The sequence below is a fragment of the Bartonella sp. DB5-6 genome (assembly GCF_000278115.1).
Lineage (GTDB): Bacteria > Pseudomonadota > Alphaproteobacteria > Rhizobiales > Rhizobiaceae > Bartonella > Bartonella refiksaydamii.
In genome coordinates this window covers 242,473-286,589 of record NZ_JH725115.1, presented here as the reverse complement: position 1 = coordinate 286,589, position 44,117 = coordinate 242,473, and the positions used below count along the sequence as shown (strand labels likewise).

The following is a 44,117-nucleotide window of genomic DNA, read 5'->3' as shown; positions in this document are numbered from 1 at the left end:
CCAGCCTTAACACCCGAAAGAGTCCGCAACGCATTATCAACATTTGCAATGCTTACCTTAGTTCCACTTGTTTTTCCACCAATGGTAATGAGTCCTGTTGTATCTTGCTTAACAAGACTATCACCTGCTGCATTAACGACTATATTTTCAATCTTTTTATCAAGATTCGTGAAAGAACTACTTACGCCTGTAAATGCATCGGCAACATTTTCATATTCCTTTTCAGCTTCATTCCCATTCTTATCAAAGACCTTAACCGTAAAAGTAGGAGCTATCCATTCTCCCCTTCCATTATATCCAGCACCACCACCAAAAGACTTCGCAACCTCAGTGCCAAATTTATAAAGCTGAGAACCGTTGATTGCGTGAGTCGATGTTGGGTCAATCACACCACCACGAACACCAACAATAGTCCGTGCCTCACCTCTTACATTTCTAATATCTACTGCATAGCCGTCTAGGCGTGCACCAATTGCAATAATCCCTGCACCAACTTGCTGAACAATATTGTTTTGCCCATAAAAGAATAGAGTATCAATCTTTTTATTAAGACCTGTAAAAGAATCATTCACGCCAGTAAATGCATCCGCGACATTATCATAATTTTTGTTAGTATTACGACCAGACCCATCAAAGACCTTAACCGTAAAAGTAGGAGATATCCAGTTTCCATTTGTATCATATCTAGCACCACCGCCCAAAGACCTCGCAACCCCAGTGCCTAAATTATAAAGCTGTGAACCATTAACTGCTTGATCCGATGTTGGGGAAAGCGCACCATTACGAACACCAGAAAGAACCCGCGCCTCACGACGATTATTTGCAAAGTCTACTACAGAGCCGCCTTTTAGCGCACCAATTGTTATCGTCCCAGCGGAATTTTGCTGAACAAACGTATCAGACGAAATTAGTTGAAACTGCTTATAAATATCGTTTAATTCCTTATTTACCGCGACAAATGCAGAGCCAACATTTCTATACACATTACCGGAAATTATATAGGTTGGTGCGATACTTTTAAGTATATTTGCACCACCACCAAAATAGGTGGCTATATTACCCCACGTATCACAAGCAAAAACAGGAGAAGCACTTGATAAAAAGGCAGCTACTGAAACTAATGAAATTGTTTTAATAAAAGGGGCTCGATAAGGCGAGTAAGATTTTTTTAAATCACTCACTGCTGGTGTTTTTGGTGTGGTATATATTTTTTTCATAATAAATTCTCCAAGTAAAAAAACATCAAAAAGACATATTCTGGTGTTAGAAAACTCCAGAGGTTATTTCTTTTCTGTTTTTTAAAAGGTTAGGGTTGTCATAATGGAAAAAAGGACTATCTAAAGTGTCAATGAGATTGTTGTTGACACTTGATCAATAATCCGGCGAATAAAGACATAGTTTTTACGTCTTTAGGAAAGACTTCTTTTTTCCAGAGAAGCCTTTGGGTTTTGGGATAATAAAAAATGAGATAAAAATAGAAAAAACATGTTTGCCTGCTGTTGTTAGCTGTTAAGATGCAATAAGGTGTTTTTATTGCTGATTGTGTTGTGTCGTTTGTGAGTTGTTTAGAGTATCTTTGTAATATTATTGCACTTTTTTAATAAAACTGAGTGAGATGCTTTCGATCTTTAGATTTACATCTCTTTGCGTGCTTTGAAGTGAAAGTGTCTGTATGATTTTTTCATAACTCACTGCCCCCCTCTTTTGCGAAGACTTTCTTTAATATCTTTTAACGAATTCACGCTTGTCTATAGGCTATTTAAAAAAATAGCAAGAGAAAAATGCATTTGAATGAATTTAATTGTTTATAAATGAATCTTTCTTATTCATGAAATTCCAAAATTCATAGCCACATTGTTTACTCTGTAAGCTTTTATAGAAGTGCTTGTGCATCGTTGTATTTTAGATATCCCTGTTTTCATTAAAGTGAATCTTGCTTCTTCATGGCCACTGAAGCATATAGAAAAAATAATTAAAATAGTAAAAAATGGGATTCTTTAATTTCTTTAAACATATCTCCCCCAATGGACATTTCTATCAATAAAACTATAAAACGTACATTTTTAAAATTAAAATATTGTGCGATTATGCACTCTATTAATTTAGATGGGGACATTACTCTACATTTTTAATTTTTTGTTATTTATTCAGCGTAAAGTTTACTCCTGTGCTTAATCATCCCTGACCTCTTGCACTCGTGACAGATAGGTTAAGAGCGAATGAATCCCTCCTCAGATATATAACCAGCACCAATGGCAAATGCCAATTAACCACCCTATACGCCAGTACCAAATGAAATACTCAGCTTCCCTAGTCTATCGTTATAACGCAAACCCTCGCCACTGCCACACTAACAGCTGCCGCCTGTCTTGCCTTCCTCCCGGATATCCTCAAAAGCGCAATTTAATGTTTCAAACTCCATACCTGTATAAGATTTTGCCTCCTCAACAGCATTATTTATTGTACTACTGACTTTATCCTCCATGTATTTCTTCGTATTTCTTCTGTTCGGTATGATACAGCTTCTTTCAAACCACTCTCAATGCAAACATCCGATACATTATTTATCAATACAGGATCACTCTTATTACCACCAGCTAACGTAATCTTATTAGTCTTTTTACCATCTTTATCAGATTTAACCGCTTCATCCGTCGCTGTGCAATATCTTTTACTTGCTTATCAATGCTCTCTACCTTACTGTTAACCTTGCTAACCCTAACATTCGTTAACCAAAGTTGACTTCCATTAACAGAATCTTTCGAATTTTTTCTACTTTACCATCTGCTACATACGTAATCTTGCTATCTTCTCCCTGATGACAAACATCATACCCCTTTTCATCTTTACTCCCATTTAAACCATTCGATGAAATATTCTAGGCTACCTCATTAATACGCTTGTTAATATATTTCTACTAACGCAATCAAACGCTTCTGCAACATTGTTGTAGCTCTTCTTATCATCCGCTATAATATCGCTCTTGAAGAGTAAAACTTAGAATTTTGGGGATATCCATGCATCATCTTTACATCTAGCACCGCCTCCAACATATGCTGCAAACTTATTACTTATCTAATAAAACTGCGAACCATTTATTGCATCGGTTGAGTTTTTAATAGTTCTACCATCCGCAGGAAAGGTGATCTTGCTCTTAATCTCCTCTTCGCCATACTTGGTTACAAATGCATAATCACCATTGCTCCAAGATAACAAATCATGTGCTACAACCTGCGAAACATCCTTAATACGTTGATTGACATTTTTGATATTTTCATCAAGACCTGTAAACGCACCACCTACATCATTAAAAGCGGCCGTGCTTACCTGACCATCTTCAGAAACATGCGATAATTTATAGCTATGTGTAAAGCTATTGTTTTTGAATACAAAGAAAACGCACTCGACAAAAGTGCAACTATTAAGGATAAAGAAAGTATCTTTTGTATAGGTGGGGGATATAATTTCGTTTTACCTAAAGCCTCATAAAAAGCTTTCTTAAATCTTTTTAATTCTGTCTCTATTTTATTTTCTAATGTAGGTGTGTGTTTTACTGTAGGTCTGTAGGTGTATATTTTGCATTTTTAGCAAAAATAGTTTGCCCCCGCTTAGTTAAGCAAGGGCAAACAGAAATATCATTAAACTTTTGTGTTTTTATTGTTAATTCAGTGTCATATTAAATCCTGCACCTACCCCCCAATGTCCACCTGAACTCGTTACCGACACATTAGAATGAATGTGTCCGCTTTCAGAGGTATAACCAGCTCCAAAAGCAAAGGCAGATTGGCTACGCCATAGGCCACTACCAAATGCAACACTCAATTTTCCAGGTGTTTCATTGTAACGTAAGTTAGATACTGCTAAACCAATGGCTGCGGCTTGTCTTGCCTCTTTCCGCACATTCTCAATGCTATAGCTTAAAGCCTCAAACTTCATATTGGTGTAGTTGTTAGCGCGTTCAACCGCATCATCTATCGCATCAATAACGATATTGTTTACCCGCTGATCTGTGTAGTGCTTTGATTCATCAAGAATGATTTTCATTTGCTGTTGGGTGTAATCATGCAATTGTCCACCATTTACAGCTTCTTTCGAACCTGTTTCAATTTTACCATCAGCTACATTATCAATCATAACAGGTTCACTAGGATCGCCACCTATTAACGTGACTTTATTGGTTTTTTTGCCGTTTTCATCTTTGTCATAGAAAACAACCCCATCAGAAAGATTGGTAACTGTATTTTCAATATTATCAACTTTATTTTCAATATTGTAAACTGTTTCACCAATGTCGTTAACCGTAGAAGAAATATTGTCAACCCTGTGTTCGATATGTTTAATATCTTTCTCAACACCCGTTATACGTTCGTTGGTCTGCCAAAGTTGTCCACCATTAACTGCTTCTTTTGAATCTTTTGCAATTTTACCATCGGCTACATTGATAATCTTGCTCGCTTGACCGTTATGACTAGCATCGTAGGCTCCTTTATCTTTATTCCAGTGTAAAACATCTGAATCAATGTTGTTTTTGATCTCATCAATACGGTTATTAATATTTGACATCCCGTTATTAATACCACCAAAAGCTTCAGAAACATTATTATACGTCTTTTCACCAACAGTGCCATCCGCATTGACTTGAGAGATCTGGAAATTAGGTGCTGTCCATTGGCCATTCTCATACTTAGCACCACCGCCGAAATAATTCGCAAGTTGATTGCTCATGAGATAAAGTTGGTTACCCGTAATAGCATCTGTTGAACCTTTAGAAATGTCTCCATCCAGAAGAAACTTAAGTTTGCTGTTTGTCTTCTCTTTGTCTTTCCCATGAAGAGCAACAAATGCCTGATCATCTTCGCTCCAAAGTAAAGCATCTTTAGAAAGACCCTGAATTTCCTGAGTAAAATCATTGATTACATTTGTTACACGCTGATTTACACTTTTGACATTTTTATCAAGCCCTGTCAAAGCTGAACCAACATCATAAAAATTAGCTTTTGCTACCGCACCATCTTCAACAATAACAGACAAACTATATTTGGGTCCTTTAAAGACTCCATTCTCGAATGAAGCACCACCACCAAAGTAATTTGCAATATCTCCGGATATTTTATTAATCTGGCCACCATTGATTGCATCAGTTGAATTAGCGGAAATATCTCCATCTTTAACATTTAAAAGAGCGACTGGGTTTTCAGTTCTACCGCCTCCCAAAGTCACACTGTTATAATTGACTTCACCATTTGCATCTTTATCGTAGAGAACAGCAGAAGCACTTGCTATATTAATATCGTTAGAAATCTTCTCTATGCTTTTATCAAGTTGGCCTTTATTAACGGCTTCATCGTTGTTCACCGCTTCTTTTACACCTGCGATAGTTCGAACTCCCTCACTGCCTGTAATATCAATTCTTGTACCACCTTTTTCCTTACCAATGGTGATTAATTTCTGTCCTTCGTCCCATTTAACAAGGCTGTTTTCTGTTATGTCGGAGATTTGATTGTGAATTGCGTTAAAAGAATTATTCACACCTTCAAAAGCTTCAGCAACATTTGAATAAGGCTGCTTAGAGGAAGTTCCATCAGGCTTGAATTCGACAACCTTGAAAATAGGAGCGTGCCAGTCCCCAGACTCATCATATCCAGCACCACCACCAAAGTAATTTGCAATATCACCTATTGCATGGACTAAATGCTGATTAACATGCCTAATATTCATATCAAGCCCTGACAAGGCTGTTCCAACATCATTGTATTCTTTCTGTTCCTCCTGACTATTTTCATCAATAGTAGTTAAATTATATCTTGGGTTTTTAAAGACTCCATTCTCAAATGAAGCATTACCACCAAAGTAATTTGCAATATCTCCTGATATTTTATTAATCTGGCTTCCGTTGATCGCATCAGTTGAGTTAGCGGAAATTTCTCCACTCTTCACATTGTGCAGAGCAACCTGCTCACCAGCCTGATTGTTACCCAAAGTTACACTGTTGTAATTAACACTTTCATCATCATTCTTATCGTAGAGGACAGCAAAATCATTTACTTTCTTAATGTTATTATTAATATTTGTTACAGTGTTATCGAGTTGTTTTTTATTAACAGCCTCGTTATCGTTCACTGCGTCTTTCACACCTGCGATAATCCGGTCTCCTTCACTGCCTGTAATATCAATTTTCGTGCCATCTTTTTCCTTACCAATGGTGATAAGTTTCTGTCCTTCGTCCCATTTAATAAGAGTATTTCCTGCTATTTCATTTTTTACTTCATTCAATTGTGCAAGATTAACTGCATCGTTATCTAGAACACCCTTTGCAACCCCTGTAATCTGTTTATTTCCAGCATGAACACCGCCCCAAGTTATTCTTGGTCCACCAGTAATAACCACACCATTGTCGCTTAACTGGGTCTTTCCTGTTTGTACGCGTCCAACTTCAATGAAATCATTCAAATCAAATTCTACTGTGTTATCATCTTTGCTTACAATTTTAATATTTTTGTTCTCATAATTCTTAAGTTCAGCTCCAACAAAATTGACAGTTTTACCCGGAAGAATATCCACAGCAGTTCCACCGTTAACAGCTAACTTCCATCCCCCTGCCTTTGATATAGATTCCCTTACCTCGTTCAGCTGTTTATAATTCACTGCATCAGTATCTTTTTGCCCGTCTGCTACGTTTGTAATCTCTTTATTGCCAGCAGAAATACCCTCAAAAGCAATTCTGGGCCCCTTATTATCTTTAAACCCAAAGCCATCATCACTCACAATACTTCTGCCTGTAGTGACACTCGTCAATTTAAGATTATCATTTAAAGAAAATGTAATTTTATTGTTATTGTCTTTTTCAATTTTAATATTTTTGTGGCTATCCTTATCCTCAGCAGCAACAAACTTTACTGTACTCTCTGCCCCAATATCTGTAGCCTCTTCATCTTCAACAGCAAGTTTCCAACCCGTTTTAATTTTCGCTGTAAAATCTTTCAATTGTTTATAATTCACTGCATCGGTATCTTCTTCCCCTGCCGCTATCCCTTTAATCGTTTTATCACCAGCATGAATGCCATTAACAGTTATGCTCGGCCCATCACCACCTTCAAACCTAAAGCCAGCAGCATCCATAATGCTTTCTCCTGCTGTGACAGTCATTACATTAATATCATCAGCTAAATCAAATTTTACATCGTGGTTTTCACCTTTTGTAATTTTTATATTCTGTTTATCATTATTACTAACTGCTTCCAAATTAACCATTTCGTTTGGTCCAACGGACATAGCATCTCCACCATTAACAGAAAGCTGCCAAGTTGTTTTGATACCTTTTTGCACTTCCTTCAGCTGTTTATAATTCACTGCTTGGTTATTTTCAGTTGCGTCTGCTACGTTTGTAATCTGTTTATCGCCAGCATCAATACCGTCCACAGTTATTTTTGCCCCATTAGCAAATATAAAACCATCATCACTCATAGAGCTTTGCCCTGTCGTGACGCTCGTCAGTTCAAGAGTATCACTCAAAGCAAATTTGATTTTTTGCTTATTATCTACACTTTCTTTTTCAATCGTTAAGTTGTCATTTTTTACTGAAAAGTCTACTGTACTGCTGGGAGTAACATCTGTAGAATCTCCATCATTAACAGAAATTTTCCAGCCTCCTCCTGCTCCTGCCATGACATCTCTCAAAGCTTTTAGCTGTGCAACGTTGACGGCATCAGTGTCTTGAGAACCAGCTGCAACATTTGTAATTTGCCGTGTTAACTTCTGATTAGTGTTGCCAACACTAAAATCACCTGCTGTGCTTTTCCATGCAAGATCACTCTTTGTTGTTGCAGCATTTGCTACAGGATCATAACCGAAAGTATCCTTATCAATACGAGAGACAGATCCTCCACCCACAGCAACACCATCTATAACACGTACCTGTGCATTTATACCAACTGCAACTGAATGATCCATTTCAGCATAAGTATGGGAACCAATGGCAATCGAATTTTTACCCTTCGCTATTACTTTTCTTTCCTCCCCGTTTTCTGCAGGTTCTCCACCACCTATTGCAATAGAACCAAGAGCTTGAGCTTCAGCCTTCGAACCTATAGCAACCGCGTACTCGTCAGTCGCCTTTGTCTTTAACCCTAATGCAATACTATTGTAACCAGACGCAGATGCGAACTTACCAACAGCAACACTATTTATACCGCTCCCTTCTGCATTTGAACCAACTGCAATCGCATCGTCAATCGTAGCTTTGGAACTATCACCTATAGAAATGCTACGTTCACCAGAAGCAGTCGCAAGCCCTCCAATCGCAACCGTAGAAACCCCTGATGCTTCTGATCCTACACCCATAGCAACACTTGCTCTTCCACTTGCAAGTGCAGAAACACCAAAGGCTTGCGCCCCTCCAGCCTTTGCTGTCGCGCCTGCACCAAAAACGGTTGAATAATTACCCGTCGCGGCAGATCCACAACCGGTAGCAAACGAATAAATGCCATAAGCCTCAGGCATAGCACTAGCATTACCACCGGTAGAAAATGTACCCATATAGCCGCTACTAGGCCTACCATTAAGATTTGTTGTACCATCACCAGACCAAACCTCTTGGGCAGTGGCTGTACCATAAGGATGGTAACCACCTGTAAATTCTTGATTAGAAATAAATCTCTTATATTGGGTTTCTGCAGATATACGAGAAGCATCTGGTATGCCCTGCTGTTGTTTGCCTCCACGACCAATAACATTGTCTACACCACAGTAATTATCATCACCAGCAAAAACAATACTGCCATGACTACCAAATGGATACGTTACATTTGGAGCACTCGTGTTTCTAACCACATCTCCTGTTATCGAGACATTCGCAGCGAAAACAGGAGAGACGCTCGATAAGAGTGTAGCGACTGCGGCTCCTAACGTAACGGCTTTAACCAAATTTGATGTCGAATATAATTTTTTCATAGAATCTCCTCCAACAGAGCTCAGTATCACAACAACGCGCACAAAACCTCATGGCAAAACCCCTGTTTGCGCACAAAAAAACAAATAAAAAAATGCATAACCCTCCCCCTTTGACGCCGAATATCCATCACGGCATCATCCTAAAATCTCTGAAAAAACATTGAATCTAGAAAAGTCCCCAACCCTTTTAGCTAGAGGGATTCAAGCTAAAAAATAAATAAAAATACAAATTTTGAGAATATTACATAATCTCCATCCAAAAATATCGCGATTTAGCTCATAATAAAAACAGCTTTTTAAAGAGCAATTCTATCTTTCAAATAAAGCACATAAGCAGAATGGCAAGAGTATAAAAAATAATTTTTCATTGATAAGCAAAAAAGACTTCTCAATAAACACAAAGAGAGGTATTTTATAAAAACTATTCTTATAAGCGTAACTTTATGATTTTTTTAGACATATCTCATATGTAATAGAGCTAATCATCATGATAACCTCACTCTTTACACTGAGATAATCTTCTATAAAATACAATATGAATATTTAAAAGAAATATTTCTTTATAAAATAAAATTTTATTTTTTAATTCCATAGGCTTCATAAAAAATATGGAAGTTCTCTAAACTTTTTTTGTTCTTCTTTATCTTTGTGTGTAGTGCCTTTTATTTTTGATCTATAAAATTCTAAAAATCAATACAGTTTGATATGAAATGTCGTACTCCGTGGAAAAGAAGGATGTGGTAATGCGTTGTTTTTTAAGCTGGATTTTTACGACAGAAAAACAAAAAAGTTTTTTATTGTAGAGGGCTTTTAGTCCGTATTTTGTGGAGTTGCGCGATATGCTTTTTCAGCTTCGGTTTGACGTTTTAAACGTAATTTTAAAAGTGGAAAGGTTGCTTCAACTTCTTCAATATCGTTGATGTTTTGAACAATCTCTTGCAACTTGCCATAAAGCTCTGCCGCTAATTCCGCTATATCTTCAGGAGGAAGTTCTATTTGTGCATCATGATAAGCCGCATAAACCAAACGTCCAAGCTTTTTCATCAACCCAGAAGGAATCCCTTCCAGTTAATATGATGACCAGCTTCATGAGCAAGTTGCCCGATAAATTCACGTTGTGTACGCCCCTACAAGCTCTCCTTCTAATCATGATTTCGGAGCCGCGTGAGAGGGACCAAACAGGCCGTTAGGTTCTTTGTCAAGGACGTCGTTAGGCGCCATGTAATGGTCTCCTTGACATCAAGAACCTAGGATTGTTAATTCTCTCATTAAACGCGGATTTGATTTTATGATTTTGGTGAGCGTTCCAGAGAGTTTGAGAGGCGGACAGCCTCTCTCATTATAAAACCGTAGCGTAGCGACGTATAGGGCTTTAACAGTTTTTTTTGTAATGTATTTACATGTGTGTAATAACATGCATTATATTGTTTATAAAATAAGCTAACTATTAAATTTAGAAGGTAATTATGGAAAGTGCACGTGAATTATTTATAACGGAATATGAAGATGTTTGCTGTGGCTTAATATTCTGGTAATTGTGCTGGAAGAAGTGTTTAGCCTCTTCCAATCCAGTAAATAAATTAATGGGGGAGTTGAATATGGATGATGAGGGTTATCATTATTTACTGGATGGAGTTACAAATGATCTCGAGTTCTTAAAAGATGAGAAGGTCTTATATTCTTTATTCCTTAGAGTAATAAAAAACACAAGAATGAATATTCTTGGATTCATGTCACACAAATTTACAACAGATGGACAAGGTGTGACAGGTTTTTTTTATTGAGTGAATCACATTTATCATTTCATACATATCCAGAGAGTAATTACATAAGTACCGATTTGTATACTTGTGGACAAGATTACGGCAATGTAATTGAAGCTATTAAGACTCAATGGGAGTACACTGGACAATTATTTATTAGATCTTTCAAAAGAGGTAAGCATTTGTTAAGTATTAATGCCTCTTCGTTTTATGACTTAAATCCATCCAATGTATGATACCTATAAGAATGAAGGAAACTATGAATATCAAAAATAATGGCTTATTTAAGTTTGATTATCAGATTCCTGTATACAATTTCTTTTTTCCAAGTCAAGGAAAGTGTCTTATTGATAAGCCATTATCTGATGTTATTGTGAATAGTAATAATGATATTAATTCGAGAGCTTTATATTTTCATATTCCTTTTTGTGAAACTATATGTACATTTTGTCCTTTTACTAAAGGTGGTTATAAAGGCGAAACTGTAATTAATAATTACACGGATGCTTTAATTGAAGAAATAGAATTAAAAGCAAATTTTGTTGATTACTAGGCTGTTCCAGTTCGCGCGATTTTTTTGGAGGAGGAACTCCATCTTTATTATCTCCATCTAATATTTTAAAAATAGGAGCAGCTATACATAAGCACTTTAAAATAGCATCTAATTGTGAATTTTCTTTTGAAATTGAGATAAAAAGTCTTACCGAGGAAAAAGTAATTGCTATGAAAGAAATAGGGGTTACACATCCACGCTTGGTCTTCAAACTTTTAATCAAGAATGGAGAAAACTTTTTAATCTCACATCTACATACGAACATATTAAATTTGCTGCTAGTATATTAAATGCTAATTTTAAGTACGTACTTTTTGATATATTGTACGGTATGAACGGACAAGATGAAGAAGAAATAATTAAAGATCTCGAAATGGCTGTATCTCTTGGTACATCTAATATAGATATATACCCAATTGACAATGTTGTGACACAAGTAAAATTGTATAAAGCTATCAAAAATCGTGGTTTAGGTTTTACTACAGCAACAAAAAAATTTTCTATGAATATGCTAATAGATGCTTACATGAGAAGTAAGGGATTTATGCCTCATAATGGTCATGGTTATATTCGTACCCCAAATGTGACCTCTGATATAGTTACGGATGAATACAGTTTTGTTTATCATGAGCATGTTATGGATATTCAAATTATGATTTGCATGGTTTTGGAGTAAATCCCGTATCATCAATACGTGAACACGTGATAACAAATTTTTCTAATCGTAATGCTTATATTACAGCCGTTAATAGCAAAAAAATGCCAGTAAATGTTAGCAAACACTCTCCAATTCTAGATAAGATAAAGCCTATCATCCTACGGCTACCTTATCACAGTTTAGTGAGAAAATCTTTAATAAAAGTGGATTTCGTACCTAACAGTATTTTTTCCAAATTAGATGTTCTTTTATCTAATAATCTTATAGTGGAAGATAATGACTCTTGGCAACTTACGAAATTAGGCTGGTATTGGTACATTAATATTACGTTTTGGCTGATGCCAGAAGAAGATCAACGTATTTTAAAGGCATTTATTGCAAAAAAACTGGGTGAAACAGGTAGATTTATAGCTAAAAAAGAGCTTATGTATATATGATAATAGCCTGTTCATTAATATATTTTTTTATCTAAAGGATAAAAATCTCTACTAAAATCAAAATATTGGTCTAAATGCATGTATCATGATGCGTATTTCTTTGAATTTCATATCGCCGATTTTATTAAAGGAAGTGGAACTTCAATTATAAAAAAGTTTAATATCGGATGGTTGACATGAATTTATTTTTAAAAAAGAGTCCATTATCTCTTTTTTCTTCTCTTTTTATTTCTAAAGTTGGCGACTATGCTTATGAAGTTGTTTTCATTTTACTTGTCTTAGAATTAACAGATAACTTCTTTTTTACAGGTCTTGTATATTTTTTTCGATTTATCCCTTTTCTCTTTTTGGGCCCTATAGGAGGTTGGTTAGCGGATAATTTTTCTCTGAAGAAAAATATGATCTTAAGTGAATTGGTGAGATTATTCGCCTCATTCTTCGTTTTGATAACCACTATAACAGGGACCGCTCATATTATTGTGCTTATTTTTGCCGCAATATGTACAACGATAGGAAGAAGTATTTTTCAACCAAGTTTTCAAGCTGCTATTCCAAGAATCTTTGCAATAAATGATCTTACAAAGGCAAATAGCATTGCACAAATTATAGACGAAATGGCATCCGTCATTGGTCCTTTAGTTTGTTCCCTCCTACTTTTTCTAGCAAATAAATCGACAGTACTCATTTTTGATTTTTTTACCTATTTTGTATCTATTATAGTGTTATTTAATCTCATGAATTTAAATTCAAATGAGAATAAATCATTCAATTTTATAAAAATTTATCGAGAAACAGCTTCCTATCTTAAATATATTTCTACAGAAAATAATAATTTATTTATTACGCTCGTTGGCTCATCGTTTGCTATTCTCTTTACGGGGGCAATTTTAAGATTTTTAATTCCAGCTTTTGTTCTTTCTGTGGGTGGAGAGGAAAGCTTTGTTAGTTATATTTTTTCTCTCATTGCTGTTGGAACTATTGTAGGTGGTTTGTTATATAGTAAAATTATATTAAATGTTACATCGTTGAGGCTTATGGTATTTTGGCTTCTGTATGGGGTTATTATGTTTGTTATGCCCTTAGCTGCGGTACTTTATTTAAAAGTACTTCTCGTGTTAGCATTTGTTTTAGGATTTATCGGCGCATTTGTGGATATTAGTTTAGTCTCAGCTATTCAATTATATTCTCGTCGTGAAGATTTTGGTAAGAGTTTTGGAACCTTTTCAACTTTAGCGAACTCTGCGGAAGCAGTGTCTGGCTTTATTGCTGGACTTTTTGCACTCGTGGGATTAGTGAGCTCTTTTTTAGCTATGTCTGCATTAATTATTTCAACTGGAATGATTGGCGTTATAAAAATTAAGAAAAATAAAGCCTTAATACCCCTTAACACGACAGTAGATGATGATCATTGATATATTTGATAGTTCATAAGCAGTAGAAAAAGAGCAATACAAATTACAGCTATAGAAGTAATAAGCAGTCTCATTTATTTGTAAATTATACAGACGAGAGTAAAAGCGTTTGTTTATCACTTAGATTAATACACCTCATAATAATCCCTTGTATATTGGTTTAGATGACATTTTATAGAGTGTTATATCTCATATCGTGAATGAATTGTAATACACTACGTTATTTTCTAATAAAAAAAGAATATATAAGGCATTCAGCCATGATAATTTTTCCTTTTTATCAAGTAAAACGATCGTTTTTTCTGATAGAATATATTACTCAGTATCTTAAAAATATCATCATTTAAAACAGAGAGATAAGCAATAAAATTAAATTTTTAAATGTTGAGAACGCTGTTGAATAACATTGATGATTGCATCAAAAACTTCAGAACGCAAACCTTCATCCTCGAGTTCTTTCTTTAATTTTATTGCTTTATCATTGATTGAATCAGTCATTCTTTTTATTTGCTTTTTTAAGAACAATTGAGCGGATTTAGTATCCGCAACCATTTTATAAAAATGACGTAAATATATTTTTTTTAGGTATATATTCTCCTCCTATTTTCATAACCATATTTTGAGATAATATCTGGATAAATAGCCATGCTTAACAAATCATATGCAGGAGCAAGTTCTGGTTTTTTCTGTTGGTAAAGTCGTGAAAAGTTTTTGCCATGAGCATCGGCATTACCAATTAAATAATTAAAAATAACTATATTAAGGAAATTAAGTTGATCAACAGCAGGACGTAACGTATGTTGGCAAATAATGGTTTGACACGCAGTAATACTAGGTCCTCCTTCACACTCATATTTAAATTCTGGAGCAATGCTAAGTGCTTGACAAAAGTCCTCTTGATGAATACGCAATACCGTCCCGTCAGAAGCTGTTTGACGATCATATCGCGCAATAAGATAGTAAGGTGTATTATTCACAAAATGTAAATGCACTTCAGGCATGTTAATGCCTATAAGTTTTGCCAATTTCATACAGAAAAGTTCGTTATGAGTACTATCATTAATATGTTCAATCAGGGGTTTTAAAATATGAGTAGTGGGTGCCGCCCCTTTAATGAGCTGAACATGGTTATCTTTAAAGCCAACCGCTAATTTATCTTGCGCTCCAGCAAGAGATAATCTGTAATCACCATCTCCCGCAAGCATCGGACGACGTTTAATACACTCAAGAATTTCCTTTAATTGGACATCATCAAGAGTTTCTATATCATCTGTTGGCAAATTTGGAACTTGTCCATGGGGATATAACGCGAGAGCTCCAGCACAATCCCCACCAACAACTTCAAGCAAAGCAAAAGCATTTTGTTCAGAAAGACCTAAATAAATTGCTAAACGATATCTTACATTTTCGTCAGGTAAAAGACCGGAAAAAAAGCTTTTACTGTTTGACCTTTATAAGCTTCAACACGAGGAGGTAGAGAGACAGAGATGCCCTGTAAATCTTTATACAAATAGTCAGTATCGTAGAGAAACGTGAGTTCTCCACTTTTCTCTTGTTGCAATTGACCTACTAATTTTGTGTGTAAATAAACATCAAGTGTACGGGTCATAATTTTTCATTTTCAATCTGAATATCAAGGCCAAGCATTGAAAGCACATGTATGGTTTTTCCAACATGACAAGACTCTTTGCCTCTTTCTAAATCACGGATAAACCGCACACCAACCCCTGATGTAGCTGCTAACTGTTCTTGTGTTAATCCTTGTTGTTTACGTGTGTTTCTAACAATAAAACCCAATATTTTCATTCTGCTTTCAATCATAATCGTCCCTTTCGGGATGATTTTATCGTTTTATGCTTTTATTACAAGAAAATAAACCTGTACGGGACGTTTTTATCCCATATGCTCCTAAAGCCTTATCCTTTAGAACAAAGAATAGTGCGTATTTTGCGTATACTTCATGCAAAGAAAAAATTTCAGTAGTTAACTGTTAAATTGAATCCGGCTGTGTTTAATAGTTCAATAAGTTTTGTGAGCGTCTCTTTTACGTGTTCATTAAAAGGAATGTAATTAATCCCTTGCGGTTTAAAACCACATGCTTTTGCTTTTCACGCATCCATAAACATTTCACCATTGCCAGTTACAAGCCAGTCTAATGAAATGCCGCAAATTTCTTGGTATTTTGAGAGAGCGGAGGCTGTAGGTTCACTTACACTGTTTCATAGGTTCCTATGGAACCAGCCGTTACACCAAGGTGGTCAGCAAACTGCTTACGCTCCGTGAAACCAAGAGCGCGGCGTACTTCACGAAAACGTTTTGCTAACTCGGTTTTAGGCTCTGCTCCTAGACGTGCCCAAAAATTACTCCAAAATCAATATAATTATTGACTAAGTAATTATACATCGTTACTGCCCATTATATTGGGCCGTTATTACATTATAATCCTACCAAAAATAGATGTTACAGCATCCGTTTAAGCAGGAACGAAAATTATGACCATCACCCACGCATGGAATCGCCATCGTATTTTATCGAGCTACGCCATAGGAATATACCCTTGACGAAACGCGCAAAAGCTTCCTAAAAACCGTTATCCTGTGTTAAAAACATTTGACCACAGCTTAACGAAAAAGCTGAACCCGCCATTGCCGATTTTATCGGTTTGCTCGTCAAACAAATCTTTTCGACCGCTACCCTAAAAGTTGTAGTCGCATTTTCAAAGCAGCAATAAAGCCCAATACGGTTTCTCTTATCCTTCCGTACTGCGCGATAATACTGCTTGAATCTCGTTGCAAAAACATGCGTATCAAGCGCATTTCCCATCATTTTTATATTACATACGATAAAAGGTTTATCAATGTCTAAAAATCAACAAAAAATGGGCAAGATGATTAATGTTCTACAAAAAATAAAGTCATCATCTCTTATTTAAAAACTAAATGTTTATAAGCCATACTTGCTTATTGTTGATATCAATGGCACTAGTTTGGCTTTGGTTAACAATGATGAAATCTTAAGCCATTTGGTTTATCGTCAAAATAGTTGCTCTTACACGCAAATTAAAAGCCGTTTGACAATATATCTTAAATGCTACAAATTCTCTCGTGAAAACATTGCCGCACGTATTTTTAATTGGGAAATTGAAAATCCTAGAGCGATAAAGTTTCTGACAGGCATTGGATCAAAAGTGAGTGCTTTGCACAACATTGACAAAACTAGGATGTTGGTATACATGGCAATTCTTGGTGATGACAGTGTACCAAAGCTGCTTGGAAAAACCGCAATGTGGAGGAATGTGTATGACCTCTTTATGCGACAAAGAATTGTCCGATACGCTCGTTGGTCTTTATGACGACTATCAACGCGGTTTTGATATTGGAGAAGACCTTAAATTGTGCGTGGATTTAGCTTTGTCTCTTGAATTGGAACTGAGTATTCGTCGTTTAAGCGAAACAGACACAGTTTTACAAAAAGAAATTTTACAAACCTTGCGCCGTCGCAAAAGCTCTCATTCCAATGAAGATGAAACTGACGCAGTTATTCATATGGATTTTGAAGAACACAAATAATGGAACATACCCCCTTGTAGGGTGAGAGATTTCTTCATTGCTTTACTTAAACTTGAAATTAAAGGACTTTTAAGAAGTTCCAAAGCACTGTGTTATTGGCTCTCACGAGTGTGAGGTTAATCGGAAAAGTAGGTTAATGTTTTTTGCTGATTCATTAAAACAACTAGCATTTTACAACACACATAAGATTTATGCTTTACTCATTAAAAGCTCTAACCTTGATATTCACTTATCTCCGCTTTAAAAGCAACATATGAGATGTGAGGCATCATAAATATTTGTAGAATGAAGTGTATTTACAGTTCTCAAATACAATTCATTGTTTTTTACTTTTATAAAAAAGAACGATGAGAACTCCAGCAGTCGCAATCATACTTTGAAGAAAGTATACAGATTGAGATGAGACGCCGTTGCTATCACTTGCCATAAATAGATAGACCACAAGAATAAAACACCCTGAAATTCCATTAAAACTTGCCTGTAGTCTTCCCTGATATTCAGGATTACAATAAAGTTGTGATAAAGAAATTGAAAGAGCCCAACTCGAAAGTCCAAATCCAATCATGAAATAAACAGGAAAAACAATGAAAATGTGTGTATTGACAGACAGAATGAGGAGCCCAATAGCCATAACAGCTAATAAAAGTGCCAATGTTTTCCTTATGGATAAAACTTTACAAAAAAATGGAGAAAAAAGTGCACCAGTAAATACCCCCGCTGAATAAAGCGCTTCCAATATTGCAAAGGTCCAACTATCCCCATTCAAAACCTCTTGTGTATAAGGTACCAAAATAACAGGTATAGTCATCAAAAGAGCCATAATAATCATCTGACTCATATAAGGCATAAAAAGAGCCTGATTTTGCTTAAAATAACGAAGTGACGATATATAATTTTCCCACCAGTTTTGCTGATTTTGACTTTCAAATCCTCGCGTTTTAGGTACCTTCATGAAAAAGTTAAACAAACCAGCGATAATAAAGAGTATACCGCCTATCAGAAGTGCTCCTTTTATTCCTGCATAGGCGAGTATAAACCCACTTAACCCCATACCTAAAATAGCGCCAAGTTCATAGACCATATCAATTGTTGCATTCGCGTTGATCAGCTGTTTTTTTGGAACAATACTTTGGATTAACGGAATAGCTGATGGCATATAAAAAGAGATAAAAATACCCAAAATAGCAGATAAGAACATTAAATTACTTTCTATGCCAAATTGTCCAAGTATTACCCAGACCACAATCACCAGACCTCTGACTAGGTTTGAAATGATGATCTGTATTTTACGATTGTATTTATCCGCCAAAACACCAAAAATAGGCGCAAAAACAACGCTAGGCATCCAAAGAAAAAACATCAGCAGTGCTACACCACGAATGGAATTTGTTTGATTGTAGGCGAGCCATGACAATATGATGTAATTCAGTCCGCTACCAAATGTAGAAAATAAGCCGCTCAATGTAAAATAGAGAAAAGTTCTATTCTCAAACAGAGCAATACGTTCTTTCAAATTTGCAGTTAACATAAATTATCCCCTCGCACAAACATCATTTGGTATGTATTGTAACGCATTTAAAAACATATATTTTTTACAATTTTGTGTTTCAGTTCACTCGATTTAAGCAAGCAAAGTTCCTTATTTTGACTCTTTTAAATTTTTTGACATAAACACCACCAATGGAGAAGTTATGGTTTTGCAAATGAAAGCACTCTTTGGCTAGACCAAAGAGAGTATGGTATCACCTATCCTAAAAGTACAGATCGTAATAGATCTCATTTTTAAAACGAGAAAGAGTTCCAAAAAGATTCAGGATAAGCAAAACATAAATCAAGAAGGCAAAATTCCAGAGCTTATATATAACTCATTGATTTTATGGAAAGCGGTGGAGTATTAAATTTCTTTTAGTTCGAATCCTTTATACTTACCATTGAATTTTTGCAAATAAACCTCCTAAAAACAATGATGGTGAAATGATCACCCAACTAAAACTTCCCGCTCGACAATCCAGCTTCGCCCATATGCGTACCTTACGATAGGCCGATCAAGCTACATCCGTTTACCCAATAAAATGATATTCTTGGTAGCTACTGCTATTGCACCACATTGGCAGCGGCAATTCGTCCGAGCCTCATCAATGAATAGATAGCCAAACTGCCTTCAGTATGAGGGGTGTGCTGTTATATTCCGGTGTGGCAATCGCCAACGCAGTTTCTAGTTCTTTGGCTGCTCTTGAAGCAGTGAAATATTTAACGGATTTTGACAAATGTCAAATTATAGAAAAAACATTATTCATTAATTTTTCCGGATATCAAATTGATAAGACTGGAGATCCATATAGCGGCTCTTGCCATATCTGTAATAAAATGTGAGCTTTTATATTTATATAAAATAATTAGTACATTACTTTGTGGACGCTATTGGTGAATAAATGAAAAGTATATTAGCATTTGGATTTTTATTTAACGGTATAAGGATTTTAACAGGCGCCTTTATTGTATTTTATATGCTTGAAAAAGGCTTAACTCTTATCGATATCGGTATAATTAAGTCATTTCAAGCTTTTATTATGATGGTTACAGATATTCCTCTTGGATATTTTGCCGATAGAAAAAGTTATAAAATATCTATAATTTTGGCAGCGGCTTTTGCTACCGCATGGCTCTTTCTCATGGGAGTTTCTACAAGCTTTTACGGTTTTCTTTTGGCAGAAACTTTTAATGCATTATCGCTTACATTGATTGCTGGTGCCTATAATGCCCTACTTGTTCAATATGCAAAAACAAAACTTGCATCCACTAAAAAAGTGCTCGGTTCCAGCTCTCAATATAATTACATTGGCATGTTTATATTTAGTTTGATAGGCGCATATTTTGCCGATTATTCTAGCCAATATATATGGTATATATCTGCGTTTTTAATGATGATCACAACAGTCTTTGGTTTGTTTTTTTTGGATGATCTAAAGGGAAAGACAAAAACAATAAAAGCGAATTCTTTCATTTCTGACGCAAGAGAAATGTTCTCTATTTTTGTTAAAGTTCCTTACATATCTCTATGTTTTTATTTTTCACTTATTTTTTTCAATATATTTTCTCAGTATTGGCAGTGGATATTTAAAGATTATGATATCAATGTAACTTATTTTTATCTTGGTATAACGTTTTCTCTTATATTGCTCTCTCAGCTACTGGCTAGTTTTCTCTTTACAAAACTAAGTGAGGGAGTGAATTTTATTCTACTACTGTTTCTTTCAGCTGCTACGATTTTTACAGTTGCCTTCTTTGAGCCCAAAAAAGAAATTGCTGTTATTTTAGTCTGTATGATTTTTTATCTCATTAAGTATACATATCTTCGTGTGGAAGTTGTCCTGCACGATAGTATTAGCGATAATCTTAGAGCTACATACGAATCTTTCTTGTCCACTGTTGGAAGGCTTAGCCTATTGGTATTTTTTTACATGAGTGCGTATATGGTAAGTATGTTTGGTTTTCTGTCATTAGTATATATTTTTGGTATATATATATTCATCTACTTGTTTGCAGTGTTTTTTTTAGAAGGAACTCTAAAAAGGTCTCAGCGCGAATATTAACTATCATTATTGCGAATGTTTCATGCGATTTAAGAGTGAAGCGTTTGCATATCACGGTTGGGTTTAAAATTTTCGACCTCCGATCACAGATGCAATGATGCAATATAGCACCGTTGAATCTACATATTTTTACTGAACCAAAGGGCAACAATTATCTATCAAAAAATATCAGACAAACTATGCTGTGCTGTGGGAAGTCGTTCTTTGATGTTGGAGGAAAAACACACAACAAACAGTAAATTGTCAGTCATATCAAATAAAAAAATTTCACTTATCCAAATTGGACCTGTGATAGATATCTTTTTTTGATACGATTATCCTGAAAATAATAAATTCTCTTGTAGATTAGCAAAAAAGAGTTCATAACTAAACCGCTATGTGTTTATTGGAATAAACTTTGAATTCACCAAAGTTTATAAAACCCAATTTTTTATAAATGCCAATTCCCTCGTGAGAGGCTTGCATACCAATAACATGACATTTCTTTCTTTTTAAATGCTCAATAGCAATTTTTATCATTAATGTCCTAACACCTCTTTTCTGAAAATCTGGATTGGTGACAATATCATACACTCCACCAATTCCATCTGCTTTAATACAAAAACATATTGCTACAGGACTATTGTTTATATAACTAACGAATATCTCTACATCAGAGTCTTTTTTATAACAACGGCCTATTGTTTCATAAAATATAACCGCTTCTTCATCAAAAGGCTAAAATACTGATACCATAACATTTCCGTAATCTCTAAAATCTTGAAGAGATTCAACTTCCTTGATTTTGAAGTTATCCGGCATAGAAGTAACATGTGAGTCTATATTTTGTGCTAAAGCTGTCATTCCTACCTCTGTTTCAACATGCTCTAAACCCATAGATAAGAGAACTTCATCAACTTTATAATGAGACGAATGCGGTCCAACCCACCAAGCTAAAGGCAGTTTTTGTGCATTAAAGGAATCGATTATAGATTTTGCTTGGTCTACAGGTATAGTTTCTTGTAAATTTTTAGCAGAGACAATATTGAATGTGTCTGAAGCAAATGTTGAATTAACAGAAGATACTCCATTTGGAAAATCAACAACCTTCATTTTAGGGCATAATTTCGGTAAAAAACGTACCTTTGAAAAAAGTTATTCTCTAACGATAAGTCAATTTTTGATTTGTTTAACATTTGCTATCTTTGTAATTGTTCATCATTTTAAATTGATCTTTTAATACTGGGGCTGTAAAAAATCCGTCAGCTCAAAGGTAATCCAAAATTCTTTTAAATAAGCCTCTATAACCTGTAAGTCCCCCAAAAATCCGCCGACAACACTAAAAAATTATTCTCGGGAATGATATTGTTGCTCTCCAATATTGCAGACCATATTGCAATAATTTTCTCTTCAGAAATACAGTTTTTCTTTGATAATTTTTACTGTAGGTGCTGATCAAGTGGTGTTTATCTATTTTTCTACTTTTGTTTAAAGGCTACATATCAATAGCAATTATAAAAGCAGGAACCATGTAATTTGATAGTATATCGTTAACTTTATTTTTCAAAAAATCTTTGTTTATTCCACAAACGTAAAAGCAATATTTCGGTTTTTGTTCTCTAAAAATGAGGGGTCAAAAAAGCCTCATAGCCCAAAAGTCAGGTAAATTAATGGTTTGAGGACATGCATACCTTCGACTAGGTGTTCACATGCATAGAAAAAGGAGACTGTAAAAATGGAAATTTTAGGGGTAAAATGGTGCAATTTGAGAAAGTGAAGTACAAGTCTCAATCGTCATCGCGAACTCTGAAAGAATATGGAGATCCAAACATTTACAGGATTACTTCATCATCTGCGATTCCTCGCAATGATGATTTCTGGTGACGGTGAGAAAAAAGCTATACTTAAAAAAATCTGGCGGAGAGAGAGGGATTCGAACCCCCGATAGAGTTGCCCCTATGCCGCATTTCGAGTGCGGTGCTTTCAACCACTCAGCCATCTCTCCCTGTGAAAATACAAAAAATCCCACACCGTTTAAGTATATAGCGGGTAGATAACTTTCAATTGTATCTAATACAACTTTTTTTGCTTTTTTGTAGGACTTTATTGACAGAGAATAGAAATTCCTTCATATATGTAAAATGCAAGCGTGGGGAAATCTGCGCATATTTGTGTTTGGGAGGATGTTTTTATCCTTCTTTTAAAATCTATTACGACTGATAAAAAGCAGCCTATTTTTTCTTATTGATAAGATAGAAATCAAATAAGAGCTGGAATGAACGGAAGGATAAAAAATGTTCGCAGTCATTAAAACCGGTGGTAAGCAATATCGCGTTGTTACTAACCAAGTGGTGAAAGTTGAAAAAATTATTGGCAATGCCGGTGATGTTGTCGAATTCAATGACATATTGATGATTGGACAAGAAGGGAATGCGGTTATTGGTACACCTGTTGTTACTGATGCTTTTGTTACGGCTGAAATCATAAAACAGGTACGTGGACGTAAGGTTATCGCGTTTAAAAAGCGCCGCCGTCAAAATTCGAAGCGTACGCGTGGTCATCGTCAAGAATTGACAACGCTTCGTATTTTAGAGATTTTAATGGGTGGTTCAAAGCCGAAAAAAGCAGCTACAAAACCGATTAAAGAAGAAGTGGCTGTATTAAAAGAAGTGACAAAAGAAATAAAAGCTGCTGCTGCTGTTAAGAAAACGGTTAAAAAAACTGCTGAAAAGAAAACTACGTCGCAGAAGGAAGCAGCTGTAGCATCAAAAAGTAAAGAAGATTAAAGGAGAGCATCCGTGGCACATAAAAAAGCTGGTGGTTCTTCGCGTAATGGTCGCGATTCAGAATCAAAACGTCTTGGCGTTAAAAAATTTGGTGGTGAAGCCGTTATCGCGGGAAATATTATTGTTCGCCAGCGCGGTACGCGTTGGCATCCTGGTAACAATGTCGGCATTGGAAAAGACCATACCCTTTTTGCATTGTCCAATGGAAAGGTTTCTTTTCAAAGAAAAGCGAGTAACCGTTCGTATGTTTCGGTCATTCCTATGGTGGAGGCAACAGAATAGACTACAATATTTTCTGTAATAAGCCGGCGTTCTGTTAAATTTCGGTTATGGAATTGTGAGTCTTGGAAAGGAAAGATGGCACCCCATCTTTCCTTTTTTGCTCTATGATATATTGCAAAATAAAGGGACGTGCAGAAAATTAAGAAAATCTTTTTCTTAAATAACCATAAAATTGGTATTATGTTTCGTTTGTACTGGAAGCATTGACGTGATGGTGAAGTTTACCAATAGATGAGCATATGATGGCAGTGAGGGGTGGGGCTTTTTATACGTAGAAAAACGCTAGGCAGTTTATTGTAGAGAGGTAATTTATTTTCGAAGAGATTTGAGGGAGCATTTGCGGGATCGTTTTGTAAGGGTGAGCCGGTTTACGGAATAGTGGTGTTCATAATATACTTTCAACGGTCTTGAATATTTGTTGGGTTATCTTTTTAGAAGAAAGGGAAGCCTATAATGTTGCTAAGGTTATATCATGGGATATTTAGCTTTGCGAAATTTTAAAGAGATAGGCTGAGAGTAGAAGTTTGTAAGCATGTAACGAATCAAAGAGGAGAAAGGGTGAATTACTCAGTTTTGGGGAATAAGTTAAAATATAAGCTAGAGTTTCAGATGATTGGGAGGGCTGCTTTTTTATATAAGAAGTAATGACAAGTTATATTGAATAACTTGAGATAATGAGGGACTTTTTAAACATAGCTTTTCAGTTGGTTGGGTGTGTAAATATCAGGGCATTTGTCTTTGTGAAATTAAAGAATAGGAGTCAGATTTGCCTATGATGGTTTTAAGCAATACGGTGAACAGCAATATCCAATTGTTTGATAGGACCATGTTAGGGTGTTAAAGCACTTCGCTTAGTTATATTTTGTAAAACAAAGGAAAATTGTGGTGCTGTTTATACTTTGTATTTTGGGGAATGAAATTTATCAAAAATGTTCATGCTCAAATGTGAGGTTGTTTGAATTCATGATGAAATATAAGGAAGTAGAAGCGTGAATACAGATTTTAACGAGAGTGAAATCTTGTCTATAGGATCTGTACAACTTGCAGCTGCTTTTGATCATAAAAATGATGCGATTTATGCTGCTGCCGAATTACTTGTGCAGATTGGAGCAGTTGACAAATGCTATCTGGCTAGCATGCTCCAACGTGAAGCAATAACAAATACTTGGCTTGGAAATGGTATAGCAATTCCTCATGGGATGATTGAAAATTGTGATTTGATTATCAGAGACGCTGTTGCAGTTATACAGATTCCTGCTGGTGTTGAGTGGCAATATGGAAAGAAAGCGCGTTTAGTCATTGCTATTGCAGCTAGTCCGAATCGCTATAGAGATATTTGTAAAAAATTAACGCATCTTTTATTCGATAAGGAACGTCTAGAAGCACTTTCAACAACTGCAGATAAACAGCAGATTATTACAACTCTTTTTGATCAGAATATGAAGATAGGGAAGACTTCTATTGGTGATCTTTCGGTAAGCCAAGAATGGACTTTAGATTATCCAAGTGGTCTTCATGCGCGGCCAGCTTCTCTTTGGGTTGACTTTGCAAAAAAAGTCCAGAGCTCTATCAGAATTCGCCATGGTCAGTATGCCGTTGAAATGAAAAATTTGGTTGGTTTATTGCAATTAGGAGCAAAAAACGGTGATGTTCTGATTTTTTCGACGGATGCTGTAGAAGGTGTAAAACTTCTTAAGGAAGCGATTTCTGTTGCGAAGAAAGTGAGCATAAGTGAAAAATGTATGATGAGAGAGACGGAATCTCAAATGAAGGCTTTTCATGGTTGGTATCCGTGCTCTGGGCAAAAAGGTATTTCTGGTGTTGGAGCAAGTTCAGGATTAGCGCTTGGCAAGATTTTTGTTTTAAGGCAGAATAATATTACCATAACAGATCAACCAATTGATTTTGCGATTGGTACTGCATGTCTTGAAAGTGCTCTTACAAAAACAAAACATAAAATGGCATCAGTTATTGCTGATATAACAGCGCGTATGGGAGCGGATTCTGCTGCGATTTTTTCTGCGCAAATAGCTTTGCTTGAAGATGAAAATCTGATAGCTCAAGCTTGTCGTTTTATGGCAGAAGGTCATGGTGTAGCTTGGTCTTGGGATAGAGCGGTTCGGCAATTTGCAGATATGTTTTCTAATGTAGATAATCCGTTATTAGCGGCACGTGCTGTTAATTTAGTTGATGTTGGTCGTCGTGTTTTAGGCGAGATTAACCCATCGTATAGACCATTCTTTTTAGATGATATCCCACGTGGTATTATTCTTGTTACAGATGATCTATCTCCTTCTGACGTAGCTCAACTTGATTGTACAAAAGTACAAGGATTAGCAACGGCATGGGGAGGACCTCTGTCTCATACAGCTATTCTGGCTCGTACTCTTGGCATTCCAATGGTTGTTGCTACGGGTGCTGATATTTTAGCAGTTGAGTGTAATGTTCAGGCTATTATTGATGGCGATAATGGATTCATTTATCTTGATCCTTCTCCTGAAGATGTTGAAGATGCTCAAAAACAGATGCGTATTGTTGCGCAAAAGCGTGATAGTGAGATACGCGTGTGTAGATTACCAGTGCAAACGACAGATGGTCAAAGAATTCGTATCATGGCTAATGTCAATTACGCATATCAGGTTCCTGTTGCGCTTGATTTTGGAGCTGAAGGTATTGGACTCATGCGTACAGAATTTTTGTTTTTAGATAGTCCACATATTCCAGATGAAGAGGCACAATTTGATGTATACCGGACGATGATTGCAGCTGTAAGAGATAAGCCATTAATTATTCGTGCGCTTGATATTGGTGGGGATAAACAGGTTACGCATTTACATTTATCTCAAGAGGACAATCCTTTTTTAGGTGTTCGGGGAACACGGCTTTTATTGCGTCGGCGTGACCTTTTAGTTCCGCAATTGCGCGCTTTGTATCGAGCCGCAAAAGAGGGTGGAGATTTATGGATTTTGTTTCCAATGGTTATGTCTGTTTCAGAGATTTTTGCTATAAAAAAGATCACAGAAGAAATTCGCAACGATATTGATGCACCAAAATTAAAGCTGGGTATTATGATTGAAGTTCCGGCAGCAGCTATTATGGCAGATGTTTTGAGTGCCTATGTTGATTTTTTTTCAATTGGGACTAACGACTTAACACAGTACACAATGGCTGTTGATCGACAAAATCCTTATCTTGTGTCCGAAGCTGATAGCCTTGATCCAGCGGTTTTGCGTATGATTTATCAGACTATTCAGGGTGCGAAAAAACATAAGTGTTGGGTTAGTGTGTGTGGAGGTATGGCCGGTGATCCTTTTGCAGCGATGATTTTGACTGGATTGGGGATTAACGAACTTTCTATGATATCTTGTGAAATTTCTTCGGTAAAAGCGTGTTTGCAGACGCATAGTTTTGAAGACATGAAAATTTTAGCAAAAAAAGCATTACAATGTGAAACTGCGCGAGCTGTGCGAGCTCTTAGAAATGATATAAGGTGATGTAGGGGCTTTAAGGGGGGGCTCGTTAATCCTGTAATTTGGTAACGTAATCACATTATAAACCATTTTTGTTGGAATAAGTTCTATTATCTCAGTGAAGCGCTTTTTAATGTTGGCACCGATGGCTTAATGGAGTCGCTTATCCTATTTATTATTGGATATAATGAATGGTAATGGGTTAGTAGTGATGCTTAATCATTTGATTTTTGAAAAAACAGCATTATCAATTTGAAGATGATGTTATTCACAAAATGTGAAGGTATACAAATGAGCTAAGAGAATGGCTGTTTCTGATGATTGCATTTTAGAAGATACCTATCCACGGAAAAATTGCTTTTTAAAAGGAGAGGAAGTGCTTGTTATTCAACAAGTATTACATCTTACTTTGATAAATGAAGTTGCTTTTTGAATTTTGAATGCATAGTTTAGGCTTGCACGTTACTTCTTTCTGGGTATAGTGCGCAAATCTGGAGAGGTGGCCGAGTGGTTGAAGGCGCACGCCTGGAACGCGTGTATATGGGAAACCATATCGAGGGTTCGAATCCCTCTCTCTCCGCCAAAATATTAGCTAAAGTGATCTCATTAAAATGTTTCATTGTATGTAACTTGTCAGCAAGTTTTGTACCAATTTATTTTTTTCTAAAAAATTCAACAGAATCTTCAAAGTCCTTGCAAAATTTTTCTTCCTTTTTGCTATCAAATGCTGATCTTTATCATTTTTTGCTCTTTTTTGATTTTCTTCCGTCAAAATCTAATCTGAAAAATAATGTCCGCCGATGGTAAAAAATATACACAAAAACAATGAATTATCTCGTGTTTCTCCAATCCTATCTTTTCCTATTTAGTACAAAGCTACTAACAAATCATATTCGTTCTGCACGTCTTACCTGAATGTGTGCCAACAAACCTACTGTTGAACTATCACGATTATCTGCTGTATTTTCTCCTCGGAGTATTGATAACAATTCATTTGCTAATTCTTTGCCAAGCTCAACACCCCATTGATCAAATGAATTAATATTCATTAAAATACCTTCTACAAAAATTCGATGCTCATAAAGTGCAATGAGACGGCCAAGTGCAAAAGGTGTCAATAAATCCTGAACCAGCATAATACTGGGGCGGTTTCCTTCAAAACTTCTATGAAGTGCTAAATTATCTGCTGCACGTTCACCAATGCCATTTTTTACAAGTATATGCCAAGCATCTTCGACACTACGCCCCTTCATCAAGGCTTTTGATTGCGCTAGGCAATTTGCTACCAACATGTCACACATAGGATCTAAATTTCGTTCATGCCCTTTTATAAATAAAATAAATTCTACAGGAATGACATCTGTTCCTTGATGCAGAAGTTGAAAAAAAGCATGTTGACCATTTGTCCCTGAATCACCCCAAACAACCGGACCACTCGAAAAAGTTAATGGTTTACCATCCAAAGAAACCTGCTTACCATTTGATTCCATATCAAGTTGTTGCAAATAAGCCGGAAAACACGCTAAACGCTGTGCATAGGGAATGATAGCACGTGATGAATAACCACAAATAACACGATGCCAGAACCCTAAAAGAGCAAATCGAATAGGAATATTTTTATGCAAAGGCGTTGCTTTAAAATGTTGATCCATCTGTAGAGCGCCCTTGAGAAATTGACGGAAATTCTGCCCTCCTATTGCTAACATAACAACAAGACCAATGGCTGACCAAATTGAATAACGCCCTCCAACCCAATCCCAAAATCTAAAAACTCTTGAAAAATCTATGCCAAACTTCGCCACTTTATCAAGTGAACTTGAAACAGCAACAAAATGCGTACAAACAGCCTTTTCCCCTAAATGTGAATGAATCCATTGACGTGCAATTTGAGCATTTGCTATTGTTTCAGCCGTTGTAAAAGTTTTAGAAGCGATGATAAATAAAGTCGTTGCTGGATTCAAAACAGAGAGAGTATCAGAAATATCTGCACTGTCAGCATTAGAAACGAAATGACAACGCGGACCATCATGATAAGGTTTTAAGGCACGTGTGACCATCGCAGGACCAAGATCAGAACCACCAATACCAATGTTTACAATATCATTTATTCTCTCACCACTTTCTCCCTTATAGCTGCCATCACGCACCATTTCAGAAAATCTTTCCATATCGTTAAAAACAGCCTGAATATCTTGGACAAGATCATGCCCATCCAACATAAAAACTTCGTCGGCAGGTAAACGTAATGCAATATGAAGCACAGAGCGCTTTTCAGTTGTATTAATGGCCTGACCTGAAAACATTGCTTCACGCCTGCCTAATACATCTGCGGCAACAGCCAAATTATCCAAGAGTTGCAACGTTTTAAATGTGACACCACACTTCGAAAAATCGAAAAGGAGATCATCAAGTCTTAAAGAAAAATGAGAAAAACGCTGTTTATCCTCTTGGAAATGCCGACGAATATCATGTACTCCATCCTTTGTCGCGTGTCTTCTTAAAGCTTTCAAAGCTTCCCCAAAAGCTTTTTCGTTTCGAATCAAAAAGCTACCTTCCATGAACTTATCCCGCACAGTTATTGACAATGAAATCTATGCATAAATAATGATAAAACAGAGAGCGTCTCCTTTGTTACTAGTTATTTTTACTTCTCACGTACAGGATTAGGGGGTACAAAAATGGAAAGATAAGACTCCAAAATGACATTTGTAAAACAAGAGTAAAAAAAACTTTCAAATCTTTCCTACCAGATACATTATTCAACTTGGCTAAGTTCTCTTGTCAAGCGTATAGTTTCTTCTGCTTTTGCTCTTACAAAACGTCCGAGAAAAAGATAAACAACAGGTGTAACATAGAGTGTAAAAATAGTTGCCAGTCCCAAACCACCAACAATAACCCAACCTAGAGCTATACGTGCCTCTGCACCAGCTCCCTTGGCTAAAATCAAAGGGATTCCCCCTAAAATGGCACAAATCATTGTCATACAAACTGGACGAAGACGAATATTCGCCGCTTCTTCTATAGCTTCATGCACATTTTTACCTTGATCACGTAACTGGTCTGCAAACTCAACAATGAGAATACCATTTTTGGCCATAACTCCAATCAACAAAATTAAACCAATTTGACTGTAAATATTGAGACTAACACCGCTTAAAAGCATCGCAATTACAGCACAACCAATCCCTAATGGTACGGTAGCCATGATAATAAATCCTGAAATAAAACTTTCAAACTGTGCAGCTAAAACCAATAAAATAATTACAAAGGAAATTCCAAAAACAATCATAAAATTAGAAGATGTTTCATCAAATGTCGCAGCTTCCCCTAAGGGAACCACATAGTTTCCTTTCGATAACAAAGGAGCAGCAACTTTCTGTACAATTTGATAAGCATCCCCTAAGACAAAACCTGGAGCAAGATTTGCACTTAAAATAACAGCACTCATGCGCTTCTCCCGTTTTAATTGGGGAGCAATAGCTTTTTCATGTAAATTTGCAATAACCGACAAAGGAACATACTGATTTCCTTTAGTTTTTAAAAAAATATTTTCCAAATCACTAGGGCTTTCCATTGGATTTTTACGCGATGTCAATTTAACATCATAAGAGTGATCATTTACGTAAATGGAACCGATCTTTTTACCATCCAACATTGCTTGTAATGTATTGCCCAAATTGGTAATATCAATCCCTAAATCAGAGGCTTTTTCTCGATTAATTTCAATAAAAAATTGCGGTTGCGTGGCATCAACAGTAAGACGAGGACGAATGAAATGCGGATCAGCTTGTAAAGCACTAACCAGTTTATCCGCAATGAATTGTAATTTTGTGTAATCATTCCCAAGAATTGCAAATTGTAACCCTTGGCCAGTGCCCCTCACACCTAAAGAATTTCCCTGCGCGGCAAACACAAAAACTGCGGGAAATTGTCTAACCTTTGCATTAACATCTTTCACGATTTCTTGCTGACTACGCAAACGCTTATCCCAAGATGAAAGCAACAAAACCAAAAAAGCAGTATTCGACGAACCGCCAATGCCCGCAATAGAATAACTGTTAGCAATTTCTCCAGAATCATGTAACGGTTGTAAACTCGCTTCAATTTGCTCTACCTGTTCATTCAGATATTGTGTTGAAATACCCTGTGGTCCACTAATGACCAAAAAAATGAGAGCTCTGTCTTCTGCTGGTGTCAATTCCTGTTGTAATTTCATATAACCTCCAACACAAAGACCCGCAAAAATAAGTGAAACAATGACAACGGTCCAAGGTTTTCCCAAACATTTATGCAAACTATAAGCATATCCCTTGCTCAAAAAAGAGCCTAATTTGTACAGAATGATAGAAGGATGCGTCCCTCCTTTATTGCTCTCAACATGTTCTTTAAGAAAACGTGAAGCCAACATGGGACAAAGAGTTAAAGCAACAACTGAAGAAAGCAGAATAGAAATTGCCAACACAAAACCAAATTCTCTAAAAAGTGCACCAACTTGTCCAGGAAGGAAAGAAATAGGTACGAAAACGGCAACAAGAGTCAATGTTGTTGCTAAAACAGCAAAAAATACTTCACGCGTCCCTAACACCGCCGCTGCTCTAGGGCCTAATCCCATATTGCGCCATCGAACAATATTTTCCAGAACAACAATAGCATCATCCACCACAAGCCCTGTTGCCAAAACCAATCCTAAAAATGTGAGAATATTCAATGAAAATCCTGCAAGATAAATGGCAGCAATTGTACCAATTAAAGCGACAGGAAGAGATAAAGTGGGAATAAGCGTTATACGAATATCTCTTAAAAAAAGAAAAATAACCAAGATAACGCTCAGAATAGCAATGACCAATGCAACCTCAACCTCATGAAGCGCACTTTTAATAAAAAGTGCATCATCGCTGATAATACTTATATGCACAGAAGAAGGAACAACACTCTTAAGACTATCGATAACCGCTCTAACACCTTCGGAAATATTAAGGGTATTGGATTGCGCTTTGCGCACAATTCCCAACCCAATGCCTGTCTTTCCATTGATACGAAGGATGACCGTTTCCACATCCGGTGACAAAGTAATATGCGCAACATCACCAAGATGCACATGAGGTTTTAAGACAACTTGTTCAAAAGCTTCTGGTGTTGTCAAGCGTGCAGTAGCACGCACAATTAACGCTTGCTTAGAATTCCGTAACGACCCAACAGGTACATCCGTTGTCATATCAGCAAGAACACGTGAAATATCTGCCACGGTTAATCCGTAACTGGCAAGTTTCGCTTGATCTATATCAACTTGAAAAATCTTAGTGCGCGCACTATCAACTTGCACATCACCAACACCATCAACAGCAGAAAGTGCATCAACAACCTGATCGTTTACAACCGTTGTTAAATCATCAATGTTCATCGTTGGTGAAGTCACAACCAAATACATCATTGCAGCAGCATTTGAATCTGCTTTAATGATCAGAGGTGAATCCGCGTTTTTAGGTAAAGAATAGGCAACACGAGATAGAGCATCACGAATATCAGATGCTGCAACATTCAAATCAACACCAACATTAAAACTAACCTCCACACGGGAACGTCCAAAAGAAGAAGTTGAAGAAATTGTTTTAACACCTGAAACACGAGAAACTGTATCTTCTATAATCCTTGTAATTTCACGATCAACTGTCTCTGCCGATGCACCAGAAAAAATCGTCATAATCGTCGTCACTGGAGTATCAACATTTGGTAATTCGCGTACATCAACATTCAACCATGCAGCAACCCCCGCAATCATAATCATAGCATTCAAAACAAAGGTAAAAACTGGCCTACGAATAAATAATGCAATTATACCGCCCTGCTCAACCTGTACTATAGGCTGTTTTGTGCTAAATTCTTGACTCATTGTACATCCTCTGCCCATAAACGGCTGATAGTTGCTGTTGATCGGGCTTTGGATCATCAAAAGTAACCCTACTTCCTGGATGGAGCATTTGTACTCCCTGTATGACAACTCGTTCACCATTTTTTAGAGGTGCTTTCACAAATACTTGATTTGCTTTATGCTGAATAATCGATACTGGAATAGGCTCTACCTTTCCCTCTCTTTCACGCCAAACAAATGACCCTCTACTGTTCCATTGAACCGCAAGAGGATTAACAACAGGAAAAGAACCACCGTAGAATTCTAACGCAACAGAAAAAGACATACCTGTCATGAGCGTATCTTTTTTATTATTGATTTCAACTTGAATATGAAGTGTGCGGCTTTCTGTATTAACAACATTATCAATCGCATAAATATGACCAACAAAAACTTTATCCGGCTGTGCCGTTAATGTTGCCGTTACTTCATCTCCTTTATGTATTTGCGATACATATCGTTCAGGAACCCATATATCGATAAAAATACGTTCTCTATTCTCAATACGACCTATTACAGTGTTAGGAATAACAGCATTGCCCTTATCAATGGGTAAAATACCAATAACACCACTAATCGGTGCACGAATTGTGTGCCGTTCAAGATCTAGTTCAGCATTACGTAGAACCAAATTTGCGTTATCCAGCTCTAAGCGTGCCATAATTTCCTGAACCTCTGTCGCTGTATGACTGACACGTAATTTAAGAATACGCGAAAGTGTTAAGGCGCTATTATCACGTTGTATTTTTGCTTTTGCAGCCGCTATTTCTTCCTTTTTAGAATCAAGCTTTGCAATCACATCACCCACCTGTACTTTCGTGCCAGCTGATACAAAAACCTTATCAATAATACCTGATGACCAAGGGGTTAGCTCCACCGCAGCAAACGCTCGTCCGTTCCCAAGAACATTCAACTGTTCATAAAAATCCTGAACTTTAACAAAATCAACGACAACATTCGTCGGAGTGTTTTCCGTTAGTGCCTTCGAAATTTTATGCGATGCATTTGTTGTTTTATCCACTATAGAAATACGTTGCTCTGAACTCCGTTTTCCTGCCCAATAAGTAACCGTCAAAACGACAACGAAAAACACCAATGGAAAGATTTTTTTTAACAACTCCATATATCTATCCTTGCTGTGTCATGAATATGTAAATTTATCTGAAAAAGTCCCCAACAGTGATATCCGAGTTTCACACAAAAACTGAACTGCAGGTAGTGTATATTACCCCTCCACCGCAAAAAACATATCTCATCTCTTGCTTGACTATCTTTTGTAAATAACAACGTCAAGTTAACTATCGTTCATATTGAGTTGTACTATTAACTCTACAGAGAAATTATCATATAAAATTCAACTTAAACCGGAAATGCACTTTACCCTTTTTAAATATATCAACAATGAAGAGATAATTTTTTTATTTTCACCAAGTTTTCCTTGCAATTCCTCAATGAAACGATTAGGAACCCCTTAATCTTAATAAGATAAAAAACTGCAAAATGCACCCGTAGCTCAGCTGGATAGAGCACCAGACTACGAATCTGGGGGTCAGGAGTTCGAATCTCTTCGGGTGCGCCATTTATAGAAATTTTTTACTTTTCTTCAGTGCGTTATCGGTATTTTAACTATAAATTTCACGATTGAATCACCTTCTATCATGCACTTATAATACTATTAAGCGGGTACTATAATTATTCTTTTGATTGCGAATCAGCCCCTCTTTTTCAAGGTACTTGTGAGTGCACTAAATATTGAATGTGTTTTCACTACTCAAAAATAGAAGGCTTTGAAAACCTCTTTCATCTCTTAAAATTCAAAACAAAATATTTTGTCTTTTTCCGGAAAATCTTCACCATTTTAATAAAATTTTCCCACGCAATTTTCAAAGCTATCACATTCTTCCTTAGTAAGAGATAAAAAATCTGAATAAAATAAATTGTAGGGAGAATCAAAACGGCAACAAAGCGCTTTCATGAAAAGTCTAATGTATTTATGTAAAAGGGCTTTTTATAAGATTCTCATTTCTTCTAAAAGCTTGCCGGAACTAAAATTGTTTTGCTAAAAAATCTATAAACATTCCTCTTATCCTACTTTAGTATTCCGTCTTGCACAGTATATCATCAACCTCTATGATGCTTTTCCTATTTCCATGTGTTATAAGTGTTCTCGCCCGAGAATATACACCTCCATAATGGTAACAAAAGTCAAGTTTAAAGAATCTTTCCATGCCTAAAACAGATATTGAAATTGCTCGCTCCGCTCAAAAGCAACACATCACTAAAATTGCGCAAAAAATTGGTATCGCATATGAAAATCTCATTCCCTATGGACATGACAAAGCTAAAATTTCTTCGGCATACATAGAATCGCTTAATAAAAAACCGGATGGTAAACTTATCCTCGTCACGGCTATCAATCCAACACCTGCTGGAGAAGGAAAAACAACAACGACGGTTGGACTCAATGACGCTCTCAATCTCATTGGAAAAAAAACAATAGCTGCCTTGAGAGAACCATCCTTAGGTCCTTGCTTTGGTATAAAAGGTGGTGCTGCTGGAGGTGGTTATGCCCAAGTTGTACCAATGGATGACCTTAATTTGCATTTTACTGGCGATTTTCACGCCATTACGGCTGCTCATAATCTTCTTGCTGCAATGATAGATAATCATATCTATTGGGGAAACAACCTGAATATTGATCCACGCCGTATTGTTTGGAAGCGAGTCCTTGACATGAATGACCGCGCATTGCGTGATATCGTTATTTCATTGGGTGGAGTAACCAACGGTTTTCCACGTCAAACAGGTTTTGATATTACTGTTGCATCAGAAATTATGGCTATTTTTTGTCTTGCCAAAAATCTAGAGAATCTTACGCAAAGACTCAAAAAAATTATTGTCGCATATCGTTACGATAAAACACCTGTGACAGTTGCTGATCTCAATGCAGAAGGTGCAATGACAGTTCTTCTCAAAGATGCTCTGCAACCTAATCTTGTACAAACGATTGAAAATAACCCTGTTCTTGTCCACGGAGGACCTTTTGCTAACATTGCTCATGGCTGTAATTCCGTTATAGCAACAAAAACCGCTTTAAAACTTGCGGATTATGTTGTCACAGAAGCAGGATTTGGAGCAGATCTCGGAGCAGAAAAGTTTTTCAACATTAAATGTCGACAAGCTGATATTACACCAAATGCTACAGTAATTGTCGCAACAATTCGCGCACTAAAAATGAATGGTGGAGTGGCTAAAAATGATTTAACAGTAGAAAATATTGCAGCTTTACAAAAGGGAGCAGCCAATCTTCTACGGCATATCAAAAATATGGAACACTACGGTGTCCCTTGTATTGTTGCTATTAATCATTTTGATATTGATAGCGATGCTGAAGTGAGTACATTACAAAAAATAGTTGCAACAACCGGACATAAAACTGTTGTTTGCAAACATTGGAAACAAGGTGGAAAAGGTGCCATAGAACTTGCACAAGAACTTGTTACCTTAATTGAAGAAAAAAGTGCCCATTTCAAAGTTTTGTATCAAGATAACCTGCCACTCGTCCAAAAAATTAATTCTATTATAAAAAATCTCTATGGTGGACGTGGAGCTATAATCGCAGATCATATTCTTAAGCAACTTGAATGTTGGGAAAAAGAAGGTTATGGAGCGTTTCCTATTTGTATGGCAAAAACACCCTATTCCTTTTCTTCCGATCCTACTCAATACGGTGCTCCTGTTGATTTTGAAATTCCTGTACGAGAAGTTCGTCTCTTAGCAGGTGCAGGCTTTATTGTTGTCATTTGCGGAGATGTTATGACCATGCCCGGTTTACCGCATTACCCTATCGCTGAAAAAATTCATCTTGACGAAAATGATCAGATACAAGGGCTTTCATAAGCTTATACTTGTAAAGTCAATCATTCATTATGAAAAGCACCCTATAATGAAAAGATTAGAATTTTAAAAAGTGATATAGACAAGCCCCTTCTTTGTGTGGTATGCGTGATGTGTGTCCTTTTAGATGTCTATTTAAAAGGGGTTTTTCTTTCTATTATGATACTGAAATAAAGCAGGATAAATAGTGCAAGTACTCGTTCGTGATAATAATGTTGATCAGGCGCTACGTGCGTTGAAAAAAAAGATGCAGCGTGAGGGTATCTTCCGCGAAATGAAGATGCGTAGTTACTATGAAAAGCCTTCTGAGAAGCGTGCTCGTGAGAAGGCTGAAGCTGTTCGTCGCACACGTAAGCTTGCACGTAAGCGTGCGCAAAGAGAAGGTCTTGTTGGTAACAGTCGAACTGCAGCATTAAAATAGTGTGTGAATAAATTTCTGTGTGATTGTATTGTAGAATTTTTGTTTGCATTTATGAGAGTGATTGTCTATTCTCAATTATAGTGCCTTATGAGGTTCTTTTCTCTTTCAGCTATTTTGAGACATGAGAATAATAGATCATTCTTTGCAAATTTTTAAGAAGCATTAACACTGAGAATCACCATTTTTATGTTTGCACAGTTATGAGTCAGTCCATCATATCTTGGACTTCTCCAATGTTGTTTATTTTCTTACATTTAAATGGGTCTATTAAGCGTGTATTTCATCCTATTCTAAAACTGCTTTTTTGATTCATAATAGACATATGGCTGCCTTTTTATTTTAGAAGTAAATTACACAGATCGATAAGTATTTTAACTCTATCTGTCATACAACAGCTGATACAGTTTACAAAATATTCAACCGTCTCAATACTCAACATTTATTTCAAACATATAGCTGCATGAGAATTGGATGTTGATTTAACGATACACTCTCATAGACATTGTAAGCATTAGAAGTTCAAACTTTGGTTTTACTTATTCTGTTATTCTTATAACAATTTCTTCACTGTTTAGATCTCTTTAACTAGCGGTATGCCATATTTTAATCAGTTCTCAATCATATCTTCCAGTTCTTAGATTACCAATACATAAAAATGAAGAGATAAAAGGTTTAAGTGTGCAATATTCTAGTTGGTTTCGATTCTCACTGCTTGCATTATGTATCCTAATGGTAGGAACCTTTGTATTCGTATTCAGTTCACCTCATTTTTTGTACGCACAAACGCCCAATCAACATTCAGAGCAGAATTTAGGACCAAGTGGTTTACCACTTCCGCGATTTGCTTCGATTAAACCTACCCGTGTTAATGTACGCATCGGACCAGGAAGCAATTACTCTATCATCTTTACCTACAAAAAACAGGGACTGCCTATTGAAATCATCCAAGAATATGATCAATGGCGCAAAATTCGTGATGCCGAAGGTGATGAGGGATGGGTATATCAATCGCTTTTATCAGGAAAACGAACCGCTATAACTATTCCATGGCAAAAAGATAAAACAAAAAGGCTTATGCTACGCAAAGTTCCTGCAGACAACGCAGAACTTGTAGCAGAAGTAGAGCCTAACGTCATTGGTAATATCCGCCAATGCAATGGATACTGGTGCGAGTTAAACATTAATAACACGCGCGGGTGGCTTCCTCAACCACAGTTATGGGGAATCTATCCTGATGAAAAAATAAAAGGTTGGTAAATTTTCAAATCAACCAATTTTAATTTTTATTCTTTATTAAACTCCTTGAGTCCTATAATTAGATTTTGGGTTTTAACCGAACTATCAAATCAACATGTGAAATTTCCATACCCTCTGGTGGTTTAGGCAAATTCCCGATAATAGGAGCTTCTTCTAAATCGCACGGAATATCAAGAATACGATTTTCACCTTCTATGTAAAAATGATAATGATTAGATGTATTGGTATCAAACCAAGTTTTCGAACCTTCTACGGCAATAATCCGTAATAATCCCGCTTCTGTAAATTGATGAAGCGTATTATAGACAGTTGCTAAAGACACAGGCACACCCAGCGCTATTGCCTCTTCATAAAGCTCCTCAGCAGCAATATGACGGTTGCCTTGAGAAAAAATCATATGAGCAAGCTCTAACCGCTGACGTGTTGGCCGCAACCCGTTTTGACGTAAATGTTTTTCTAACATAGGGATGGAATAGTGATGTACAACCTCCACACAGTCCTTCGCTGACTGTTGTTCTTCATTCAAACCTAAATTGTCTACACTCACCGACATGTTAAAAACCACAACTTATTCCTGTTTAAATAAGGTTAAAATATAAAAATGGGGACAGTATGGTGTAATTTTTATTCCATTTTTAAATAACCCACCGTGTAGGATACATAAAAAAGGGTATTTGTCATTAAAAATGATATAAAATCATTTCCCTCTCCTTAAAATTTGCTCTAAAAGTAGATTATGAAGAAGCGCAGAAGCAAAAATATACATAAATAAATGGAGTAACAATGGCTGAACAAAAGTCTCGCTACACTTATGAAGAACTTCTAAGCTGCGCGCGCGGCGAAATGTTTGGGAGGGGTAATGCACAATTACCTGCACCACCAATGTTGATGATTCATCGAATTACCAAAATTAGTGAAGCCGGTGGTGAATACAATAAAGGAATGGTCCGTGCCGAATTTGATATTACTCCAGACCTATGGTTCTTTGACTGTCACTTTATAGGTGATCCGGTCATGCCAGGATGTCTCGGTTTAGATGGTATGTGGCAATTAACAGGTTTTTTTCTTGGTTGGTTAGGTGAACTTGGCAAAGGAAGAGCTATATCAACAGGTGAAGTAAAGTTGTCAGGTATGGTAACTCCGCAAACCAAACTTCTTGAATATGGAATAGATTTTAAACGTATTCGGCGTGGAAATTTGGTCTTGGGAATAGCCGATGGATGGGTAAAAGCAGATGGGGAATCCATCTATAAAGCGAGAGATTTACGGGTTGCTTTATTTAAAGAAGACTGAAATTATTTCCATTAGTAGGGACATTTTGTTATTCTGTGTGAAACAAGGAGGTATGAATGCGTCGAGTTGTTGTAACTGGAATGGGAATTGTTTCTGCAATTGGGAATAATCCTCAAGCTGTTTTAACTAGCTTGTATGAAGCAAAATCTGGAATTTCTTATGCACCCCAATATGCTGAGTTGGGCTTTCGTAGCAGAGTTTATGCCAAACCTGATGTTAATATAGAAGAATTGGTTGATCGACGTGCTTTACGTTTTCATGGACGTGGAACTGCTTGGAATCACATTGCCATGGATCAGGCAATTGCTGATGCGGGTTTAGAACTTCATGAAGTATCAAATGAACGTACAGGTATCATTATGGGCTCTGGAGGTGCTTCAACTCAGTCAATTGTTGAAGCTGCTGATATTACACGCCAAAAAGGTCCAAAGCGCGTTGGTCCTTTTGTCGTACCTAAAGCAATGAGTTCTACAGCATCTGCAACACTTGCAACTTTTTTTAAAATTAAAGGAGTGAATTATTCAATCTCTTCGGCTTGTGCCACCTCTAATCATTGTATTGGCAATGCTTATGAATTGATACGATACGGTAGGCAAGATCGTATCTTTGCCGGTGGTTGTGAAGATTTGGATTGGACATTATCTGTATTATTCGATGCTATGGGTGCCATGTCCAGCAAATATAATGATGTACCAGAAAAAGCTTCACGTGCCTATGATATCAATCGTGATGGATTTGTTATTGCTGGCGGAGCTGGTGTTTTAGTTCTCGAAGAGTTAGAACTTGCTAAAGCACGTGGAGCAAAAATCTATGGAGAAATTGTTGGGTATGGCGCTACATCCGATGGACATGATATGGTTGCTCCATCTGGCGAGGGAGCAGAACGGTGTATGCGTATGGCGCTTGCAACCGTAAATAATAAAATTGATTATATCAATCCCCATGCAACCGCGACACCTGTTGGTGATCCCCCAGAAATAGAAGCAATCTGCCGTATCTTTGGAGCAGGTGACCAATGCCCTCCAATTTCTGCAACAAAATCCTTGACTGGTCATTCCTTGGGAGCGGCGGGTGTTCAAGAAGCAATCTATACACTATTAATGATGAATCATAATTTTATTTGCGAGAGCGCTCATATTGAAGAACTTGATCCAGTTTTTGCTGATATGCCCATTGTTCGTGAACGTCGAGATCATCAACAACTTAATACTGTATTGTCAAATACATTTGGTTTTGGCGGTACCAATGCAACGCTCATTTTCCAACGCTATGCATAAATAGGAGTTCTTAGCTGGTTGAAAAAAGCACGGTCTTTTACGGAGAATAATATGAAAGGTTTGATGGAGGGCAAACGTGGCCTTATTATGGGGGTTGCAAATGACCATTCGATCGCATGGGGTATTGCGTGTCAACTAGCAGAAGCAGGAGCTGAATTAGCTTTTACCTATCAAGGAGATGCCTTTGGAAAACGGGTTCAACCCTTAGCAGAACAGCTCGGTTGTGAATTGTTACTTGAATGCGATGTTGAAAAAATTGAAAATGTTGATCGTGTCTTTGAACATCTTGAAAAAGAATGGAAAACTATTGACTTCGTTGTTCATGCTATTGGCTTTTCAGATAAGACGCAACTAAAAGGGCGTTATGTTGATGTTACAACACGCGAAAACTTTAAACGCACAATGGTTATTTCGGCTTATTCTTTTACTGAAATTGCTCAACGCGCTGGTAAGCTTATGCCCAATGGGGGTACACTTTTAACACTCACCTATGGAGCTTCCCAACAAGTTGTACCTAATTACAATATCATGGGTGTGGCTAAAGCTGCTTTAGAAGCTATGGTACGCTATTTAGCCGCAGATTTTGGCCCTCAAAATATCCGCGTTAATGCAATTTCAGCAGGACCTGTTAGAACCCTAGCTGGCAACGGCATCGCAGCTGCACGCGCAATCTTTTCGTATCAACGTCGTAACGCGCCATTGCGCCGTACAGTAAATATCCATGAAATCGGAAAATCTGCTCTTTATCTACTCTCTGATTTATCATCAGGTGTTACTGGTGAAATTCATTATGTTGATTCAGGCTATAACATTATGTCTATGCCAACACTTGAAGAATTAAAACAAAGCGAGGACAATCAGGAAGAATAACTATCCATAATGCTTCTGAAAGTGTAGATTTGGCTGTTTGTGTACTGTTTTAGAAGCGTTTTCAACACTTTCTGGCATAACATCTAGAAGTGGGAGAGATGCCTTATTCTCGAAGAGATGCTTTAAACAATAATCGAATATAACTCTATAATCCGCTAAAGCGTTACTGCCTTATCTAATGGTTAACGTAACTTATTGCAAAATTTTCATGATATTATAATCATATCTCTCTTAAGTGTTTGAATAGTTTAAAAGTATACTAAGCCATGCATTTCATCTTTTAGTGCTCGGTTCAATAATGCATCAGCTGCTTCAACTACGCTTTTACCACAAAATAGGATCTGATAAATTTGCTCTGTAATTGGCATTTCTACCCCGATACGTTGCGCTAACATACGTACTTCTTTAGTGTTTAAATAACCTTCAACAACTTGACCAATCTGTTTTACCGCTTTTTCTGTATCCATTCCTTGGCCAAGAAGCATTCCAAAACGGCGATTGCGCGACTGATTATCAGTACATGTCAAAACCAGATCACCTAAACCTGTCATCCCCATAAATGTAGAAAGCTCAGCGCCCATAGCAGTGCCTAAACGACTGATTTCAGCTAACCCTCGCGTGATGAGAGCTACTCGAGCATTTGCTCCAAATCCCATACCATCTGATATCCCTGCACCAATAGCAATGACATTTTTGACAGCTCCACCTACTTGAACGCCTATCATATCTGGATTTTTATAAACTCTAAAATTTTTGCTACAATGGAAAAGTTGCTGTAGTTCTTCACTAAATTTAGCATCAGAAGCTGCAACCGTAATTGCCGTAGGCAAACCAATAGCAAGTTCTTTAGCAAAAGTTGGTCCAGAAAAGACAGCTAAAGGGATTTTATCACCTAAAATCTCACGAGCAACTTCTTGTAAGAGACGTCCTGTACTCGGTTCTAAGCCTTTTGTTGTCCAAATAATACGTGAATGTTGATTTAAATAAGGTTGGAGTTTGTACAATACCTTATGAAACACATGACTTGGAACAGCGATTAATATATCCCGACTTGCGGTTATTGCAGTCTCAAATGAAACTTCAAGCGATAGATTATCGGGAAATCGAACATCGGGTAAAAATGACTGATTGCAGCGGTATTCCTGTAATTTTCTGATATGTTGAAGGTCATGTCCCCATAATAAAACCCGATAACCGTTACGGGCAAGTGCAATGGCTAATGCAGTACCAAAAGAACCAGCACCAATAACTGTCATCGAAGCAGTATTCATTAAGTTTCCTGATAATTTTTCAAATTTTCGTTTTAATTGTATATTATTGTTGCAATATCTTTTAATATAAATTCACTAAATTTTAAAGCCTTACCTCTTCAGGGCTTTATCTAATACAACACGTAATCTTTTTAAAGATCTTCATATTTTTTGTACTGAATTATATGGACAAATTCTTGTACATTCTACAAATGACTATTTGAAACAAAGTTAAGGCTTTGCTAAATTCTCTATGGATTTTCTCATTTAAAATAATGCCCCCTCAATAATTATTATATTGCTTCCCTGTACAAAACACTTACGTCCCATTAACATTTTTGCACCTAACATCTACCAAAAGAGCCAATGCTTAGCACTGACTCCTATGGATATTTTATTATTGGTAACTACTTTATGGGAGCTTGCGTATTGGCACTTGACCAATGGGCATTTCTACCCCTGGAGCCTGCTCTACAGGAGCTTGCGTATTTGG

At 36.7% G+C, this 44,117-nt stretch carries 31 protein-coding genes, 3 tRNA genes and 4 pseudogenes; 20 read left to right on the top strand and 18 right to left on the bottom strand.

Annotated features, from left to right (window positions below; genetic code table 11):
• The 3 genes and pseudogenes from MCO_RS10760 to MCO_RS02540 all read right to left on the bottom strand — a co-directional run.
• Positions 1-1,217: pseudogene (locus MCO_RS10760) on the bottom strand (hypothetical protein); the annotation flags it as partial.
• A gap of 2,443 nt (positions 1,218-3,660) precedes the next feature.
• Positions 3,661-8,949, bottom strand: a complete 5,289-nt coding sequence (locus MCO_RS02545; protein ID WP_007552417.1) for a Vomp family autotransporter — start codon at positions 8,947-8,949, stop codon at positions 3,661-3,663.
• An 810-nt stretch (positions 8,950-9,759) separates the two neighbouring features.
• Positions 9,760-10,008, bottom strand: a pseudogene (locus tag MCO_RS02540) (transcriptional regulator); the annotation flags it as partial.
• 539 nt (positions 10,009-10,547) lie between these two features.
• Between MCO_RS02540 and MCO_RS10485 the strand changes: the two are divergent.
• The 6 genes from MCO_RS10485 (at position 10,548) to MCO_RS02515 (ending at position 13,772) form a co-directional block, all read left to right on the top strand.
• A complete protein-coding gene (locus MCO_RS10485; protein ID WP_007552415.1) occupies positions 10,548-10,733 on the top strand; it encodes a hypothetical protein in 186 nt (61 codons plus the stop codon).
• Complete coding sequence (locus MCO_RS11530; RefSeq protein ID WP_196794017.1) at positions 10,730-10,948, top strand: S-adenosylmethionine decarboxylase; 219 nt, start codon at positions 10,730-10,732, stop codon at positions 10,946-10,948. Before MCO_RS10485 ends, MCO_RS11530 begins: the two co-directional genes overlap by 4 nt.
• 23 nt (positions 10,949-10,971) lie before the next feature.
• Entirely contained in the window at positions 10,972-11,265 is a 294-nt protein-coding gene (locus tag MCO_RS02530; RefSeq protein WP_007552413.1) for a hypothetical protein, read from the top strand.
• Between the two features lie 331 nt (positions 11,266-11,596).
• A complete protein-coding gene (locus MCO_RS02525) occupies positions 11,597-11,941 on the top strand; it encodes a hypothetical protein (RefSeq protein WP_007552410.1) in 345 nt (114 codons plus the stop codon).
• Positions 11,923-12,360 carry a hypothetical protein gene (locus tag MCO_RS02520; RefSeq protein WP_007552408.1) on the top strand — a complete coding sequence of 146 codons (438 nt, stop codon included), beginning with the start codon at positions 11,923-11,925 and terminating at the stop codon, positions 12,358-12,360. Before MCO_RS02525 ends, MCO_RS02520 begins: the two co-directional genes overlap by 19 nt.
• 176 nt (positions 12,361-12,536) lie before the next feature.
• Positions 12,537-13,772: an MFS transporter gene (locus MCO_RS02515; protein ID WP_007552407.1), complete on the top strand. Its 1,236-nt coding sequence runs from the start codon at positions 12,537-12,539 to the stop codon at positions 13,770-13,772.
• A 369-nt stretch (positions 13,773-14,141) separates the two neighbouring features.
• Here MCO_RS02515 and MCO_RS11480 read toward each other — a convergent pair whose 3' ends face one another.
• The 6 genes and pseudogenes from MCO_RS11480 to MCO_RS02500 form a co-directional block, all read right to left on the bottom strand.
• Positions 14,142-14,270 carry a hypothetical protein gene (locus MCO_RS11480; RefSeq protein ID WP_256364615.1) on the bottom strand — a complete coding sequence of 43 codons (129 nt, stop codon included), beginning with the start codon at positions 14,268-14,270 and terminating at the stop codon, positions 14,142-14,144.
• Positions 14,271-14,353: 83 nt separating this feature from the next.
• Positions 14,354-15,121 carry a HipA domain-containing protein gene (locus MCO_RS11045; RefSeq protein WP_007552405.1) on the bottom strand — a complete coding sequence of 256 codons (768 nt, stop codon included), beginning with the start codon at positions 15,119-15,121 and terminating at the stop codon, positions 14,354-14,356.
• A gap of 15 nt (positions 15,122-15,136) precedes the next feature.
• A pseudogene (locus MCO_RS11040) lies at positions 15,137-15,381 on the bottom strand (HipA N-terminal domain-containing protein); the annotation flags it as partial.
• Entirely contained in the window at positions 15,378-15,593 is a 216-nt protein-coding gene (locus MCO_RS02505; RefSeq protein ID WP_007552402.1) for a type II toxin-antitoxin system Y4mF family antitoxin, read from the bottom strand. The gene MCO_RS02505 and the pseudogene MCO_RS11040, both read right to left, overlap by 4 nt.
• A 290-nt stretch (positions 15,594-15,883) precedes the next feature.
• Positions 15,884-16,125, bottom strand: a pseudogene (locus MCO_RS11035) (helix-turn-helix domain-containing protein); the annotation flags it as partial.
• A gap of 227 nt (positions 16,126-16,352) precedes the next feature.
• Positions 16,353-16,598: a hypothetical protein gene (locus MCO_RS02500; RefSeq protein WP_155799332.1), complete on the bottom strand. Its 246-nt coding sequence runs from the start codon at positions 16,596-16,598 to the stop codon at positions 16,353-16,355.
• A 473-nt stretch (positions 16,599-17,071) separates the two neighbouring features.
• Between MCO_RS02500 and MCO_RS02495 the strand changes: the two genes are divergently transcribed.
• Positions 17,072-17,341 carry a hypothetical protein gene (locus tag MCO_RS02495; RefSeq protein WP_007552401.1) on the top strand — a complete coding sequence of 90 codons (270 nt, stop codon included), beginning with the start codon at positions 17,072-17,074 and terminating at the stop codon, positions 17,339-17,341.
• A gap of 316 nt (positions 17,342-17,657) precedes the next feature.
• On the opposite strand, the gene MCO_RS02490 is transcribed toward MCO_RS02495, so the two are convergent.
• Entirely contained in the window at positions 17,658-18,869 is a 1,212-nt protein-coding gene (locus MCO_RS02490; RefSeq protein WP_007552400.1) for an MFS transporter, read from the bottom strand.
• Positions 18,870-19,773: 904 nt separating this feature from the next.
• Between MCO_RS02490 and MCO_RS02480 the strand changes: the two genes are divergently transcribed.
• Positions 19,774-20,934, top strand: coding sequence for an MFS transporter (locus tag MCO_RS02480; RefSeq protein ID WP_007552399.1), 1,161 nt, complete (start codon positions 19,774-19,776; stop codon positions 20,932-20,934).
• 366 nt (positions 20,935-21,300) lie between these two features.
• Here MCO_RS02480 and MCO_RS11030 read toward each other — a convergent pair whose 3' ends face one another.
• The 3 genes from MCO_RS11030 to MCO_RS02465 form a co-directional block, all read right to left on the bottom strand.
• The gene (locus MCO_RS11030) at positions 21,301-21,543 is read right to left on the bottom strand and encodes an N-acetyltransferase (protein WP_245256831.1); all 243 of its coding nucleotides are present in this window, start codon (positions 21,541-21,543) and stop codon (positions 21,301-21,303) included.
• Between the two features lie 108 nt (positions 21,544-21,651).
• Positions 21,652-22,026, bottom strand: a complete 375-nt coding sequence (locus MCO_RS11025; RefSeq protein WP_007552397.1) for a hypothetical protein — start codon at positions 22,024-22,026, stop codon at positions 21,652-21,654.
• An 802-nt stretch (positions 22,027-22,828) separates the two neighbouring features.
• Positions 22,829-22,918: transfer RNA gene (locus MCO_RS02465), tRNA-Ser, on the bottom strand.
• A 289-nt stretch (positions 22,919-23,207) separates the two neighbouring features.
• Between MCO_RS02465 and rplU the strand changes: the two genes are divergently transcribed.
• The 5 genes from rplU to MCO_RS02445 all read left to right on the top strand — a co-directional run bounded on the left by rplU (position 23,208) and on the right by MCO_RS02445 (position 28,034).
• Positions 23,208-23,699 (top strand): 50S ribosomal protein L21, encoded by a 492-nt coding sequence (gene rplU / locus MCO_RS02460; RefSeq protein ID WP_007552396.1) that lies wholly within the window; start codon positions 23,208-23,210, stop codon positions 23,697-23,699.
• A 12-nt stretch (positions 23,700-23,711) separates the two neighbouring features.
• The gene (gene rpmA, locus MCO_RS02455) at positions 23,712-23,981 is read left to right on the top strand and encodes a 50S ribosomal protein L27 (protein ID WP_007552394.1); all 270 of its coding nucleotides are present in this window, start codon (positions 23,712-23,714) and stop codon (positions 23,979-23,981) included.
• Between the two features lie 989 nt (positions 23,982-24,970).
• On the top strand, positions 24,971-27,475 hold the full coding sequence (ptsP, locus tag MCO_RS02450; protein ID WP_007552392.1) for a phosphoenolpyruvate--protein phosphotransferase: 2,505 nt from the start codon (positions 24,971-24,973) through the stop codon (positions 27,473-27,475).
• 280 nt (positions 27,476-27,755) lie between these two features.
• A complete protein-coding gene (locus tag MCO_RS11475) occupies positions 27,756-27,884 on the top strand; it encodes a hypothetical protein (RefSeq protein WP_007552390.1) in 129 nt (42 codons plus the stop codon).
• 60 nt (positions 27,885-27,944) lie between these two features.
• Positions 27,945-28,034 (top strand) — tRNA-Ser (locus MCO_RS02445).
• Positions 28,035-28,338: 304 nt separating this feature from the next.
• On the opposite strand, the gene pgi is transcribed toward MCO_RS02445, so the two are convergent.
• The 3 genes from pgi to MCO_RS02430 all read right to left on the bottom strand — a co-directional run bounded on the left by pgi (position 28,339) and on the right by MCO_RS02430 (position 34,482).
• Complete coding sequence (gene pgi / locus MCO_RS02440) at positions 28,339-30,009, bottom strand: glucose-6-phosphate isomerase (protein ID WP_007552388.1); 1,671 nt, start codon at positions 30,007-30,009, stop codon at positions 28,339-28,341.
• A gap of 197 nt (positions 30,010-30,206) precedes the next feature.
• A complete protein-coding gene (locus MCO_RS02435) occupies positions 30,207-33,341 on the bottom strand; it encodes an efflux RND transporter permease subunit (RefSeq protein WP_007552387.1) in 3,135 nt (1,044 codons plus the stop codon).
• Positions 33,325-34,482, bottom strand: coding sequence for an efflux RND transporter periplasmic adaptor subunit (locus tag MCO_RS02430; protein WP_007552386.1), 1,158 nt, complete (start codon positions 34,480-34,482; stop codon positions 33,325-33,327). Before MCO_RS02430 ends, MCO_RS02435 begins: the two co-directional genes overlap by 17 nt.
• A 379-nt stretch (positions 34,483-34,861) precedes the next feature.
• Between MCO_RS02430 and MCO_RS02425 the strand changes: the two genes are divergently transcribed.
• The 4 genes from MCO_RS02425 (at position 34,862) to MCO_RS02410 (ending at position 38,934) form a co-directional block, all read left to right on the top strand.
• A tRNA-Arg gene (locus MCO_RS02425) sits at positions 34,862-34,938 on the top strand.
• Positions 34,939-35,585: 647 nt separating this feature from the next.
• Positions 35,586-37,259, top strand: a complete 1,674-nt coding sequence (locus tag MCO_RS02420; RefSeq protein WP_007552385.1) for a formate--tetrahydrofolate ligase — start codon at positions 35,586-35,588, stop codon at positions 37,257-37,259.
• Between the two features lie 184 nt (positions 37,260-37,443).
• Entirely contained in the window at positions 37,444-37,677 is a 234-nt protein-coding gene (rpsU, locus tag MCO_RS02415) for a 30S ribosomal protein S21 (protein WP_007552384.1), read from the top strand.
• Between the two features lie 678 nt (positions 37,678-38,355).
• Positions 38,356-38,934, top strand: coding sequence for an SH3 domain-containing protein (locus MCO_RS02410; RefSeq protein ID WP_040298640.1), 579 nt, complete (start codon positions 38,356-38,358; stop codon positions 38,932-38,934).
• A 58-nt stretch (positions 38,935-38,992) separates the two neighbouring features.
• Here MCO_RS02410 and irrA read toward each other — a convergent pair whose 3' ends face one another.
• Positions 38,993-39,487, bottom strand: a complete 495-nt coding sequence (gene irrA / locus MCO_RS02405) for an iron response transcriptional regulator IrrA (protein WP_040298638.1) — start codon at positions 39,485-39,487, stop codon at positions 38,993-38,995.
• A 230-nt stretch (positions 39,488-39,717) separates the two neighbouring features.
• On the opposite strand from irrA, the gene fabA reads away from it, so the two are divergent.
• The 3 genes from fabA to fabI are packed head-to-tail and all read left to right on the top strand — an operon-like array spanning position 39,718 to position 42,374.
• The gene (fabA, locus tag MCO_RS02400; protein WP_007552381.1) at positions 39,718-40,227 is read left to right on the top strand and encodes a 3-hydroxyacyl-[acyl-carrier-protein] dehydratase FabA; all 510 of its coding nucleotides are present in this window, start codon (positions 39,718-39,720) and stop codon (positions 40,225-40,227) included.
• Between the two features lie 56 nt (positions 40,228-40,283).
• The gene (fabB, locus tag MCO_RS02395) at positions 40,284-41,504 is read left to right on the top strand and encodes a beta-ketoacyl-ACP synthase I (RefSeq protein ID WP_007552379.1); all 1,221 of its coding nucleotides are present in this window, start codon (positions 40,284-40,286) and stop codon (positions 41,502-41,504) included.
• 51 nt (positions 41,505-41,555) lie between these two features.
• Positions 41,556-42,374: an enoyl-ACP reductase FabI gene (gene fabI, locus MCO_RS02390; RefSeq protein WP_007552377.1), complete on the top strand. Its 819-nt coding sequence runs from the start codon at positions 41,556-41,558 to the stop codon at positions 42,372-42,374.
• Between the two features lie 248 nt (positions 42,375-42,622).
• Here the strand turns inward: fabI and gpsA are convergent, their stop codons facing one another.
• Entirely contained in the window at positions 42,623-43,645 is a 1,023-nt protein-coding gene (gene gpsA / locus MCO_RS02385; protein WP_007552376.1) for an NAD(P)H-dependent glycerol-3-phosphate dehydrogenase, read from the bottom strand.
• Positions 43,646-44,117 lie beyond the last annotated feature (472 nt).

Bases quoted from the DNA above. Each gene is read 5' to 3' on its own strand.
- MCO_RS02545 (WP_007552417.1), bottom strand. From the start codon at position 8,949: ATGAAAAAATTATATTCGACATCAAATTTGGTTAAAGCCGTTACGTTA.
- rplU (WP_007552396.1), top strand. From the start codon at position 23,208: ATGTTCGCAGTCATTAAAACCGGTGGTAAGCAATATCGCGTTGTTACT.
- MCO_RS02480 (WP_007552399.1), top strand. From the start codon at position 19,774: ATGAAAAGTATATTAGCATTTGGATTTTTATTTAACGGTATAAGGATT.
- MCO_RS02500 (WP_155799332.1), bottom strand. From the start codon at position 16,598: ATGATGGGAAATGCGCTTGATACGCATGTTTTTGCAACGAGATTCAAG.
- fabI (WP_007552377.1), top strand. From the start codon at position 41,556: ATGAAAGGTTTGATGGAGGGCAAACGTGGCCTTATTATGGGGGTTGCA.
- fabA (WP_007552381.1), top strand. From the start codon at position 39,718: ATGGCTGAACAAAAGTCTCGCTACACTTATGAAGAACTTCTAAGCTGC.
- MCO_RS02525 (WP_007552410.1), top strand. From the start codon at position 11,597: ATGAACGGACAAGATGAAGAAGAAATAATTAAAGATCTCGAAATGGCT.
- MCO_RS02515 (WP_007552407.1), top strand. From the start codon at position 12,537: ATGAATTTATTTTTAAAAAAGAGTCCATTATCTCTTTTTTCTTCTCTT.
- MCO_RS02490 (WP_007552400.1), bottom strand. From the start codon at position 18,869: ATGTTAACTGCAAATTTGAAAGAACGTATTGCTCTGTTTGAGAATAGA.
- irrA (WP_040298638.1), bottom strand. From the start codon at position 39,487: ATGTCGGTGAGTGTAGACAATTTAGGTTTGAATGAAGAACAACAGTCA.
- MCO_RS02505 (WP_007552402.1), bottom strand. From the start codon at position 15,593: ATGATTGAAAGCAGAATGAAAATATTGGGTTTTATTGTTAGAAACACA.
- MCO_RS11025 (WP_007552397.1), bottom strand. From the start codon at position 22,026: ATGAAGGTTGTTGATTTTCCAAATGGAGTATCTTCTGTTAATTCAACA.
- MCO_RS02495 (WP_007552401.1), top strand. From the start codon at position 17,072: ATGACCTCTTTATGCGACAAAGAATTGTCCGATACGCTCGTTGGTCTT.
- MCO_RS02430 (WP_007552386.1), bottom strand. From the start codon at position 34,482: ATGGAGTTGTTAAAAAAAATCTTTCCATTGGTGTTTTTCGTTGTCGTT.
- gpsA (WP_007552376.1), bottom strand. From the start codon at position 43,645: ATGAATACTGCTTCGATGACAGTTATTGGTGCTGGTTCTTTTGGTACT.
- MCO_RS02420 (WP_007552385.1), top strand. From the start codon at position 35,586: ATGCCTAAAACAGATATTGAAATTGCTCGCTCCGCTCAAAAGCAACAC.
- MCO_RS02530 (WP_007552413.1), top strand. From the start codon at position 10,972: ATGAATATCAAAAATAATGGCTTATTTAAGTTTGATTATCAGATTCCT.
- MCO_RS11475 (WP_007552390.1), top strand. From the start codon at position 27,756: ATGGCTGTTTCTGATGATTGCATTTTAGAAGATACCTATCCACGGAAA.
- pgi (WP_007552388.1), bottom strand. From the start codon at position 30,009: ATGGAAGGTAGCTTTTTGATTCGAAACGAAAAAGCTTTTGGGGAAGCT.
- MCO_RS02435 (WP_007552387.1), bottom strand. From the start codon at position 33,341: ATGAGTCAAGAATTTAGCACAAAACAGCCTATAGTACAGGTTGAGCAG.
- fabB (WP_007552379.1), top strand. From the start codon at position 40,284: ATGCGTCGAGTTGTTGTAACTGGAATGGGAATTGTTTCTGCAATTGGG.
- MCO_RS11480 (WP_256364615.1), bottom strand. From the start codon at position 14,270: ATGACTGATTCAATCAATGATAAAGCAATAAAATTAAAGAAAGAACTC.
- MCO_RS10485 (WP_007552415.1), top strand. From the start codon at position 10,548: ATGGATGATGAGGGTTATCATTATTTACTGGATGGAGTTACAAATGAT.